The sequence below is a fragment of the Cesiribacter sp. SM1 genome (assembly GCF_020178975.1).
In the GTDB taxonomy this organism is placed as follows: Bacteria; Bacteroidota; Bacteroidia; order Cytophagales; family Cyclobacteriaceae; genus Cesiribacter.
Map to the genome: position 1 here is coordinate 115344 of NZ_JAHXBU010000089.1, position 57671 is coordinate 173014.

Consider the following 57671-nt stretch of genomic DNA (forward strand, 5'->3'; position numbering starts at 1 on the left):
GATATCACCATAGATGTCTGTTAATAACAAATAGCTGTTGGCTTTCAGAATTTGGGCAATACCTACGTAAGCTGGCTGTTCAGTTACCGTTGCCTGTTGCTGAAGTGCAGCTGCATCCTCCAAAACACCTGAATATATTGCAGACCAGCTATTATCTGTATCACTTGCTCTGAAATCAAGTTGTGCATACTGCAGTGGCTGACCACGGTGACCAGCGTAATACTGCATAATAGATCCTGTGTACAAACTAAAGTTACCGTAGGCATAGTAACCTAAAGTAGAAATAATTGGAGGCAACAAAGTAGCCGGTGGCACCTCTGTAAGTGAGTTTGGTGACTCATTTACATCAAAGAAGTCATCACAGCTGCTTGTTGCTAAGGCAAGCAGAAGAAATAGACTTGTTATTCGTTTATATAATATAGTTGTCATAGAATTTGCTATTTATTTAGAATTGAACCCTTATGCTACCGCCCACACTTCTGCTAGAAGGCAGATCAAAGCGTGAAGCCCCCTGGCCGTTACCGGTACCAAAAGCACTACCTTCCGGATCAATGTCTGGTACATTTGTCCAAAGTGCCAGGTTTCTACCTGTTAATGAAATTTTGACACCTCTAACAAAACCAAATCTGTTTGCAAATAGTGAAGATGGCAGGCTGTAAGACAGGTTCAGTTCTCTAAGCTTAAGCCAGTTGTTTTCATAAACATTAGCTTCGGTAATGTTAGAAACCTGATCCCAGTAATTAGCCCTTCTAAAGATCGCTATGTCATTGGGTACATAGTTAGGGTTTTCAGATCCGCCAACATTTTTCACTCCATCAATAATTACTGGATTTTCACGATCTTCTGTGACAGCTGCTACACCATAGAATTGCAGTAGTTCTGAAGTACCACTCCAGATGTAACCACCCTTGCGGAAATCGAATAAGAAGTCTAATTCAATGCCTTTAAAGTTTAAGCTGTTACGTAAACCGCCTGTCCAGTCTGGCTCAACATGGCCTAAAGATTCGGTGCCACCAATTAGCGGGAAGCCGTAGGTAGTTGAAGTTGGGTCAGAATCCACAAGTATGTTGCCATTTGGATCACGCTGATAGGAAGTTCCTCTAATGATTCCATAACGCTGGCCAACCTGTGCCTGAATAGAAGGATCGCCAGAGAAACCACCAAGATAGATTTGATCAACTCCCTCAATGATTTCTACAACTTCTGTTCTGATTCTCGACCAAACTAGTGATACATCCCATCTGAAATCTGAAGTTCTGATTGGGTTCAGTCCTAAAGCTACTTCCAGACCTTTAGAGTCAAGCTGCCCGGCATTTGCTAAGTAATTAGTATAGCCTGTGGTAGGGGTTATATCTACTGGGAAAATCAGATCAGTAGATTTAGTATAGAAGTAAGTCGCATCCAAAGTAACACGGCTATCCAGGAAGCGCAAATCAACACCTGCCTCATAGTTAGTAACTGTTTCTGGCTTAATATTTGGATTACCCAAAATGTCATTTGCAGAATAACCAGGCACACCATTCACAGGAAAGGCAATACCATCTGTAAAGCCATCACTGAAAGCGGCCGCGCTAAATAGTGGACTTAGGGAGTAAGGAGCCGCATCGTTACCGGTTCTTGCAGCACTTAAGCGGAGTTTACCGAAGTTAAACGCACTTCCTCCAAAATCGAAAGCATCGGTGAATGCAAATGCTAAGCTAGCAGAAGGATAAAAGAATGATCGCTCTTCTACCGGCAGGGTGGATGACCAGTCATTACGTCCTGTTAAGGTCAGGAACAGATAATTCTTGTAGCCCAAGTCAACCTGACCATATACACCCATCAGCCTTCTCCGTTCATCCGTTTCTACTGGAACTTCTTTGCTGGAAGTGTTATCAATGTTCTCGAAACCGGGCACTACAAAGTTAGTTCCTGCAATGCCTTCATAAGAATACGTCCGCTGATTAACGTTCCAACCAAGTAAACCGTTAAAGCTGAACACATCTCCACCGAAATTATTATCATACCCTAAAATCAGGTCTGAATTAATTTCCTGGCGGCGTAAGTCATCGTATGCAATTCTGCCATTCTGCCAGCCCCCTGTACCTACTTCATAGAAAGACTTCGACTCTTCGTTCATTACGTCTGTATTCAGGCGATAGTCCAAACGAAGGTTATCGTTAAAACTGTAGCCTAAATTCACTGCACCAATTACACGGTCATTAGCATTTTTGTAATAGGTGTTGTTTGCAGACCAGAACGGATTATCAAAAGAACCTCCACGAAAGTTAATTTGTGATCCATCTTCACGCTGGTAACCATAACCTGCCAGATCATAGCTAACTGGTGTATGGAATAATGAAAAAATTGGGTTGCTACCTGATTGGCCTAAGAAAGGCGTGTTACCTCCAGAGTGAATATAGTTGAGGTTTATACCGGCAGTAAACCTCTCTGTTCTTCTCTCTGCATTGATACGGGCAGTATAGCGATCAAAGTAATTTCCTGGTAAATAAGATTCCTGATTCTGGGCACCTAAAGACAAGTAAAAATTAGATTTTTCGTCGCCACCGGCAAAGCTTAAGTTGTTAATTGCAGTGCTTCCTGTCTGAAGGAACTGTGATCTTGGATCGTAAACACGCATCGGAACTTCTTGTCCTAAAACGTTAGTGTGCATTTGTCCTTCTATACGAGGACCAAATGAACGGGAAGTTCCATTGGAGTAAACAAAGTCCTGCGATCCCTGCGCATACGTATTTTGATAATCAGGCAGGCGCAGTGGCTCGTCTACCATATAAGTAGATGTAAAGTCAATATCGAGTTCACCTCTTTTTGCAGCGCCTCTACCTGTTTTAGTTGTAATGATGATTGCGCCGTTTGCAGCACGAATACCATAAAGGGCAGCAGCGGCCGGTCCTTTTAGAACAGAAATAGATTCAATATCCTCAGGATTGATATCAGCTGCTCTGTTAGGCTGCGCAACACCCGTTACGTTTGTTGATGCGCTGTTACCGTCATTTGCATTGCTGATGATGATACCATCGACAACAAATAGTGGCTCGTTGTTACCAGTTAAAGAACGTGCACCACGTAGGGTAACACGTGCACCCTGGCCTACACCACCCCCACTGGAAGTAACCTGAACACCAGCAACTTTACCTGATAATGCATTAACCACGTTTGTAGACCTGGATTCTGAAATTGCTTCACCAGAAACGGAACCTACAGAATATCCCAGAGCTTTCTGCTCTCTTTCGATACCCACCGCAGTTACCACTACTTCCGATAAGGTTTCAACATCCTCGGACAGTACAACATCAACAACAGATCTGTTACCCACTGTTACTTCTTTATCGGCATAGCCAATAAAGGTGAAAGTGATAACAGTGTTGTTGCCCGGAACCTCTAAACGGTAGTTACCATCCATGTCGGTAACGGTACCTTGGGAGGTACCTTTGATCCTAACGGCTACCCCAGGCAACCCTTCCCCATCGGCGGTCACTTTGCCTGAAACAGTCCGTTGCGCCCAGGCTGAGGTTATCAGCCCAAGGAGCACGAAGCTCAGTAGTAAAATCCTCTTCATTCTTTTTTTGATTAGGTTAGAAAAATTTTCTAGGAGTCCAAGTTATACTTTTAAGTTAATTCAGGCAATACCATACTTGAATATTGCCGCTTTCCCTCTCAAATATTTTTATTCTCCTCATAATAACGACACACTATTTTGCTAAAGAGATGGAAACCCAAATCTGCATTTTTCAATGATTTTATTTCTATATGAACTACTGCTAACGATTGAATCTATATCAGGGCATTGATTCATCATTGTGAAAATGTTTACATATATAATTATTTAAATCCCTTCAATCTTGACCTCAAATTTATCTACCCCTTAAATAAATAATTCATAATATTATAATTTATATTGGATGTGTATAACATTCCCGTCGATATATCCTTATATTTTTAATATTCCGATACCGTTGTTAATTATTTAAATAAAATATAAACAATGAAACTAACCCTCAGCCAGATAAACACATTCCAGGATATGACAACATTGCAGGAACAACAGCTAACCGCTAAGCAAAAAAATGGCTACATACATGAGACTTAATAGTTACTCACTTTCTCAAAAATTCTACATTATTCACTTAAAAAAATTACCTGCATAAAATGTTGAAATCTAGTATTAAATCGATACGAATCATACACCAAAAGTTCTTTCAATGAGTCTGCTTTACTTGCTATTTTCCTGATTCTGTATCTGTTGAATGTTTTTTTATATGACAAACGGCCTGGCTATACAAACCCCATAATACAGAACGATATCAGCAAACAGAAAAATTGGGTAGCCTTAAAACAGAAGATAATTTTGCGTTAATTAACCTGCAGCTGATGGTCTACAGTTGGCGTTTATACTAATCAGCCCATGATGTATCATATATTGAACGTGACTGTTGTACTTAAACATGATACACAACTACTGGATTGTCTCCCACCAGGATTATGTAGCGTTTAAAATGAAAAAAGTCCTCTGGTAAGATAGCTCTTACCAGAGGACTTTATAAGTAGAATAATATTGGCTGCTGATTATGAACAACAGCTAACTAAATTAGAATCAGTTACTTTGCCGCTGGCCAGGTATCACCTGGTGCATTGGGGTTTTGATCCTCTTCGTTTATTGCTGGATTTGCATCAATCTCGGCTTGTGGGATCAATAAGAAGAAGCGGTAATCATTAGGCTCCAGCGCAAATCTAAATGCAGCCGGGTGACTCGCATCCCTAGACCATCCCATTTGTAGTCTTCTATAATCCGGGAAATCAGCCAGACCTTCAGCATAGAGTTCTTTTCTGCGCTCTAGAAGAATTTCCTCAATTAGGGCATCGCCAGTGTTACCAGAAGGAGTCGTAAACATTGGGTCACGATTGCTTTGCAGTTCAAACAATAATTCTGCAGCAGCATCTTCGCTTCCTGAGCGTGCCAGGCCCTCTGCCTCAATCAGGTACATTTCAGCAACACGCATCAAAACAACATCTTCGCCAAAGTCAGGGTTTGCTTCAAACTTTTCAACATCGTACAACACATCATTAGCAATAGGCGTAAACAGGTTCCTGACATCAGTTTCAGAAAACTCAGCTACAAATGTTGGGTTAGCTTTTATGGTTGGCGTATAGCGAGTACCATCCCAGAAAGATGCAAAGCTACCATAATATAGTGTTTGATCAGCCGAGAAAGGCAAGCCCCAGATCCACTCTGGAGATTCAAGCACATCAAAGCCATCTGCATAAGAGGCAGGTGCCAAACCAGCTCCATAAGTAGTTCTGGCACTATTTGCCGCTGTTGCCGCTTCGCTCCAAAGGCCCATGTGCAGGTAAACTCTGGCGAGTATACCATCGGCTACTGCTTTGTTAATTCTCCATTTGAAATCTCTCTCAACTGGTATGTTAGCAGATGCATACTCCAGATCAGCTCTGATTACGTCATATACTTCACCAACAGATTTTCTGGGATTACCAGTAGAAGCTACACTAGCTGATTCCAGGTAAATCGGAATACCAACATTGTCTCTGCCTGCGGCATAAGGAAGTGCATATTCTTTCACCGCTTCAAAATACATAAGGCCCCGGATGGCACGAGCTTCTGCTATGAATTCTTCCTTCTGATTTTCGCTCAAACCAGAAGCTTCTACTCCTTCAATCAGAAGGTTCATGCTGTTGATGATCTCGTATGCCATATTCCATACAAAATTAACTTTTCTGGAATTTGAGCTTTCTCTGGCAAGATAGCGGTATTCAAAAGCCATCCACTGAAATGCAGGTTGAACAAAATCATTGCCTACCACAGTGCGGGTGTTCATCAAAGATCCGTATCCTTCCGAATCATCGTTACTAGCTGTAGTATTTGCAAGTTCATCATTAAAGCCCCTCAGCGCCCTGTAGGTTCCTGTTAGGAATGCCCTTACACCCTCTGGCGAGGAGAAAACAGCCTCAGAGCCTACTTCAGCCTGTGGTTGTGGTTCGTCTACGAAATCTTCACACGACATGATGAAGACGCATAGAATAAGTGAATATATATATTTCAATTTCATTTGTAGTCAAGTTAGTTTATAGATTTATCTCGATACCTGCCGTTACAGTTTTGTAGATAGACGACCTGTTATTTGTCTGACCAGGTAACAGACCACCGATACTTTGCTCCGGATCTAATCCTTCGTATGGGAAGAATGTGAACAGGTTATCTCCCTGTACAAAAACTCTTAGACCACGGATAAAACCAGACCTAGAAATTAGATTTTCTGGTAATGTATAACCCAGGGTAATGTTACGAAGGCGTCCATAAGATGCATCTCGTAGAAATCTGGTAGATATTGATGCACCCTGGTCGGTAGAATTCAAGCGGGGTACATCTGTGATATCGCCTTCCTGCTGCCATCTTCTAAGTATATCAGTGTGTTTTTGCTGACCTGGCCTCAGGCCACCTTCCATCAATCCTAAATAGTCTGTATCTAATAGCTTACCTCCAAGGCTAAAGTTGAACAATGCGCTTAAGTCTAAACCTTTGAAACCTAAACGGGTATTAAATCCACCTCTACCCCATGGTAAAGCTGTTCCAGCAAATATTCTGTCACTTTGCGCAACAGACTGGCTGGTTGTTGTATCTCTGCCTACAACATTTCCAGCTTCGTCCAGAACATTTCTATACCACATAGGCTCACCGGTAGAAGGAGCAACGCCTGCCCACTCCCTGATGAAAAAGTCATATACAGTTCCACCTTCTACACGCTTGAAGTTACCTGTAATAATCTCTTCCTGAGGTAGTTCGGTGATTTCATTCCTCTCAAAAGCCATGTTTGCACCAACACTCCAGGTTAACGCGCCATCGCGTAGAATATTATAATTTAAAGCTACCTCAATACCTTTATTGCGTAAGCTGCCTACGTTCTCCAGGATAGAGTTTGTTCTTACACCCAGTGAATTAGATAGTGGACGAGCAAAGATCAAGCCTTCTGTATCTTTTGTATAGGCATCTACACTACCTGTTAGTTTCTCCCTAAAAAATCCGAAGTCTAAACCAACGTTCGTAATTGCAGATGTTTCCCATGTCAACTGTGTGTTACGTAGTGGTCCCACATAAATACCCGGGGTACTCAGCTGATCCCAGCCTGTTTCAAATACGTTTTCAGCAGGGAAATAAACCTGGTTTAACTGGTTATCCTGTATAAAAGAATTACCAACCTCGCCATAAGATCCTCTTAATTTCATAAAGCTTATGAAATCAATGCCATCCATAAAGCTTTCGTCACTGATCACCCAAGAACCTGATACAGAATAAAAGATGCCTTCTCTGGACTCAGGTGCAAATCTTGAAGATATGTCCCTGCGCACAGAACCCTGAACAAAATACTTATTTCTAAAGTCATATTGTGCCCGGGCCATTAAGCTTCCGATTCTTTCTTTGTTTTCTGCTCCGCCGATCGCTTCGAGCGTTGCTGCAGAGTTAAGCTCATATAAGCCTGGGAAAGGCAAGCCAGTTTTGCTAACATTCAAAGTATTGATTGTAAGATCATAGGCCTCCTGTAACAGTAGAATATCAACCTTGTGATCTTCATTGAATGTATTGGCCCAGTTTAAACTGTTGGTCAGGGTCCATTCTGTTCTAAAGTCCCTGTTCCTGCCAATTCTTCCTCCCACCGTTCTGGCTGAACCAACTGTTGGGTTGGTATAGGTTGGGTTATCATAGGTATACCTGTTCAGGGTAAAACTAGTTCTAGCCTTGAACATGTCCAGGAAGGAAGCTTCCAGGAACGCCTGTGTAGTATTGAAGAACCTGTTATCTACGCTACGATCCAGCGTTGTTTGCGCAACTGCGTTAGAAGGTTGAAGAACCGGACGCACTGCATTGATTGGTCCTTCATTTTGACCATCATCAAAAATAGGATTACCAGCTGGGTCCAGAATTAAATTACCATCTACATCTCTTCTATAGATGGGGTAAATGCTGGACAAGGTTCTAATATACTGAACAGAGTTATTGAACGAAGTACCAGACTGCTGTGGGAAATTAGAAGTAGAGCTTGAGATAGACTGCCTTAAGCCTGCACTCAACCAATCGGTAAGCTCAGCATCAAGGTTAAGCCTGCCTGCAAAACGCTCAAAATCAGAACCTATTACAACTCCATCCTGCTTCAGGTAGCTACCACTAAAAAAGTAGGTAACCTTATCAGATCCACCAGATACGTTCAAGTTTGCATCATGGCGGGTACCTCTTTGTAAGAGCGCGTCTTCCCAGTCAGTTTCCCATTTCAGGGTCTGGCCTGGCAGAAGTTCGCCATTTGGTCCAATGGGTGATTCTAAACCTCCATAAGGGTTGTAGCCTATACGTCCAAGCAGCTCATCTGAAGCAGTCTGTCCAGGTGTCGCATCGCCTGTTAATCTGGCATCATTATAGAGCGCTTCCCATTCAAGGCGAAGGTTTTGCTCTGTATTTACAAATGGATACTCATCAACAGCACGCTCGGAAAAACCAGATGAAGCAGTAAAGTTGATTCTTGTATCGCCTGCTTTTCCTTTTTTAGAAGTAATAAGAATTACACCTGAAGCAGCCCGTGAACCATAAAGTGCAGCAGCAGCAGCATCTTTCAGTACAGAAATAGACTCAATCTCGTTTTGATCAATAGTATTAAGATTACCTGTATACACAGCACCATCTAATACAATCAGGGGCTCTGAACTAGAGTTGATAGAAGAAATTCCCCTGATTCTTATTTGTGGGGTAGAGCCTGGCTGACCTGATCCGGTAACAATGTTTACTCCAGGAACGGTACCCTGCAGCGTTCTACCAATATCAACAACCTGCTGCTGACGAATCAGTGTTTCATCAATTTGGCCAACAGCACTGGTAAGGCTTCTTTGAGATTGCTCTCCGTAAGCAACTACTACCACTTCTGATAATTGCTCTACATCCTCAGCTAATGTTACATTAATCACAGATTGATTGCCCACAGTTACTTTTTTCTCGGCATATCCAATAAAGGAAAATGAAAGTACTGCATTGTTACCAGGAACTTCTAGCCTGTAATTACCGTCAACATCAGTAACGGTACCTTGGGTGGTTCCTTCAATTCTAACGGCTACTCCAGGCAAACCTTCCCCTTCGGCGGTCACTTTGCCCGAAATAGTCCGTTGCGCCCAGGCTGAGGTTATCAGCCCAAGGAACACGAAACTCAGTAGTAAAATCCTCTTCATTCTTTTTTGATTTGTTTAGAAAAATTTCCAGGGTCCAAGATATACTATTCGGCTAATCATCACAATACCATACTTGCATTATGTGCTATTAACGCTGAAATATTTTTACTCTTCCCTTCTTTACGACACACTATTCTGCCAAAGGGTTGGAAAGCAAAACAGTCCTTTTTCAGGACTAACTGTGGACAGTCAAAACAAAGTTCTCGATTAAATTTTAGCTAAAACAGCTAGTAGGCCAGCGTATTTTTCATCAAACCTGACACCCAATTTCTCACACTGTAAAAAAAGTAGCTTCTACTATGGCAGGCACAAAAAATACTACTCCGTATTATTGCTAAGGCCTAAAACAGCAGAATAACCTATTCTTTAATTATTGTACTGGCAGTTTCAGAAACATTTCAGTTGCCGAAAATACAACTGCAGAAAAATTCAGTGTAGTAAGAGAAAAACAATACACATCAGGATTGTCAGAATTTGCCTGCACATTTACCGTCTTGTAAAACATTGAGGAAAGCTAAAAATCTATGATCTGAAATTTATGAGCCAAAAATATCCTACCGTTTCATGTATTGATTGCTGCGTTTTCACCTAAAAATCACCTTGTTAAGCCTCCTAAATTTTTAGCTAAAATATGCAAAACATACATTAATGATGTAGAAGGGCAGTGCAGAAACATTTGCCAGTCCCAATTTTCCAGGTAGCAGAGTTTGGTAATACTATTTATAATAGCCCCTGTCATCAACGAACGGCTTGACTATATAATTCTTTTTACAGCGGAGGACCGGCAGCACAAAACAACAATGGAGACCTTCATGACAAAATATTATTCTGCCACAAGTCTCCAATCCTATTTTTTATACTTAATATAAAATGTTTAGGCGCAAATAGCTCTACTGTGTTTATTCAACTTCCCACCAGGATGGCTTTTCTAAGGTGGTAAAGCCTTTCGAATATTCCATACAATCCAGGCATGGGGGTGCCGGGGGACCAGGCCCATAACTTACCTCACAATCAGGCTTCAGGGTATTTTGTACATAATACGACAGATCCCTGATATCAAAATACCAGCGCTTTGCCTGTTCATCTACCACACTAAAATATCCAAAGGCTCGCTTATCACCACTCACTGCTTTAATGTTGGTCTGCAGGTTGTAAAGAGGCGTATCAAAAAAAGCATTCTTTTCTACCTGCTCCTGCATTTCGTTCCAGAAACTGAAGCTGCTCTCTGTTAGTGACTGCTGGCTAATGAGCACCGTAAAGCGCTCGAAGATCCGCTCGTTTCGTATTGTTTCTATGAAGAACAGGTCTTTTCTGTAGCCACCGGCATTATCCTGCTGCAGTGTATAGCCGGGAAGATATTTTGCATTGTTTACCCAACACTTAAAATTAGGATTGCTGGATCGTGCAAGCGGTGCTGTGTAAATCCAGTGCGAATCGAAATTCCAGCGGTAATACAGGGGCTCACCACTGGGATTGGGTGGAACATATATGAATACATTGATTCCTTTTATCGTCCTGACCACCTGTTCATTGGCTTCTACTACATATATCTGCTTTTCTGTTTCTTCAAAACCTATGTTTCCCATTTCTGGCGCTACCTGGGCAATTCTTTCCCATTCCGATTCATAAGCCTCTCCGTCCGTTAAAGCAATCTGCAGTTTATAAGCATGCTCAGGACTGGCCTGAAAATCATCTGCTTTAAGCACATAAGTACCCGGGGTGCTGGTTTCAGTGTAGAGCCATTCTGCACCTGCGTCGTCTACCAGTTTAACTGAAGCATTCGCTACTGCCTGATCATTCAGATGGTCAGCTACATCGCTGGTATAATGTAGTACTACAGTAAAATAGCGTCCATCTGATGGGTATTCTTTAGATTCACTGAAAGATACATTGGAAATATACCCCTCTACCACCAGGCCGGGCTCATTGTTCTCGATAACAAATGTATATGGCTCAATACATGTAGTAAGCAAAGCTAGCAGTACTACAAAAAATATATTTATACGCATTCTGTTCATAAGCAGCACAAAGAATAGAATCCTCTTGACGAAATAATGAAGCCTGCTGTACAGTTGTCTATTTCAGGCTGTGATACTGTAATGCCTCCTATCATAAAAACCTGAAGTTATAACTGATGGAAGGAAAAGCACTGCCCAGCACCGACAGCTTTCTGGCTGTGCCGTACTGATTAAAGAATATGGAATAGGCATTATTTCTGCCATACACATTGAAAACAGAGAACACCCAGTCTCCCCGGAAACCAGAATTCTTTCCTTGTTTTCCTTCAAGCGTCAGCGAAAGATCCAAGCGGTGATAGTCAGGAATACGATACTCATTTCTTTGTGAAAAATGCAATACGGCCAGGTAATCATCGTAATTGAATTTGGAAACAGGTATGGTAATTGGCCGGCCGGTGCTGTAGCTAAAGTTTGATGAAAACATTACCCTGGGCGCCAGCTGGTAGTTTAACACCACCGAAAGATCGTGTGGCTTGTCGTAAGGGGCCGGATAATAGTCTCCCCTATTGATGGTCATGAGCTGACTGCCAGAAATGAACTTTCTAAGGCTCCTGGAGTAGGTGTAGGCAATCCAGCCACTGAATTTCCCGGCGTTTTTACGCACCAGCACCTCCAGGCCATAAGCCACTCCCCTGCCACTAAGTAAACCTGCTTCCAGCTTTTCATTCAGGGTTATGTCGGCACCATCTATGTAATCAACAGTGTTTTCAATTTCTTTGTAGAAGCCTTCGAGCGAAAGCTCCCACCTGTTGCTGTTCAGGTTTTTAAATAGTCCTATTGATCCCTGGTTTGCAATTTCGGGCTCCAGATAAGGACCGCTGGCAATCCAGTAATCCTGTGGGGTGGCCGAGGCTGTATTGGAGATCAGGTGCAGGTACTGAAGTGTTCGGAAGTAGCTCGCTTTAAGGGAGGTACTTTCATTGAGCAGGTAACGTACAGACAAGCGCGGCTCCAGACCACCGTAATCCTGGATGATGTCTCCGCTGCCGTAATGCACGGTATCTGATATTGCAGGGTATCTTCCCTGAATGTTGTTATAATCAAAGGTATAGATAGCATCAGACCCCAGTCGGAAAAAGTGTGAATACCTAAGTCCTGCAGAAATGGCCCATTTTTCCGAAAGATCCACATCTGCCTGCCAATAAGCAGCCGCCTCCACTACATGCTGATCATTAATGTCTATTGGTACTGCATTGCTGTTGCCTGCCCGGGGAGCCAGCTGTCCGGGTTCGATGCGGGTGTTACTGGCTTCTACTCCAAAGTTGTACTCTATCCTCCCCTCGCTGCGGTGAGTAAGATCGTACCGCAGCCATAGGTTGTTTACGGCATTCCGGTATACAAAGGGCTCTATCTTGTCATCGCTGCTTATTTCGCTGGAGTACTGGCTGCCGGAAAGAGTTAATGCAGCAATCAGTGCATCGCTAAAGGTATGCTCCCACCGTAAGGATGCATTAGTAGTTTGCCAGCTGATGGTTGAATCGCTAGCCAGCCGGAAATCATCATAGCTTCTGTAGCCGGAGAGGCTGATGCTGTTGTTGGGGTTGATCTGGTAAAACGTTCTGGCAGTAATGTCGTGAAATTTGGCCGAGCTGTTCATCAGCTGTATGTCATCTGTTGCTTTCAGCAGCCAGTTACTATAGGAAATTCTGCCACCTATGATGTACGAAGCTTTATTCTTGAGTATAGGACCCTCTACGCTAAGCCTGCTGGATATAAGGCCAATGCCACCCTTTACCTGGTGCCGGGCCAGGCTGCCGTTCCTGAGCTTTATGTCTAGTACAGAAGAAACACGTCCGCCAAAACGAGCAGGGCCACCTCCTTTGTATAGGGCTACATCGCTTACTATATCTGGGTTGAAGGCTGAAAAAAATCCGAAAAGGTGCGTAGGATTGTATATCATGGCACCATCCTGTACAATCAGGTTCTGTCCTGTTTCGCCACCGCGCACGTTAAAGCCCGAAGACAACTCCCCTACTGTGCTTACGCCCGGCAAGGTTGTTAAGCTCTTGACCGGATCTACCTCTCCCATAAAAGTGGGCAGTTTTTTAATTTCTTCTATACCCATTTTTTCAATACCGGGCACCATGCTCTGGATGTTGTGATCTTCGCGTTCTGCGGTAATGGTTACACTTTCCAGTTCGCTAATGTCCTGGAGCATATTAACTTTAAGTTGCTCTGTTTGTCCGGAAGGGCTGAAGCCTACAATGAGTGTAGTGGTTTCGTAGCCTACATAGCGCATTTCAATCTTGTAAATACCGGGTGCTACTTTTAACTGAAAAGAACCATTTGCATCCGTAAGTACGCCTGCTGCAGTTCCGGGTATCACCACCTGGGCTCCTATCAGTGGCTGTTTGGTGTCGCTATCGGTCAGTACTCCTCTGATGGTCTGCTGATCTGTTGGTTTAAGCGCTAAAACAGCAACACTTTCTTTACTGTCTGCTAATTCTGCTGCCTCTGCCTGTTCTAAAATAAAATATGTGCCGGGGTTAGCCCTTACCAGCTTAAGCTTATATTGGCCTAGCAGCAGGTTCAGGTAGGTATTAAAGTATGTTCCATTTGTAACCCCAGATACCGTAACCGGGGCAACTACTGCCTTTTCAAAGATAAAATCAATCCCATGCTCCTTTTCCATCTGTAGCAGAAATTCGCTAAGAGGCTTACCATTCACGGTCTCATCAATCTTAATATTTTTGATGCCCTGTGCATTCGCCTGTAAGGTGCTGATCAGAAAAAAAAATAGAAGGTACCTGTATTTCATAAGGGGTATGAGCGCTCTGGCAAGTTACTGAAAGAATTTACCGGGGTATGTGTGCTTTTGCTGCCTGGCTCTTAACAAAATCGTTACTAAGCATGTAACAGCAGCTGGCATGTTAAAATAGTAAAAACAATAAACAGCACACGCAGAAAGTGTGATGGCTGGTTTAAAAAAGATATAACCGGGAGTGGCTTCTCTAATGGCAGCAGCGCTTATCAGGCAACAATCAGGATGCCGGTATCTAAAAAAAGAAAGAGGCTGCCTCTTTCGTGACAACCTCTTTCCTGTAGAACAAATTAAGTTTATTAGTCTATCACTAACGTACTGGAAGTGATATCGCTGTAGTTGCCAGCTCTGTCCTGTGCCATGTAGTAAACTACATATTCACCGGCCGCAAGACCAACGCTCGTTCTTGCAGGAGTAACAGCATTGAGGTTTAAGGAACCAGAGGCAACGCCCTGCATCTCCATAAACGCTTCTGCATCTTCAGGCGCTTCATCATCGCTTTCCAGAATCAGGTACATGCCGGTCCCAGCTTCGTCAGAAGAAAAAATGATAACAGCAGCACCATCGCCAGCCGTTGCATTTCCAAGCAGCACCTCCGGCGTTTCATTGTCTACGATCAGGTCTGATTCGTAGTTTACCAGCGTGAGGGGGTGCCCGGCAAGATCCATGATGTTATCAAGTTCAACATCTACCTCTCCGTTGCCTTCTCCATTAACAGTATATTCATAAGTATATACTAATGGATCATCAGCCGACTGAACCAGTGTATCTCTCTGAGCTTCTACACCTGCACCAGAAAAAGTAACATATAAAGCACTGTCAGCTCTATCTGAAAAAGTTACTTCTTCGCTAAAGTTTACTGTTACAGTAACAACCGTGCTGTCATTTACCAGGTCTTCAGAGTAAGAAACATCTGCAACAGGCAAAACATTATCTACACGGTACAGCTGCACCATTACACTGTCTAATGTATCAGAACCAAAAGTTGGGGTAGCAATAATGTTTCTGAACATGGCCCGTGGTGTACCATTACCTTCACCAGCAGTATAGATGGCATAGTAGTTCTGAGCATCTACTTTGATCAGATCTCCTAAGCTTCCTGACATAAAATCAGAGATATCCTCGTTCATCAACAACTCAGGATCCTTGGCCAGAGGCGTGGCAAAGTTAAAGAAAACAGTATCTGAAACACCGTTTCTCAATACTAAGGATACAGTATCCATAACGCCACCTCTGTATAGGCTCCGCTCATTATACGTTGTTGTTACTGCTGGTTCAACATTCTCAACAGTGATGTTGTATTCACGTGTATCTCTGCCGTTAGTAACTACAAGCGTTACATCGCCAACTTCTGTAAACTCAAGTGTTACGGTATTTCCGCTTGTACCACTGGTAATGGTAGCAGGGCCTGTAACCGTCCATGTGTAACTTTCAGGATTACTGATGTCGCCAATGGTGTACTCCTCTTCATCACCGGGAGCCACGTGTTCCGGACCAGCTAAATTAATGCGGTAAGGCCCTGTGAACTCATCCATTTCATGATCATCACACGATACTGCAAACGCAGTTAGCAGGAATATAAAAGCTATATATATTCTATTTTTCATTATGTATCGATATTAAAGTAGTTGTTACAATAAAGGCTGGAGTGTATCCCAGAATATAGTTGAACCAACTACATCACCTCCTTCTAACCTTGATGCGGCAGCAGTATAGTTAGGATTGTTGAGCTGTCCTTCTTCCAGCGGATAAGTAAATCGCAATGGAATATCGGACATATCCATATCCTCAGGAGGAGTTAAAGCTACGAAATCAAGCCTTCTCCAGGTGCTCCATGCCTCAAAGCCTTCGTTGTAAAGTGCCAGCCACAGCTGCAGACCAATCTTTTGTCTCCAGTCGCCAGGCGCGGTAGTATAATTAACTTCAGGCTGAGCTATGTAAGCAGCTGCAGCGGCATCAGATAAGCCCCACTGGTTGAAAGAAGCTTCTATTCCTGCATGATAGTGTTCTGCAGCACTGCCACTCACGCTATAACCACCTCTTTCGGCAGCCTCTGCCTGCAGAAACTCAACTTCTGCATAGTTCAGGAGCGTGCTTGGGAAATCGGGCTGGTGCAGGGCATCACCTATTTGAGTATTGGCACCATAGTTATTTGCACTACCATAAACACCACCCTGGTATACACCTTCACCCAGATTTTGCCTGAAGTAGGCTGCTCTTCTGGGATCTTCCAGATCGTTCATGATATCAACCAGTGTGTTCGCTGCCACAAAGTCGGCACGGCCGCTCAGTACCAGGTCTTCATAGATTGGGTTGGTGTTAGGTGAAGCACCCAGGTACGCCAGAGATGCATTATCAGCATTGCTTTCAAATACACCGCCTGCCAGGGCATTGTTCACAATAGATACAGAAGCAGCAGGATCAACATCGGCCAGGCGCATACCCAGTCTTAACAACAGGGAGTTGCCGAATTTCTGCCATTTTTCCATGTCACCAAAATACATAGGATCCTGGTTTGCAGGGAAGCCTGGCTCTTCTGGATTGATGGAAGCAGTTGCAGCCTGCAGGTTTTCAATTACACTATTGTAGATGGTGCGTGCATCGTCATAAACTGGCTCCAGGTTGTCAGGATCCAGTGCCTCAGTATAGGGCACATCGCCGAACACGTCTACCAGCACATGATAGTTGTAACCAATCATGATGTCCAGTGCAGCAAGTCTGTTTTGCAGCACTGCTTCATCTATACCGGATGTACCAGATTCAACCTGCGCAACTGTTAATTCGCGTGCTTCCTGGAATTGTGCCAGGGCATCTCTGTAAACACCTCTCCAGAAGAAGAAAGGAATAGAGCGTGTTACCAGGTTATACTGGCTTTCATCCGGGTAAGTAGTCTGCGCCCAGTATTGTGCATACAGGTTAAACGGATTATTGTTCACACTGATACTGGCCATGTTGTCATGGGTCTGGCGCAGGCCTTGTGCAAACAAAGAGGTTGGATCTACCTCTGCAGGATTACGTTGATCCGTATTCAGTTCCTCTAATCGATCATCGCACCCTATAAAAAACAGGGTAAGTATTGATATATATAGTAATCTTTTCATGTTTCAGTTATCGAATATTATAGTCCAACTTCAACCTTGAAACCTACTGTACGAACGGTAGGATAAGAACCTGACAGGTAACCCTGTGCTGGTCCGGCACCTAGGCCTGATTCAGGGTCGGCATAAGGCACGTTCTTGTGAATGATCCACAGGTTTCTACCTACCAGAGACAAGTCTATTCTGGAGGCAAACTTACCGATCAGATCGGAAGGCAGGCTGTAAGTCAGTGACAACTCACGCAGTTTCACGTAAGAAGCATCATATACGGTCATCTGGCTTGGGTTTCTAACGGCATTACCCCAGTAGAAAGCACCACCATAGTAGTCTGCACGTGCATATACCGCATCTTCGGCAAGCGGATTGAAGTTAGGCACATAGTTACCTTCTTCAGTTAAAATATAGCCCGGGTTAAATACTCCGCCGTTTTCAGATAATGGATTTCTGATTGGAGCACCTCTTTCGTTAGTACCAACTGTATTTGCGAAAATACCAGTACCCTGTCCGTAGTGCATATCCAGAGAGTATACATCACCACCTCTTTGAATATCAATCAGGAAGCCCAGGTTTAATCCTTTATAAGAAAGGTTATTGTTGATACCCATGATATAATCAGGGTTAGGATCACCAATAATCTGGTCGGCAACGGCAGCATAATAACCATCCTCAGTTAAAACTCTCTCACCATTATGGTACTGGTAACCTGTACCTCTAAGTACACCAAATGGCTGGCCAACAGTAGCGTTAGCAGTTACACCACCCTGGAAGTTTGCAATAACATAGTTCTGAGGACCAGTGCCTTCTGCAGTATTCAGGTCAAGCACTTCGCTTCTGTTTCTGGTTAAGTTAACTGTAGCATTGTAACGGAAATCAGAAGTACGTATAACATCACCACCAAGTACCATCTCTATACCTTTATTTTGGATAGTACCGGCATTGATGAACTTAGAGCTATAACCAGTAGCAGGCGACACACCTACGCTAAGCAATTGGTTAGAGGTTTCTCTGTTATAGTAAGAGATATCGAAGTTAAGCCTGTTTTTGAAGGCATTACCCTGCAGACCAAACTCATATTCTGCTGTTTTTTCAGGAAGCAGTTCCTGGTTGTTCTTGGTCCAAGGCAGCCTGGTAAGAATGGTGTTGCCAAAGTTATCTTCACGCTGGTACACATCATATACGCGAAGGGCTCTGGTGTCGTTACCTACAGTACCGTAGCTTGCTCTAACTTTTCCGAAATCCAGCCAGTCGGCATCAAGCAACTGTGAGAACACAAAGCCTAAGCCTAATGACCAGTAATCGTACTGGTTGTTTTCTACTGGTAAAGCTGAAGAAACGTCGATACGGTAGTTACCATCCAGGTACAGGAAGTCGCGGTAGCCTATGTTAGCATTGGCAAAGTAACCGTATACTTCTTTCTCCCACAGATATGTGAAAGGGAATGGGTTGCTCGATACTGAGTTGCTCAGTGAATACAAGCCTGGTACAGCCAAACCACCGCTGGTAGATGCCTGTGTAAAGTCGTAACGCTCACTTCTTAAGTTAAAACCAACCAAGCCAGCCAGCGAGAAATCTTCGTTCAGATCTCTGTTTACATTAAGTACCGCATTGTAGTTGTACTCAGAGTTTGCGATAACAGTTCTGTCGTAGCCAGAAGGTTCATCTGTGCTGTTTACACCAAACTCGGTAGGCACACTACCCACAGCACGTCTTTCTTCTCTTACTTCGTTGTAGGTATCCAAAGATCCGCTAAGATTCAGCGACAGCCAGTCATTAAACTTATAGTTTACACCTAATCTGGTCAGGAAGCGGTCGCGGTAATCTGAGTTGAAGTTTTCGTAACGGGTCCAGTATGGGTTATCCCAGAAGATAGGCGTTAGGGGATCTTCGTAATTACCTGGGTTCCAGGTGTAGTTACGGCCTGTTCTTCTGTAAATATCTTCAAGTTCTTTGATGTCAACGTTAGTCTGCCACCACTGGCGGAAATTAGCCATCAGGTTATCGCCGTAACCGGTAGAGAAACGGCCAAGAACATCCTGACGGTTGTACTGGAACATTACATCGGCAGAAAGTTTGCTGGTAAGCTCAGTAGCTCCATTAAAGTTAATGGTGTGCTTGTTCATTGAGCTGTTTGGCATGATATCTTTCATATCCAGGTTAGTGTAGCTCAAACGGAAGCTTGATTTTTCGTTGCCACCAGCCAGTGCCACACTGTTGTTCCAGGTTCTCTGGGTTTCAAAGAATTCAACAGGTGAGTTTGCTCCGGCTACCCATGGACGCGCCTGACCATAATAAGGAGACTCAGGAACAAAGGAGTTCCACTGATATACATTCAGGTTTGGATTGAACTGAGCACCATAAGAACCATCTTCATAGGTAGGAACTACCCAGTCCAGCTGGCCGTCGCCATCTATGTCCTCTTCCAAGAAAGGACCATCTTCTCTCTGTCCATAAAAGAAAGGAGCATAACCTGCACCATACTGGTTCTGGTACTCAGCAAAAGTTGATCTGTCGATTCTACCCACAGTAAGACCACTGGTTACAGTAACGCCAATACCTTTTTTACCGGCACCTCTTTTGGTTGTAATCAGAATTACACCGTTCTGACCCCTTGAACCATAAAGAGCTGTAGCAGCAGCGCCCTTCAGGATTGACATGGAAGCAATGTCTTCCGGGTTGATATCTGCTGCAGGGTTACCATAGTCATAACCACGGCGGCCATTCTGCTGATTAAGTGAGTTGTTGGTTTCGTTGCTGATGGGTACACCATCTACAATAAACAGGGGCTGGTTGTTGGTAAACGATGAGTTACCCCTGATGGTGATGTTAGTAGAACCACCCATGGTGTTGTTGGTTCTGATGTTTACACCAGCCACTTTACCTGAAAGTGAGTTAATAAAGTTATCTTGCTTAACTTTAGTAACAGCCTCAGCATCAAGTGTCTGTTGCGAATAACCCAGAGAAGCTTTCTCTCTTGATACGTTCATGGCAGTAACCACTACTTCGCTCAGGGTTTCTACATCTTCTGCAAGCGTTACATCAATCACAGACCGGTTCTGTACCGGAATGGTCTGATCCGCAAAGCCCACAAAAGAAAAGACCAAAGTTGCATCACCTGATGGAACCTCAACCCTGTAACGACCATCAATGTCGGTTACAGCACCTGTACCTGTGCCTTGCACTTTCACAGCAACACCGGGAAGCCCTTCCCCGTCTGCCTTGGAGACTACTCTCCCGGTTACTGCCTGCTGTGCCCACGCCATACTTATGGCCATGAGCATCGCTAAGCTCAATAGTAAAATCCTCTTCATAAATGATTTGAACAAATTAAAAAAACATTAAAAAACAGTTAAATCTTTACCTGGCTAATCTAATGAAATTATATTTCACTAGTAAAACATGCTCCAAAATTTTACCTCTGAATATGAAAAAAATATAAATTTTCATACTTGAGGGGCAAATCATGCAAGCATAACTAAAAATTAATGTTGTTGTTTAGCCGCAACCTTACAAGATCTTAAATTCAATCCTGCGGTTTTGCCTGCGGTTCTCTTCTGAAGTATTTGGCAGCTGTGGCTGGCTTTGTCCATAGCCTTTTGCCCTAAGTCTCTGGGCGCTAACTCCGGCATTTACAAGCCACTGATACACCGCCCTGGCTCTTTTTTCTGATAATTGCTGGTTATAAGAGGCGTTGCCCACATCATCGGTATGCCCTGCAATCTCTATGCGCACCTCCGGATTCTGATCTAAAAAGTTAACCACCCGCTGCAATTCCGTTTCGCTCATGGGCTTTATTTCGTGCTTATCGGTATCAAAAAATATATTGCTAAGGCGCGTAATCATGCCACTCTTAACAGGATCCAGGTAAACATCCAGCTGCACTGGTTTTGGATTATTTCCTTGTCCAAAATCGAATGAAAGGCTCTTGAACAAATATCCGGGATGGCTAACGTACAGTGCATAAGGCGCCCCTTCTGTTAGCACCATGTAATACATACCGGTTTGAGAATCGGCACCTACCTGCTGTTCCATCTGCTGGTTTTCCAGGTTAAAGAGCTGCACGTCAGCACCAAGGGGCTTTTTTGTTTGGGCATCATACACCCTGCCGGTTACATAGCTGCTCCGGTTTTTAACCTGAGCCTCTGGCGGCAGCTGAAAAGTGAAGAGCTTGCTTGATACAAGCCGATCGCCCTGCTTTTCTTCATGGGCATAGTAGCCTTGTGTACCATCTGCCGATACAAAAAGCGATACCTGGTCCTTATTGGTGTTGATAGGATAGCCCAGGTTCCGAGGTTCCTGCCAGCTATTCTCCTGCTGTTCGGCCATATACAAATCATAACCGCCCATACCTAAATGGCCGTTAGAGGAGAAGTACAATGTACGACCGTTGGCATGAATAAAGGGAGAGATTTCGTCGCCGCGTGTATTAACAGGAGCACCAAGATTCTGGCTCTCCGTCCACTTGCCATCGTCGGTGCGCTGGCTCACCCAGATGTCCATACCGCCTTTACCACCCGGCCTGGTAGACACAAAATAAAGGGTACGGCCATCGGCAGATAGTGCCGGCTGCGATTCCCATTCCCTGGTATTAACGTTGGCGCCCAGGTTAAGGGGTTCACTCCAGGTATTGCCCGTTCTGGTGCTGATAAACAGATCGCAGCTGCCGTAACTGCGCCTGCCCTGGCAGGAGGTAAAAATTATTGTACGGCCATCAGCAGAAATGGTACTGGTGCCTTCGTTTGTTTGTGTATTTATGGCATCCGAAAGCGAATAAGGCTCACCCCATTGGCCGGCATCACCCAAGTTAGCCGCCATGATGTCTTCATCATAGGCAGGGCTTAAGCCTTCGCGGCGGGTAAAAATAAGGGTGCGGCCATCTACTGTCAGTACCGGAAAGTACTGCAGCACGTATTTATTTATTTGATCAGGGAGGGGCTTTGGATCGAATGGCAAAGGATTTTTTGTTTGCTCAATTGCAAATTCTGTTCCCTTTATCATATCATTAGCAGCGGCCAGCAGGGGCTTCTGCCGGGGGTTTGTTGCCAGGTATGCCTGCAGTTTCTCCTGCGCCTCCTGGTAGCGCCCCAGCTGCCAGTACATTTCGCCCAGGGCAAATAAGGCTTCGGGCGCAGGGCTTCCTTTTTTTGGATTAGCCGCTGCCTCCAGGTGCGCCACTGCTCTTTGCTGATTACCCAGTGCCCGGTAAGCAGTTGCCAGCCGCACACGCGCTTCCAGAAAGTCTCCGTCTCTTGCCACTGCATCTTCCAGCAGGCTTATTACCTGCTCCCACTGCCTGCGCACCAGGTAATTTTCGGAGGCTTCGTAGGCCTTAATGGCTTTTTTATTATTTGTAGTATAGGTAGCCGGGCGCTGGGCCAGGGCAGGCTCTATTACAAACAGGCAAATAAGGGCAGAGAGTAGCAAAAAGAAGTATCGCATTTAAACCTTATGGTATGTTCATGAATTTGTGCACCTGTAACGAGATCTGCCATTTCGGATTTTGCTTGATGTACTCAATGATTTGCGGCAGCATCTCCTGCATACGGCTCCATTCGGGCTGCAGATACAAACGGCAACCCTCCTTCACCCTGGCAGCATGTTCTTCGGCCCAGGCAAAATCGCTCTTGTTGTAGATGATGATCTTCAGCTCATCTGCAAAAGCATACACCTGTGGCTGTGGTGCTTTGAATTTTTTCGGCGAAAGGCAAACCCAGCTCCAGCGCCCGCTCATGGGGTGAGCACCAGAAGTTTCAATGTTTGTTTTAAATCCCGCATCCTGCAGCGCAGTTGTCAGCTTCTCCAGCGGGTGCATGAGTGGTTCGCCACCTGTAATAACGGCCAAACGCCCCGGATATTGGCTGGCTTCTGCTACAACTTCCTCAACGGAACGCTTTGGGTGCACTTCTGCATCCCACGATTCTTTTACATCGCACCAGTGGCAGCCCACATCGCAGCCCCCCAGCCTAATAAAATAAGCAGCCTGCCCCTGGCAGGCCCCCTCTCCCTGCAGGGTATAGAAGGCCTCCATCACCGGCAGTATGGCGCCATTGCTGGCTTTGTTATCTGTTTTATGTAGGGTTAACTTTTCCAAATCTCTTTCTTTCCTTCTCCTAATCCATTCCCCTGTCCTCTAAAAGAAAATGGCTTTATGTATTTATACCCCGGACTAAAGCCCGGGGCTGGTGAGGAGCTGCCAAATATCAATATCGGTGAACTTAGCAATAGTACAGAATCAGCCTTCTCCAGGCCTTACCAGAGCGCAGGACTGGCATCTTTGCCAATGCCAGCCCACTGCCCCTGTACTATAAACTACTTACGCACCTGCTGTACTTCACCAAAGTAACTACTTACCATATACAGCGCCTTTGGCTGCCAGCAGTGTGTTTTTGAGCAGCGAGGCAATGGTCATGGGGCCTACGCCACCCGGTACCGGCGTTATAAAGGCAGCCTTGGGAGCCACTTCTTCAAAAGCCACATCGCCCTTCAGGCTAAAGCCCGATTTTTTCGATTCGTCGGCAACGCGCGTAATGCCCACATCTATCACGGTAGCGCCCTCTTTTACCATATCGGCTGTTATAAAGCCGGGAATGCCCACTGCTACAATCAATATGTCGGCCCGGCGGGTGTAGCTGGCCAGGTCTTTGGTGTAGCGATGGCAAAGCGTAACCGTTGCATCACCGGGATAACCATCGCGGCTTAGCAGCAAACTGATGGGCGTACCCACAATAAGGCTACGGCCAATCACCACCACATGGCAGCCCTGGGTGGGTATGTTAAAACGGTTGATCATTTCAACAATACCATCGGGCGTTGCCGGCTTATAGGCTGGCAGGTTTGCCACCATCCGGCCGGTATTGATAGGGTGGAAACCATCCACATCCTTCGAGGGCTTGATGCGCTCCAGCACCTTATCTACCCTGATGTGCTTGGGCAGGGGCAGCTGCACAATAAAGCCATCTATGTTATCATCATTATTTAACTCATCAATCACATCCATGAGTTCCTGCTCTACGATGGTATCGGGCAGGCGCACAAGGGTACTCTCAAAGCCAACACGCTCGCAGGCTTTTACTTTATGGCTCACATAGGTTTCGCTGGCGCCATCGCTCCCTACCAGCACTGCTGCCAGGTGGGGCGCCCTGTGGCCCTTTTTCTTAAGTTCGGTTACCTGCTGGGCAATTTCGCCCTGAATAGTTTCACTTAGGGTTTTGCCATCAAGCAAATGGCCACGCTGATGCATTGTCATGTTATGCGAGAGTATTAAATATAGATTCAGCTATATGCTATAAAACAGTGCAGCTCTGGCATTTAGCCAAAGCTGCAGGTATTAGTCTAGTTTTAGTACAGCCATGAAGGCTTCCTGTGGTATCTCCACATTGCCTACCTGGCGCATGCGTTTCTTTCCTTTTTTCTGCTTTTCCAGCAGCTTGCGCTTACGCGAAATATCACCACCATAACACTTGGCAAGTACGTTTTTGCGCAAGGCTTTTACCGTTTCGCGGGCAATAACCTTGGTACCAATGGCGGCCTGTATGGCAATTTCGAACTGCTGGCGCGGCAGCAGCTCTTTGAGCTTTTCGCACAGGCGCTTGCCCCACTCATAGGCCTTATCGCGGTGTACGATTGCTGAAAGGGCATCTACTTTTTCGCCGTTCAGCATAATATCAAGCTTTACCATGGTAGACTCGCGGAAACCAAGCAGCTCATAATCCAGCGATGCATAACCGCGGCTGATGGTCTTCAGCTTATCGAAGAAGTCGAATACCATTTCGCTGAGCGGCATATCGAAGGTTAGCTCCACCCTGTCGCTGGTCAGGTACACCTGGTTTTTCAGCAGGCCGCGCTTGTCCATGCAGAGGGTCATGATAGAACCTACATATTCCGACTTGGAGATAATCTGTGCCTTGATGAAAGGCTCCTCGATACGATCTACATAGTTGGGCTCTGGCAGCTCACTGGGGGCATTTACAATGGCGCGCTCGCCATCTTTCAGGTAGGCATGGAACTGTACGCTGGGTACGGTGGTGATCACCGTCATGTCGAACTCGCGCTCCAGGCGCTCCTGTACAATCTCCATGTGCAGCATGCCCAGGAAGCCGCAACGGAAGCCAAAGCCCAGGGCAGCAGATGTTTCCGGCTCCCACACCAGGGAGGCATCGTTCAGCTGCAGTTTTTCCATGCTGAAGCGCAGCTCCTCATAATCGGTGGTTTCTACCGGGTAAATACCGGCAAATACCATGGGCTTTACTTCTTCAAAACCTTTGATAGGCTTGGTTGCCGGGCGTTCTCTGTGCGTGATGGTATCACCTACTTTTACCTCTTTGGCTACTTTTATGCCTGAGATCAGGTAACCCACATCTCCTGCCTTAATTTCTTTTTTCGGAGTCTGGGTTATCTTTAGCGTACCAATTTCATCGGCCTCGTATTCTTTGCCGGTAGCAAGGAATTTTACTTTATCACCCTGGCGGATGGTACCATTCAGTACCCTGAAGATTACCTCTACACCACGGTAGGAGTTAAACTGAGAATCAAAGATCATGGCCTGCAGCGGTGCTTCCGGATCGCCGGTTGGAGCAGGAACGCGCTCTACAATCGCATCCAGAATTTCCTTGATCCCAATACCCTCCTTTCCACTGGCCAGGATAATATCTTCCCGCTCGCAGCCCAGGAGCTCAATGACCTGGTCGGCCATTTCTTCAGGCATGGCGCCGGGCAGGTCAATTTTATTGAGTACCGGAATTATCTCCAGGTCGTGGCCCAGGGCCATGTAGAGGTTAGAAATAGTCTGTGCTTCTACCCCCTGTGAGGCATCTACAATCAGCAGCGCTCCCTCGCAGGCAGCTATTGAGCGCGATACCTCGTAGCTAAAGTCTACGTGGCCGGGGGTGTCAATCAGGTTCAGGATATACTCCTGCCCGTCTTTTATATAGTTCATCTGGATAGCGTGGCTCTTGATGGTAATACCACGCTCACGCTCCAGGTCCATATTATCGAGCAATTGTGCTTTCATATCCCGCTCGCTCACAGTCTGGGTAAATTCCAGCAGGCGGTCGGCCAGGGTACTTTTACCGTGGTCGATGTGGGCAATGATGCAGAAGTTGCGAATGTTTTTCATAGTTCAAAATGGTAGCACAAAAGTAGTGAAATAGCTGCATTTTCCCTAACAGCGTTCAAGGGGCAGAAAGTGCCTTAAAAAAGCTCATGCCGCATTTTATTGTATTGCAGCAAGATTATACGCATATTTGGAAAGACTCTTTTTCTCCTGCTATGCTAATTGCCGAAAGAAAACGCAAGGAAAACATTTCCGAGTACATTGTTTACATGTACCAGACGGAAGATCTGCTAAGGGCTTATTTTTTTGATATTGAGGATCTTAAAAGAAATGTAATTGACCACTTGCCGGCAGAAGACCGGCAGGCGGCCCTGGAATGGTACACCGATCTGGCCCGGCGCATGCAAGAGCAGGGCCTGGAAAAAAGCGGGCACCTGAAGGAAACACAGGATTATGTAAAGCGGCTTTTCAACCTGCACGAGCAGCTCCTGAAAACCGATCAGCAGTACCGCCAGACCTATAGTAAAACGGCTGTGCACATCCGCAACAGCATGGAAGCCTCCGGCGGCACTATTACCAACCCGGTTCAGGCTGCCCTCAATGGTGTGTATGGCTACCTGTTGCTAAAGCTAAACGGCCGCCCCATAGACCAGGAAATTATGCCCGCCGTTACTGCATTTGGCGACCTGCTCTCTTACCTTAGCTTCCGCTGGCGTGAGCGGGAGCATTAAACATGCTGGTAAGCGGCCTTTTTCTCGCTGGTGCAGGACTGCTCCTGTTGGTTATTATTTGGCTGATAGGGGAAAAGCCCCCTGCCCCAGATGCCAAGCGCAGCCCCGGCATAGTGCTGGAGGTAAGAACAAGCAGCCAACAGCTTAACATTCGCTACCTGGCCGGTAAGGATACATTTACTATTCTGGTGCCTGCTGCGCAGGCCGGAGATTTTTATGTGGGCCAGCAAATACTTGTAGATTATAAGCCTGCAAATCCAGGGGTGCCTCTTGGCGTGCACAGTATTGCAGCAGCCAGGGGCAGGAAATTTTTACAGCTATTGATTGCCGTGTTGGTAATCCTGGCTGGTCTTGTGCTGATCCGGATGGGGTAAACTACTTCCTAATATAGCTATACCTCTCAATTAGTGCTACGCAATGTTGAAAGAACGTAACATGAAAAAATTTCGTTTCTTTGTAAGAAAGCATGATGCTATAAAGTTGGAAAATTTAGGACATATAGAGATACGAATAATTGGTAAAACAGGTAATCTGGATTTAAAACCGGACAACTATGATATCAAAGAAATTATTGCTGTTCTTCAAGCAGCAGAGAACCTCCTGTTTCCTAACAATAAAAAAGACAGACCACTTATTAGCTACTCGATTGAAGAAGGATCTGTAAAACACATAATTAAAACAAGTTTTCAAGCAGTGATTGGCTTTAACGCTATCATTGGCCAGGTAGAAAGTACAAATTCAATTGATTTTTTAGAGAGTCAGTCGGCAAGAGCCTTAGAAACATTTCAAGAGAATGCTGTTAAGAAAGGATTTGAAATTGAAATCACCACTTCTTTAGAAAATTCACATAAACTTCTAATTGATAGAAGTACTACATTCTACAGAACTCAAAATGTTTGGGTTGACGCAGAATTCTATTTCTATGGGACTTTAACTAACGCAGGTGGAAAAAGTAAACCAAATATACATTTAGATACAGATGAATTTGGTTCATTAACTATAACCACAGACAAGGCCTATCTTCAAGAGAAAGAAGAGAACTTCTTATATAAAAAATATGGAGTAAGAGCACTGGGGAAACAAAATATTGAAACTGGTGAACTAGACAAAACCAATCTACAACTAATTGAGCTAATTGATTTTAATCCAAAATTTGACAAATCATATCTCTCATCTTTGATGAAAAAAGCGTCAAACAGTTGGAAGGGAGTTACAGACGCCGATGATTGGATGAGCCAGCTTAGAGGAGGTTATGACGCATAGTGTACTTCTAGATACAAGCTTTTTCATTAGGCTTCTTAATGAAAATGATAAGCTGCACCATAATGCTCTTGGATATTTTAAATATTTCCTTGAAAATGATATTGTCCTAAAATGCTCTACAATTTCAGTAGCTGAATACTGCGTTGGTGGCCATTTCGATGAATTACCATGGAAAAATTTGCAAGTTTTGCCTTTCAATGTGAATCATGGAATTAGAGCTGGAGAGTTTGCAAGGATAGTATTTACACATAAAGGAAGATTGCAGCTTGATGACAGAAATATTATTCCTAATGATTCAAAGTTATTTGCTCAGGCTGACTCAGATAAATCTGTAACCCATTTTGTGACATCAGATCAGAAGAGCAAAAGCATTTATAATATTCTTAAGGAATATATAGATCCTCACTTTGAAATAATAGATATCAATATGCCATATCATGAAACCTATGGTATAATTGACTTTGGAATATAACACAAAGTAGAACAAAGGATTTAAGTACTCCCCACAGGCTTATTGCTGCTTACCAGCAAACATACGCTAAAGACCCTACCTCACCTGTTGAGAAAGCTTGTTAAAATCAGGGCAAATATAGAAATGGTTGGAATCAATGTAATGCATTATCATCAGCCCAGCCCTCTCATCATCGTAGTCCGCCCTGCTGTTATATAAGCCTACTGTAGCTTTCCTTGTATTCATTTTTCAAATACCTTCCCTTATTTAGCTTACCGGAAGATCAGCAGAAATCCATACCCATAAGAAGCCGGACGTTTATTAAAATATGCAGGTATTTGTGTATCAGGTTAGTTTTTTGTCAGATCTGTTTGTCAGAAAATCCTGATATCAGAGCATCGTCAGTCGGCCCAGGTACTGATCGTGTTCCGGACCAGCCAGCAGATCAAAGTTAAAGCCCATATCTCTGGCTACTACCGAAAGCAGCTCCATGTCTACATAGAGCCAGGTAAATTTCTCGCCTCGCTCACCTTTATATTCATACTGATAATCTATTTCGCCATGGTAGCGGTCTTCCGGCACGGGCACACCTCCCTCATAGAGATAGGTGATATCGGAGCTGTCGAAGAGAATTTGTCCGCCCGGTGCCATCATGGACTGCAGTTGCATCAGCAAGCCGGGCAGATCGGGCAGTGTACCGGCAATGCCCAGGCCGTTCATCATCAGCAGCAGGGTATCCCACTGCACCCCCTCCAGCTCCCAGAGGTCACCCATCAGCACATCTTTAACGCCACGCAGGCGCATTACTTCGCAGCTTAGGGGAGAGTTTTCAAGAGCTGTTACCTCAAGGCCCTTTTCCTGCAGCACCAGCGGAAAAGCGCCGGCACCTGCGCCAACCTCAAGCACCCGGCCCCTGCAGTACTGCAGTGCCTGGCGCTCCAGCTCCGAATATTTGCGGGGGTCTCTGAAAAAAACAGAAACCGGCATGCGCTCGGGAGGTCCGTAGCTGGTGTGCAGCCTTAGGTGCACTTTTTTATCTTTTTTCAGCCAGTAGTCCATAATGGCCTGGCCCTGTACATCTGCTGCCATCGTTAGCTGGAATGATCTGCTACTATAACCCATTTGCCATTGCGTTCTTCCCACACCAGGGAAAAATGCCCCTCCAGATCGCCAATGCTGCGGGCCAGGTGCCATTTACCAACCACCAGCCAGGCTTTGCCTCCCTCTAAAGGCTTCACCACTTTTATATCAAAAGCAAGCTTGCCCATGGCTTCGGCACCGGCATAATTCTTTTTGTAGTTATCGAGCGTTTGCTGCCAGCCCCAGGTAAGCCCGCTTTTGCCGATGAACAGCAGCGAATCACTTTTCCAGTAGCCCTGCATAAAGCTTTCCAGGTCGCCCCGGTTCCAGGCTTCTGATTGTGCCTGCAGTGTTTTGGCTATTTCCTGCCGCGGCTTTTGGGCATAGGCGTAAGGCATTAGCAGAATAATAAGTGCGGGCACTAAAGCTGCCAGTTTACGTAATTTCATGTTTTAAACCCCAGTTTCCTCAAACTTCCATCTTAAATACCATTTCTGCAAAATTTCAGACCGTATAGCCGCAGCAATTATCTGGTTGAGCCTACATTTTACTGATAATTGTCATGTTTTGAGCTGCAGCATAGGAATATCTTTGCAGTATGGAAAAAGACATCACTACTCCTGGAGATATACGCTTACTGGTTAACACCTTTTACGATAAGGTACAGGCCGATCCGCAGCTGGGCCCTGTATTCAATGAGGTAGCAAATGTTAACTGGAGTACGCACTTACCCATTATGTATACTTTCTGGGAAAACCTGCTGCTGGGCAGCGCACGCTATACGGGCCGCCCTTTCCCCAAACATGCACCCCTCCCCATCAATACCCAGCACTTTTTACAGTGGATTAACCTGTTTGAGGCTACGGTAAACGAACTATTTAGCGGAGAAAAAGCAGAAGAAGCAAAAGGCAGAGCACGGGCTATTGCGCTGGTATTTATGGGCAAAATGGGCTTCCTGCAGGAAGAAGGCTGGTCGAGCCCGGAAAATAGAATTCAGTAGTCTTGCTGAAAACAAGTTTCAGGTAATAAGTATTATGTATTGGGTATCGGTACCTGGCATTGCAGTCAAACGCAGTGTGACAGCAGTTCAGGGGCCGTATTAAAGTGCACAGGTGTGGCAGCCGCTGCTCATGCACTACTACCCAGCCAAATTCAAAATAGTCAATTTTTAGCCTGAACATCATGAAACGTACAATAGGTATCATAGGTATTGGTGCTGTAGGAACCAGCGTAGCCATTTCTGTACTGCATACCGGCATTGCAGATGAACTACTGCTCTTCGATGCCCGCCAGGAGCGTGCCGAAGGTGAAGCCATGGATATGGCCCACGGGGTATCGTTTTACCCCACTGCCACTGTACGCCCCGCTACCCCGGAACAAATGCTCGAAGCAGATGCCATTGTAATAGCTGCCGGCCGTGGCGGTAAACCTGAAGAGTCGCGCCTTGACCTACTCAAGGATAATGCACGCATCATCCGGGAACTGGGCGAAAAGCTGAAAGGTGCCAAAGGCCTGCTGATCATGATAGCCAACCCTGTTGATGTACTCACTTATGTGCTTCAGAAGGCATCTGGATTACCAGTAGAACGTGTTATTGGCACAGGTACCATGCTGGATACTGCACGGCTCCGCCAAATCCTGGGTAAGGAGCTGGGGCTGGAGTCAGACTCTATTCACGCCCAGGTAATTGGAGAACATGGCGACTCAGAAGTGGTGCTCTGGTCTGGCGCAGAAATTGGTGGCGCCCTCTTAAGAGACTGGTCCGGCTGGACTACAGAAAAAGAAGAAAGGATAGCCAGCGAGGTGAAATCTGCCGCTCATGAGATTATTAAACGCAAAGGTGTTACCAATCATGCCATTGGCCTTGTTACAGCCGCCCTGCTTAAATGGGCAGTACGGGGAGAAAGGCGTGTTTTAACTGTTTCGCGGGTGCAGGAAGGTACCTTCGGCTTGAACGATGTTGCCATCTCCCTGCCCACTATTGTAGGTTCTGATGGAGCTACCCAGGTGCTGGAACCCCAGTTGAATGAGCAGGAGTTTCAGGCACTGAAGCATTCTGCAGAGGTAATCAGGAAAGCAATCAGGTCTATTGAGGATTAAACTGGCGCTTTATACCTCACCCACTGCTCTTCTTTTTTGAGGTGCAGGGAGCTTGGCAGGGGCTCTGCATGAGTACAGGCCGTTGTTTAAATCGCTATCAGCCCTTGAAGAGATGCTGCTTTTCAAGCACAGAAAGCGAGTGTTTATTTACTTGCTTTCTCCTTTTTTATCATATATACTCCTTTATCCCCTGAATGGCCTGGCAATTACCTGCACCAGGCGCTTTTCCTTTTCCCAAAAAAAGCGAAACTGACCAAGCAGTGTGCCATATACTAAAATGAGCACCTGGTAGGCCGGGAAAATAAAGACCAGGTAGGCAATGGCTTTAAGCCAGAACTCCGTTTGCTCATTGAAGCCCAGGGCTCCGAAATACCACTGTTTTAACACCACCACAGAAGAGCCTGCCAGTGAAAAAGTAAGCAGTATGAGCAGTACCTGCCAGCTGCTTGTTAATCCCCATTTATTTTTAAGTCTGTTCATATCTGTTGTATTGAGTAGTGGGTGTTGAGTGTTGGATATTTTTAGATGGTTTTGCTGAAGATCTGGGTGGTTGGCTTGTTTCGCCAGAGGCGGGCATCCAGGGCCATGCAGATGTTGCGCACAAATGGCTTGGCATGTTCATGCACCTGTACAGAATCGCCCTCTACCCTGATCAGGCCGTCGGCAGCCAGCTCTTTCAGCCGTTCCCTGGCTTCTACCAGTGCAAAAGTCTTCAGCTCATCCTGAGTCCAGGTGGTCTGAAAGCGGCACATGATGTTCAATATATGCTGACGCACCACTAGGTCTTCGTGGTTCAGGATGTGTCCTTTGAAAATAGGAAAGCGGCCTTCGTTTACAGCATCCTGGTACTCTTCAACCTTTTTCAGGTTCTGGCCAAAGGCAGTCCAGGTATCGCTGATGGAGGAGCAGCCCAACCCTACCATTAGTTTGGTCTGTGTAGTGCTGTAGCCCATAAAATTGCGGTGCAAAGTTCCATTGCCTGCCGCCTGGCTAAGCGAGTCAGATGGCAGGGCAAAATGGTCCATGCCGATCTCGAGATATCCCTGCTGCTCAAAAAGGTTTTTACCCATTTCATACAGCCCGCGCTTTACCTCATCAGTGGGCAGGTCGGCTTCGGTATACCGGCGCTGGCCGGGACTGGTCCAGGGCACGTGGGCATAGCTGTAAAAAGCTATTCTGTCGGGCCGCAGGCTGTTTACCATGGCAATGGTTTTACGCACACTTTCTGCCGTTTGCAGGGGCAGGCCGTAGATCAGGTCGTAGTTGATAGAAGTGTAACCAATATGGCGAGCCTGCTCGGTTACCCGCAGTACATTTTCGTAAGGCTGTATGCGGTTAATGATGGCCTGCACCTGCGGATCAAAATCCTGTATGCCAAAGCTCACCCGGCGAAAGCCCAGCTCGAATAAAGTTTGCAGGTGTTCTTCGGTAGTGTTGTTCGGATGACCTTCAAAGCTGAATTCAGCCCCTTTGGCTACTTCAGCCCCTGCCGTAATGCCCTTTATCAGGCGCTTCAGGTTATAAGGACTAAAGAAAGTAGGGGTGCCCCCGCCCAGGTGCAGCTCACGGATCAGCGGCTTTTCACCAAACAGTTCCAGGTAAAGCTGCCATTCCTTCAGCAGGGCAGTTATATAAGGATCTTCAACTTTATGATTAATGGTAATGCGTTTGTTGCAACCACAGTAGGTACAAAGCTTTTCGCAAAAAGGCAGGTGTATGTAAAGGCTGATGCCCTGCTCGCGGCTGTCATCGAAAGCCTCTTTAACCTGCTGTTTCCACTCCGCTTCTGTTGGCGGCACTTCATTCCAGTAAGGCACGGTTGGATAACTGGTGTACCTGGGGCCCGGAACGTTATATTTTCTGATGAGTTGAATATTCATCTTAGTAGTAGTTTATAGTTGGAGTAGTGGTTTGTATCTTATTCCTGATGTGTGGTAGTTGAAGAGCAGGAGAATAAGATTTATAAATAATAATACCTGATACTATTTTATTAGCTGGTATAGTTAGCCGCTGCGGTCCCTTACCTGGGTTTGCGCTATTGCTGACCACAAACTGGGATTCCTTTTTCTACCCAGGCCAATACCGGGCTTAGGTAAGGAATACCCAGCTCCAGCCCCCGCGCCACCAATGCCAGCCCCATTACAAAAGCCGCCGTAGGTGCAAGCCGCCGCAGCTGCAGCTGCCAGCCGCCCCGGAGCCAATTGCCCGCCACCACAACAACCAGCATGGCAGGCAGTGTACCCGCACCAAAAGCCGCCATATAGGTAGCACCTGTTACAGCAGAGCCTGTTACCAGTGCTCCTGCCAGCCCCAGGTACACCAGACCACAGGGCAGTAAACCATTCAGCAACCCCAGCAAAAAGCCAGATAGTTTATAGCGGCGCCTTAATACGGCAGCCATACTTTGCTTAAGCCTGTACAGGGGTTTCCCGAAGAAACCTGCACCACCTACAAAGCGCTCCACACGGCTGGGAGACAGGGCAAACAGCAGCAGTAAAATACCGCCGGCTACTGATAAGCCCTGTTGCCAGCCAGCCAGCGCAATGCTCTGCCCCAGCGCCCCCACCACAGCACCAAGTGCAGCATAGGTAAGCAGGCGCCCTGCCTGGTACAGCAGGCGGCCCTGCAGCCAGGCAGCACTTGTTTTTCCGGCAGGCACCGCCAGGGCCAGCGGGCCACACATGGCTACACAGTGCATGCTTCCCAGAAAACCAATTAAAACCGCTGACCAGAACTGCATCTTAATTTATGTTGATAGCTTCTTCTGTATAAAAAGACTTTTCACCTGCTTTCCAGTCTATTTTCAGGCGGTATAAACCAGCAGGCAAACCAGCTAAGTTAAGCTGCTGTTTGCCTGCGGCATCGGGAGCAACGGCAACCCTGCGGTCGTACTGCGCATCAGAAGGACGAAACATTTGAATTTCTCCGCTTACATTTCCTTCCCTCACAGGAAACACAACCGCAACATTGCGGCCTTCTACCTGTACCTGTACAGGCTGTGCAAGCAACCGTGCATTTCGCATCTTATCCATCTGCGACTCGTAGCCAAGCTCCTGCTTATAATAATCTTCTGTTACAAGATCAATATTTTCTTTGCCGCTCCGGTAGGCCAGGTAGCCCATAAAGCTTACAAAGCAGCAGAAGAAAAGAATGATCCCGTGACCCCAATTGAATTTTTTCATGATACTGTGTAGTAAGTATTTAGTGTGGAGACCGGGGGAAGCTGCTAACTGACGCATGAAGGTATTTGCCTTCGCTCCCCTGTCTTCTTTACTTACACTACAAATTTCGCCAGGAGCGGGAGGATCGGGTATGAGGGGAATCACTGCAAAAACTGATATATATCAGCTTTTCACAAAAAAACCGGTCTTACTGACCGGCTTTTAGACATATATGAAGTGAAAAATGACTTATTAAATTACCCTTAATTAACCGGTCCCATAAATTTTGTCTTCAGGGTTTCCAGTTGTTCTTCGCCCCTGAATACACCTATGGTTAACTTTTGTGAAGCTTTCTCAATAGATTCTTTTGGGATCAGAATAAACAGGGCGCCCTCTGCAACACCACCTCCCGGCACCTCTATGCCTGATTGGTTACCGATCAGCTGTATTTCACCTGCTTCATTCAGCAACCTGAAGGTAAGAGGCACTGCCTCCTGGGTTTTATTGATGATTTTGTAGTTGTAGAGGTTGCTGATGTAGCCTCCCTCCTGCTCCTGGTAGAGCATGCCCGGCGTACGCAACAGGCTGGTTTCTAACTGTCCTCTCATAAACAGCAGGCCCATAAACAGAACAGATAACACCCCTAATAAGGCAGTATAAGCAATGCTCCTTTTAGTCCAGTGCATGCCGGTGCGGCCTTCCACCAGATTAGCTTCAGATTCGTAGCGGATAAGGCCTTTGGGCAAGCCAACATTTTCCATGATGCTATCGCAGGCATCGATACAGGCGGTACAGTTAATACACTCCAGCTGGGTGCCATTGCGGATGTCGATACCGGTAGGGCAAACGCTTACACAAAGCTTACAATCCACACAATCGCCTTTGTCAACTGCTTTGCGGTCTTCTCCTTTTCGGAATTTGCCTCTTGATTCGCCACGGGTATAATCGTAGCTGATTACCACAGACTGGCGATCCAGCAGCACACCCTGCAGGCGGCCATAGGGGCAAACGGTAGTACAAACCTGCTCCCGGAAGCTGGCAAACACCCAGTAAAAAACACCTGTAAAGATAAGGATAGACACTAAGCCGGCAATGTGAGCAGCCGGCGGATCGGTTACAATATCAAGCAGTTCTTCACTGCTTATGATGTAGGCCAGGAAGGTATTGGCAATCAGGAAGGAGATAGCAAAAAAGATTGCATGTTTACTCCCTTTCTTCAGTATCTTTTCCTTATTCCAGTCCTGCTTATCAAGCTTTTTCTGGGCGGTATTATCACCTTCTATCCAGTATTCAATTTTACGGAAAACCATTTCCATAAAAATGGTCTGGGGGCATACCCAGCCACAGAATACCCGCCCATATACCACTGTAAAGAGCACAATAAAGATTAGCCCCACTAGTGACGCCAACACAAAAAGGTAGAAATCCTGTGGCCAGAAGATCTGCCCGAATATTACAAACTTGCGCTCCACTACATTTAACAGCAGCAGAGGCTGCCCGCCAATGCGGATAAAGGGGCCAGAGAACAGGATCGCCAGTAACACCCAGCTAACACAGCTACGATAATTAGTAAATTTTCCTTTTGGCTTTTTAGGGTAAACCCATACACGTTTACCTTCCCTGTCTACTGTAGAAATACTATCCCGGTAGCTCTGCGGATCAAACGGTTTACCTTTATATACAATGCTCATTTTATTAGTTATAGTAGAGTTGATCGCCGCAGCAGTCTGCTGCGGCGATCCCTCCCTCAAAACTATCTTTTAAACTCTTCGCCTTGCGGCTCTTTTGCATTGGCAGGATTGCTGCCTTCTTTGCTGATAATAAAGCTTGCCAGCTGCTGGATCTGCTCGGGGCTAAGCTGGGCTTCCCAGCTGATCATACCTTTTTGCGGCACACCCTTTTTGATGGTCTTGAACACATCTTTCACATCTCCGCCATGCAGCCAGTACACGTCTGTTAGGTTAGGACCTACACCACCCTGCAGTTCGGCACCGTGGCAGGCACCGCAGTAAGAGCTGTAGGTTTTAGCACCTTCTGCCAGGGCAGCCTCGTCGGTAAGCAACTCAACATTAGTCTCGTCGATGGCACCGCCTTTTTCTGCCAGGTAAGCTTCTACTTCCAGCTGGGCCGCCAGTACTTCCTGCTCATACTCCTGGTCCTGCAGAGGTGCCCAGTCGAGCACGTGGTAAGCTGCCAGGTACACGACTGAAAACACAATGGTAGCATAGAACATGGCTTTCCACCAGGGTGGCAGGTTGTTATCCAGCTCACGGATGCCGTCGTATTCGTGGTCGGTCATTACCTCATCCTCGCGCTCCAGCGGAACGGCATCGGTTAGTTTAGACCATACGCTTAGCTTTTGTGCTTGCTGAGCTGTAGCTGCTTCGGTTGCTGTTGCTTCTGCACCTTCGGGCTTCAGCATTACCTTTCTCATCACAACTACGGTGTACAGCAGCACCAGTGTGCAGATCAGGATCAATCCGGCCAGTACTACAGCTAATCCCAATAAAAGATCTGTCTGGCTGATGCCGGTAGCCGCCGCGCCTGAAGTTCCTGCAGCCTGCTGTGCAGATGCCAGCATTGGCAGTGTGCTTAAACCAAGGGCAGCCATCATGCTTTTATATTGAATGCTTCGCTTCTTCATGATTTAGCTTTTTTGTTGTGCTGGAATTGTTAATTCTTCCTCATCAAGCGGCATGGCCGATAGTTCCGTGATGTGCTCCTTCTTTGTTTTCACTACCACAATCAACAATAGTGTAAAGAAGATGAAGAAGATCAGGAGGGAGATAATAGGATAGAGTTCTATCCCGATTATCGTCTCCATATGGTGTTTTATGAACTTAAGCATGATTACTTCTTGATTTCAGGTCTTACTTCGTAAGGCTTTACTTCTTTTTCTGGATCGGCCTTGATATCGGTACCCAGGCGCTGCAGGTATGCAATAAGGGCGATGATCTCCTTGTCGCTGCTTACTTTCACACCGCTTTGCTCCAGTCGGGCTGCTATTTCTTCGGCCTGCAGCTTCAGGTCATCAACGGCCTTGTCTTCGTAGCCTTCGGGGTAAGGAACACCCATGGTGCGCATGGCACTGATCTTGGCGCCGGTTTTGCTGGTATCCAGCGCTTTTTCGGCCATCCAGGGGTAGGCTGGCATAATGGAGCCCGGCGACATGCTCTCCGGATCAATCATGTGGTTGTAGTGCCAGCTGTCGGGATATTTGCCACCTTCGCGGAGCAGGTCCGGACCGGTACGCTTAGAGCCCCACAGGAATGGGTGATCGTAAACAAACTCACCTGCTTTGGCATACTCGCCGTAACGCTCGGTTTCGGAGCGGAATGGCCTTACCATCTGGCTGTGGCAGTTATTACAGCCTTCTTTGATGTAGATGTCGCGACCTTCCAGCTCAAGGGAGGTGTAAGGTGCTACAGAAGCAATGGTTGGCACATTAGATTCTACCAGGAAGGTAGGCATCATTTCTACCAGGCCACCAATCAGGATCACCACAAGGCTACCCACCATCAGCTGCACAGGGCGGCGCTCAATCCAGCGGTGCCAGTGCTCACCTTCGTGTCTTTCGTAGGTATCGCTAAGCGGAGCGGCTTCGGCCTCTTCGTTGGCTACAAAGCTACCGGCTTTGGCTGTTTTGATCAGGTTATAGGCCATGATGAACAGACCCAGGATAAAGAGCGCACCACCAAATGCACGCAGGGCATACATAGGCTTCATTTGCGTTACAATCTCCAGGAAGTTAGGATATGCCAGCAAGCCTTCTTTGGTAAACTCTTTCCACATCAGGCTTTGGGTTAAGCCAGCCCAGTACATAGGTACGGCGTAGAAAAGAATACCCAGGGTAGCAATCCAGAAGTGCCAGTTGGCCAGCTTAACAGAGTAAAGTTTGGTATTCCACATGCGCGGGAACAGCCAGTAAAGCATACCAAAGGTAAGCATACCGTTCCAGCCCAGGCCGCCTACGTGTACGTGGGCAATAGTCCAGTCGGTAAAGTGGCTAATGGCGTTGATGTTTTTCAACGACAGCATAGGGCCCTCGAAAGTAGCCATACCATAAGCAGTAAGGGCTACCACCATAAACTTCAGCACAGGCTCCTCGCGCACTTTATCCCATACACCACGCAGGGTTAACAGACCATTAAGCATACCACCCCAGCTTGGGGCAATCAGCATTACAGAGAACACCACACCCAGCGACTGTGCCCAGTCGGGCAGTGAGTTATACAGCAGGTGGTGCGGGCCAGCCCAGATGTAAAGGAAAATGAGCGCCCAGAAGTGAATGATAGACAGGCGGTATGAGTAAACCGGACGGTTGGCAGCCTTAGGCACAAAGTAGTACATCAGGCCCAGGTAAGGCGTAGTAAGAAAGAAAGCCACGGCATTGTGGCCATACCACCACTGCACCAGCGCATCCTGCACACCTGCGTACCAGCTGTAGCTCTTCATGAAAGAGATAGGAAGCTCAAAAGAGTTTACAATGTGCAGTACCGCTACGGTTACAAAGGTTGCAATATAAAACCAGATGGCTACATACAGGTGGCGGGTACGGCGCTGCAGAATGGTTGCAAACATATTGTAACCAAATACTACCCACATCAGGGTAATGGCAATGTCGATGGGCCACTCCAGCTCTGCATATTCTTTAGAGGTGCTGAAGCCTAATGGCAGTGTAATGGCTGCGGCTACAATAATCAGCTGCCAGCCCCAGAAGTTAACGCGGCTTAGGGTATCGCTGTACATGCGGGTTTTGCAAAGCCGCTGCAGCGAGTAGTACACTCCCGTGAAGATACCATTGCCTACAAAGGCAAAGATTACCGCATTGGTGTGCAGCGGGCGAATACGCCCGAAGGAGGTATATTCAATACCAAAATTCAATGCCGGAAATACAAGCTGAAGCGCTACGAATAGCCCCACCAGCATCCCCACTGCTCCCCATATTATGGTGGCGTAGGCGAACATCCGAACAATTGCATTGTCATAAGAGAAGCGTTCCAGCTCCAGCCTTGGCGGCTTGTGACCGGCGGTTGCTTCCTGTGTTAATACGCCTGTACTCATAGGTTTCGGAAAATTATTTAGTAGTAGTTTGTTTTTGGGCAGGTTTATCTTCGAATAACATCCTCACGGAGGGGGTGTAATCATCCTCGTACTGGCCAGATCGGGTGGCCCAGAGAAAAGCCACCAGGAAACCGATAGCTACCAGCAGGCTTATTCCGATCAGCAGAAACAATGCACTCATATTTTACACTTGTTTACACTACAAATCTCCCCAGATAGCAGCAGCTTAGGTATGACAGCCATCACCACAAAAACTGATATATATCAGCTTTGATGATCATCTCTGAAAAGAGGAAAAAAACAGGCAACAGGCATAAGAAGCTATGGTACAAAATGTTATGCCCGTAAAACTGAAAATATTCCTGCAATGCAGGCAGTGATGCGCTTGCGAAGTTTTAGGTGTTTTTTATACTTTAGGGGTTTAATCCCAAGGCTATGTTTGTTCACCACGTATTTTTCTGGTTAAAGAATTTTTAATTCTTTTATCGTGGTGCTTATCAACTACTTACATTTAGTAAAATAGTAAAGTAGTAAAGGATTAGTAAAATAATGGAGTAGTTGGGTAGAATAGACAAGCGGAAATAACATGCTTGTCTATGCTGGTTAGAAAATCCAGTTCACCCACACCTAATATATAGTATCAGCCTATCAGCATTTATCAATGGCGTAGAATGAAAAAGGACTGCAACACCAACAGTCCTTTTTCATTCTCCATTTATTTTGAATTAAAGACCTATTTATCTGAATTTATTAGAATTATTTTTTTGGGTACTTATGGTAAAAAGTACACTAAGTATAACCAGATGGGCTTTTATGGCTGGTATAGTGGTTATTTCTGGTTTGTGTGCCTGTGGTTGGTTAGGTATTCACGGATTTAACCAGCATCACTATAAATCAACCATTTTAATAAGTATTAGTATGTTTAAGTTAGTTTAAGATATGATAAATAGAAAAGTGGTTTAAAATGTAACATTAACCTATATAATAAGAAAATATGTTACAAATCAAACCACTTTCAATAATTCTAATATTATAACTTTCGAATGATTGTATAATTTAAAAAGTTTGATGAAGCAGAATAATCAAATAGTACTCCCAAACTTTTACTTATATAGTTCTTTGAAGTAGTAGTAAAACCAGCCTTTACAATTAAATCTTTCAACTCTTTGTTAGTATAAGTAGTATTTACTTGTATTTGCTTCTCAAGATTTTTCAATCTTTGGTAGTTAACTAATGCAGAGTTAGATACTTGATTACCAGCTTTGATTTCCTTCTCAACTAAATTATACTTAATTCTACTCTCTACTATATCATAATCTTTTTTAGATGTTAACAAATTTTGTTTCTTTATTTCATCATTAGAAAGGTATTGAGAAAGAAATATATACTTTTTCTCAAGTTCATCGGTCGTACTATCAAGATGCTGATTAAAAGTGTGTGTTCCTTTGAACATTGAATCTATAATACTTTCAATCTTTAACTTTTTCTCTTTGCGAACGTTCCTGCCTACCTGCTTAATTTCCTTAACATCTTCTTTATCTATTGATATACTATCTGCTTCAACTTCAATAAAATTAAACTGTTCCAGATAATGTTTTAACACCCTTACATTACTCCTAATATTATCATTCAAAGTTTGGTAGTTATTGTACAATAAACAGTAGCTATCTTTCTGGTACTCCCCGTTAACGTCTTCAAATACATAATCTAAACTGTTTACTATTTTATCGACATTAGCAGCATTAAAACACCAATCCCTATTTTTATTCTTCTCTCTTGCTTGTTCCAGATGTTTTAATTCTAAATCCATCCTTGCTTTCAATTCCTCATTATCGGGTAACTGTATCTGCCCTAATTTTCCAGAATGAATTATTTTAATGGCTGGTACTTGCTTTCTGAAACGTGCGGTAAACTGTACATAGTCTATCAGTGTTGAACCACTACCAAACGTAATTACAGCCTCTCTGTCACACTCATTTATATTTACACCAGCTTGTATTACGCAAGTTGTTAAAAGCACATCATACCCGTTTAAACTGGCGTTTTTCGTTATGCCTGTGTATTCCAGCCTATCTTTCTTATCACTGGATACATACGCCACTTTTAAACCTCTAACCTCTGTTAAGAAGGTGTAAAGTTTATCAAGTTCGGTTTTATCATTTTTGTAAAATACGTTGAGTTTACCAGCCTCCAAACCGCTAATAAAGTAATCTTTGTTAGATACCTTTTCATCAAGTCTAATTAACTGGTACTGGTATTTAAATCTGTTTACCTTCTCAAAACTTAGAAGGTTTTCTGGTGAATATTTACCCTCTAATGGTAGCATACTACCAGATAGATAGATTATGTACTCGTAGTTGTTTAACTGTCGTTGGATGTCTTGTATCGTGTTACTCTTATACCCGTAATCACTTACTAAACTATGGGCTTCATCAATCACTAATAGCTTTGATTGCCTATCCTGGATTTTGTTAATAGAGTTGTAGCAACATGCCAGAACATCAGCTTTAACCATATCAACAGTTAATGCCCTACGCCCTGTAATTCCTGATATATCTGCTTGCTGTTCCACCAGTGCAGTAGTAGGCATGATAATATCAGTCTTGAGATTTAATTCACTTGCCAGTGCTTTAACCAGTGTTGTTTTACCGCTACCCGTTGGTGCATCAATAAACAGTATCCTTTTATCCAGTAGATTAGATTTTATCAAATCCTTCTGTTCGGTCAGATAATGGCTAATTTTTAGCTGACTTTGATTCTGGTCCACCGGACCAGAATCTAACGGCTTATACTCTTTAAAATAGTTCTTCCAGTTGTACGCCAGTTTTTCGGGTATGCTTTTAGCATTATAATCGTTTGTATACCTGCCATTAATGAAAGTCAGTAATTCCGTTAAGCATTCGTTAAACGAGATACCAAACTTTTTAACCTTACAGATTTCCAGCAGGAATTTATTTCTTTGACCGTCTATCCAATCAACACCAGAAGCTTGCAGGGTATTTATAAAACTGTCAAATAAAGATTTGATGTTTTCAGTATTAACAGCACTATAATCAAAACTATCTACTTCTGAATTACTGGTACTACTATCTGTTACTAAGTGCTTATACTTCCTTATTATCTCACTTGCTGGTGCTATGTGCGATTCTTCATTGAGATATGCATCTGAATCATAAGAGAAGAAACATAGTCTGGTGTAGTCTATACATTGCATATCAGCATCTAAATCAAACTGACTTTTGAATGATAATGCCATGCATCTATAAAACTGGTCGTGTTCACTTTCGGTACAATCGGATTTAATAAAAACTTTCAAACCTTTACCAGAAGGGCTTTTAAATAATAGAAGTGTTGCTGGGTATTCCTTTAATCTATCATAAGCCTGTGTTACTTGCTGACTACTCATTTTATCAAAGTCAAACCCTAAAATTTGAGTATAGATTTTATCAGCCTTTTTGTCTCTTCTATCTTCAAAATCCGCAGATACAGTAAACGAGGGTAAACTAAGTTTTATGTACTCATATTCCTGTTTAGTATGGGTTTGTATATACTCAATTTTAGGTTTGATATTATCAACTTGATGTACACCACCACCAGATTTAATTACCTCAAACACCTGTTTTACATTAAGTGTATTGTATTTTTTGTAAAATGGGTTTGGGTTTAAATCACTTAGCCCGCTATTAGTATTTCGCCAGATTGATATACTTCTATCAACATGTTGCTTCGTTTCGTTATTTTTCATCAATTCATATCATTAATTTTTATAGGTTATTCACCAAAATTCGGCATTGCTTTTAGGTGAGTTGGATTACTTTCGCTATAAATTTCACCTTTCAGTATTGCGTAAAATGTCGGTTTACAAACGTTAAACATCTTCATTATTTCAACATTCGTATACACTCTATTTTTAGATAAATGGCGCATCTGTTGCGCTTGTTCATACGTGAATTTAACCGTATGGTAACCACGTTCTTTTTTAGTCGCCAGTTGTTTAGCTACCATTTTTGCTTTGCTTTCTGGTGTCCAGTTGTGCTTTCTCATTGTTATTAATTTATTTTTTGTGAGTTATTCCCCCCCTCTACCAATTTAAAGTAGTTAGTTGAAGTTTGTTTATCTTTTATACTCTAAAAACAGGCTTTGTTTGAAAAAAATAAAAAATATTTTTAATAAAACTTTTGATTTTTATAGAGTATAATAGTGTTAAATCGGTAGTTTTTCGGAAACAAATCCGAATTCCGTATTTATATAGGTATAGGGCAAACAAAAAATTAATAAATAACTAATGAAAATTTTTATAACAGATGAATTTAAAACAGCAACTAAACGTCTAAATGAGATTGTAGAGACCGTAAACCAGCAACTAAAAACAGTTGATAATAGCGTATTACGCATATATGAGGGTAAAACCTTATTAGAGGTTGAGGTATCGGATATTGCACAATTCCTTAAAAATAAGAAAGCTGAATCGTTAACAAGCTTTCAAGAACAGTTAGCGGTAGGTGTTGACCTTAGAAAGCAGATTAAACTAACGGATAAAGAAGCAAGCGACATTGCAACCGTTGATACCCTTATTAACTCTTTTAATCAGTTTGTTGGTGACCGTGGGTTACTGCATCATATCACAGTAAGCAAGGGTAAAGCATCAATAAATCATGCTGGTTTAGCTTATTTAGAAAGCCTGAAGATTACCCTTAACAAGAAAGAATTAAGGCTGTGGGAGTCAATCAACTCTATTAGAGATATGGTATACACTGACCACAACAGCAAGTTCTTACTATATAGAATATTCAACCCATCACAATTAAATGAACTGATACAGCAAACAGACTTTGATTTAAGGACATTTAAAAATACTGTACAACGCTACAATCTTAAATAAAAAATACTCTACACCAGATGCAGTTTCAACAAATCGTAAATAAGTACAACCGCCAAACTTTAAAAGCTGAAGGTTTTAATACTACTCCAAAATATAAATTGTCTGTTGTGGTAAGTGATGCAGAAAAAGAAAAACTGTTACCACTACTCAAAAAATACAACATTACCCTATCTGAATTCCTGCGATACTCAATACATGTACTTGCAGACCAGATTAAATAAAACTTCGTTTCGTTCATTTTTCAGTCAAATAAGGGGGCAGTGCTGGTACTGCATATCGCTGGTGCTACTCCCCTATTTAAATTCTTTGTTGTATTGTTGTATTAGCCGTTAGCTATGGGTGTGTTTCTGGTTTTGGCTTATCCAGTTACACACCTTTTTTATTTCTTCTTTCTCGGATTGTTTGCCAGACTTCCCATCACATCATTGAGACCTACACCCAGGTCACGTGCTTCATTTAGTTTATGGGCTAATTTAGCAGGATGAATCCGTTCATCATCTTCTTTTATTTTAAAATCATCACCAACATAGGCATTCCAAAAACCTTTACCCCTTTCTGTGAAATCCACAACTTCCCCATGATTATCAACCAATTTTACAATACCAGCAATAACAAATCCCTGCTTTATATTAACATTTATTGTATCGGGAAATCGTTTATCCTTCATCACTGACAACCCAACTTCCATAAAATGACTAAACAATTCAGAGGTCTTAAACAACTCAAAGTCACGACTGTTTCCATAACCCTGCGTAAAAACTTCATTGTCATCTTTTACATTTCTTTCTATTAGGCTTTTAAGTCCTTGAACATGATTTTTTTCATTTTTCAATTCATCTTTTAATACCTGCTGCACCTGTACGTGCTTAGTGATTTCATGCCGCAACACATCAATTTCTCCCTGCATGACATCAATTCTCCCTAAATGTTTTTGAATTTCTTGCTTACTACTCAACAATTCTTTTTCAAGGCTTGCTATTGTATCATTTGTATTTTTCTTACTTAGAAGTTCCTGTCTATCATCTTCAAATTTGATTTCATCCGCAAGAACTCCTTTTTTGGGAATGTTCAATATTTTACCCACACCCCACATTATAAATGGCACCCCTACAACATAGAAAGCTGTTACAGCTACTGGTATCAGAAAATAATACCATTCATAATCAAATCTATTCTCTATATAAGTAATTCTGTCTTCAATTCTTTTATCTGAAAGAATCAAAAAAATTATTGGCTTCCACAGGAGAACTATTAATGATATTAATAGTGAACCAATTAATGGACTTTTAAATCTATCCATTGCTGTTCCCACTACTCCTTTTCCTGTATCGACTATTTCATCAACTACACCTTTTATATCGTCCTTTGTCATATGTTTGGCTATCTTACTTTAAAGGTACATAACAACAGAGACAAGAACAATACAATCAGTACTACTCAAATACGTTCTTCAGCTGTGGCAAAGCATTGGCGTATTTATCTGCGTAGTGCTGGATAATGGTATCAATTTTCTGATGACCAGTTGCACCGCATATGGTAGTCAGTGGCACACCTTTCTGTATACATAAGTTGGTGAATGTCTTGCGCCCAATATCGTGACTACTCAATAAACTGTATTTAGGTGCTGTACCCTCTTCCACTTTTTTACCAGTAACTTTTACATAGGGTTCTGGCTTATGGAGTTCTGGAATATTCTTACAAAATGCTTTTATAAAATCATTCACATGATTGTTAAATGTAGGTAGCTGGTAATCGTACTTATCTAAAATATCCTGAACATTTTTAGTGATAGGAATAATAGCTTTGATGTTTTTGCTTTTGGTTTTTTCAGGTATAATCTGAATTTTACCATGCCTACAATTCTCCCTGGTTACCTGTTTCATATCACCGATACGCATACCCGTATGTGACAGAAATATTATAGTGTCCTTTATTAGCTGGTCACGTTCGTTAGTAGGCTGGTATTTAATGATAGCATCTAATTCTTCCCTTTCCAGACAAACAATTACGCCTTTATTCTTTTTTATCTTTTCCCAATTTTCGGGCTTAATGCTGTGGCTGATTTCTTTTTTATCCAGCCATTTAACAAATTCTTTGATAGCCTGTATTCTACCAGCCAATGTATTAGCCTGTATCTTCTTTTTAACATTCAAACAGTAGTCCACGAACTTTTGAATAAAATCGTAGGTAAGGTTATGCAATGTTAATTTGATGCCCAGATGTTCTTCAGCTTCTTTCAAATCCTTTGCTACATAAATAAGTGAGTAGGCACTTGTTTTTTCTGTCCTCTCCTGCTTAATTTTAATATACTCCTGAAGTAGTTCGTGTATATCTTCCGTGGTACTGGCTGGTTTATCTAAAGCCTGTTCTATATGGGCAACCTCTGGCAACTCATTGTACTTATATTGGTGGTCGGTAATAATTTGATGAATGGTGTTGTAAATTTTATCAACAATGGCAGCATCTGATTTAGATAGTGCGCCTCGTTTCGGCTGGCATGTTTCAATATTCCATTTATCGGCTGAAGCCTTTACACCTGTTGGAAACCTTTTTATCTTACCACCTTTACTGTAATAGATATAGATTGTACCTATACCAGTTTTTGCACTGATGTTGTAGAGGTCACGTTTTATGTTTCTGGTCTTATCCATCGCAGTAAAATTTAGTAAAGAATTAGTAAAACTTTTGAAGACAAGTATAAAATCTATCTTTGTAAATCGAATTGCAAAAACGGCTTCTAAACATATTTAAAGCCCATTTTTGAAACCTAAAACCAAATATACAAATTATGTTTGTTCACCACGTTTTTTTCTGGTTAAAGAACCCCGACTCGTCCGAAGACAGAAACCAGCTGGAAGAAGGACTGCTGGAGCTTGAAAAAATTGATGTTATCCGTACCTTTCATGTAGGCGTGCCTGCCAGTACCAACCGTCCTGTTATTGAAAGAGGCTATGCATTCTCCCTGCTGCTGATATTTGATGATCTGGAAGACCAGGAGACTTACCAGACTCACCCTGTTCATGAGCGGTTTGTGAAGGAGTGCTCTCACCTGTGGGCAAAGGTGGTGGTGTACGATTCGGTTGATTAACACCGGTCTGCCGCAAGCATGCCGGGCTAAAACTGACTTAGGTCAATATGACTGGTGTACCCGCTTTATTATAGGCATCAGCCATCTTAGCTGCCTTTTTCAGGCTTTACTAAACAATATAGGCCCGGATAGCATATTTATAGGTGATACCTTTATCGTAAACCTATGAATAAGCTATCTGGACTTTGCCTTGCACTGCTCGCTTTTTTTGCTTTTACAGCCCCTGATCCAACTACTTTACCGGCTGCAGATGAGCAGCAAAAGGCCCCTGTGCTGGGGCATATTATGGTTCGGGTTTCAGATGCAGAAGCCTCTCTCCGTTTTTACCGGCAATACCTGCAGATGGAGCTAAAGGAGAAAACCACCCACGAAGGCGAAACTCGTTATTTCCTAAGCAGCACCAACAGCCACCACCAGCTGGTGCTGATCCAGAAGCAGAACCTCCCCGAGCAGGAGCAGCGAATACTGCAGCAGATAGCTTTTCAGGTATCAGATCATGCAGGCCTGGTGGAGGCTTACCAAAAGCTTAAGGATGTAGATGGATTTGAGATGTCGGATAATAAGATCAGCTGGTCGCTGTATTTTAAAGATCCTGATGAGAATAAGATGGAAGTTTACTGGGATGTAAGAGATCAGCCCTTCGGCTCCCCCAAATGGAACGGCCAAACCGAACCCCTGACGGAGGCTGCCTTGCTGCGTGGCAAACCCTGAAGATTAATTATCAGGCAGCCTTGAGGCAGCTTATGCCTTTACGGCTTTGTACCATTCGTTATGCCCACAGTGGCCGCATTTCTCGTCTGGCTTTTTTTGGCTTTCAAGCATATTGCCACAGCTGCCACAGGCATATTTTCCGTCTACCACCTGCAGTTCATCAAGATATTCCTTGTCCCAGCCGGGTAAAATGCAAAGCCCTTCTCGTTCATGATCTTCATGGAGATAGATGGTAAACGAACCATTGGCTTCCAGGTAGGCCCGCTGCACCCTCCCCAGGCTCACAACCTCCTTCAGCCTGATTTCGGTTAACATACGCTCGCGTGTTACCCTGCTCTTCCGCATGTTTACCAGCTCCAGACGGCCATCGGCCGCAAGCGAACCTACATTCCCTACCACCAGGCTCTCAAAGCCCGGGTTTTTCATGGTATTTGTTGAAACGATGCGTTGTACGCCAATCACTACCCCTGCAATGATAAACGCAGGCAATAAGCCTCTTTCAGGATCTTGTATGGGTATACCAACGGCCGCCGCCAGTGATATCATGGCAATCATTTCGTTTCTGCTGATCAGCGCCGACATACGCTTGCCCATGATCCGCATACTAAAAATAAGTAACAGGTAAACAACTACAATCCGGAGAACAACCTCAAGCAAAAATATGGGTGGTACACCGTCTCCTATGAGAATTCGCATCCAATCCCACAGTTCCGCGTCTGCTGTATTCATTATTGTTATTTATTAATATTATCGATTATTGAATAGCAGGCACCCAATCCCTGTTGCCACAGTTGCTGCATTCATCCCGGGAGTCACTGTCCTGATCAACCATGTTACCACAATAGCCACAGGCTCTGTGACGATCAATTTTTTTGGTCGCTGGAGGCAACCCGCCATCAGCTCTTGGATATACAGACAGGCCAGGTTTTGATTCTGCCAGTTTATACAAACTAAAATGACCGTCGGCTTCGGAGTATAGCCTTTTTACCTGCCCCAGGTGCCGAACGCCCTTAGATCTTAAGGCGGCCATGATCTGATCCTTGCTGATCCGCAATTCTTTTAAATGTTTTGTATCTATCACCCCATCTTTGATCAGGAGTGATATCTTGCCCTGGGTAAGTATTTCTGCTTTACGGTTTTTATAGGTAAGGATGGTTTGGCCCTGGTGCAAAAGCAGAATTGAAAAGAGCAGGATAATACCTGGTAAAATGCCCCTGTCGAAGGCCTGCATGGGCACCGAGGCAATGGCACCAAGGGTAAGCATTACGGCCAGGTCTGTAATGGTTAACTGGGCATTCATCCTTTTGCCCAGCAGGCGCATCACAATTATTATAAAAAGGTAAATGACGAGTGTTCGAAGAAAAACTTCTACCATAAACCCCCAGGGGTTGTTTCCTATCAGCAGGCGTTCCCAGTCACTAAGTTTGATTTCATCTTTCTCCATATCAAAAAATAGACTAATGACAGCTTGCTAATGTTGCGACACTCTCCGGTATTTTTTATTAAACTTTTGATTTCATACCCCATTTATAGAAAAAAATGGGCACCTATTACAACAGGCGCCCATTCAGCAATAAAATCTTTAAAATTAATTACAACACTAATTATCCATTATCTGCTGAGAGCAGCCTTTCAAACGCCTCTTCCCACTGCTGAAAACTGAACTGCTGCTGTACATTCCTGAACTTCTGACGGATGAGGTCCAGTTGCAGATTACCAATGCTCCCTTCGTGGGTGTGCTGTACCTGAAGTTCTGGCTGGTAGGTGCCCTCGCTTATGGCTGTACCCACCTCTTTATAGGCCTGGCGGAAAGGCACCCCTGCCATTACCCGCTTGTTTACTTCCTCTACACTGTATATGTATTTGTACTTTTCGTCTTTGATGGCATCCGGATTTACCTTTGCCCGCTGCAGCATATAACTGCAAATGCTAAGGCTGCTCTTCAATTCTTCAAGGGCCGGAAAAAGAATTTCCTTCAGCAGCTGAAAATCGCGGTGGTAGCCACTGGGCATGCTGCCGCTAAGCATCATAATTTCGTTGGGCAGCGCCATTTGCCGGTTGCTCTTGCCGCGCATCAGCTCAAACACATCAGGATTTTTCTTGTGGGGCATTATGCTGGAGCCGGTGGTAAGCTCATCAGGAAGGGCAAGAAAGCCAAAGTTCTGGCTGTTGTAAAGGCAAACATCCATGGCCAGCTTACTTAGCGTATGGCTGATACCAGCCATGGCAAAAGCCAGGCTAAGTTCTGTTTTTCCCCTGGAGAGCTGTGCGTTCACCACATTTACGTGCATACTATCGAAGCCCAGCAGCTTGGTGGTAAGGGTGCGGTTAATGGGCAGCGAAGATCCATAACCGGCACCAGAACCCAGCGGGTTCTGGTTGATGATACCATAAGCGGCATGGAGCAGGCGCAGATCATCGGCCAGTAGCTCGGCATAGGCCGAAAACCACAGGCCAAAGGAAGAAGGCATAGCCGCCTGCAGGTGGGTATAGCCGGGAATCAGCACTTCTTTATGCTGTTCTGCTCCCTGTAACAGGGTGTCAAACAACTCCTCTACCAGCCCTACCAATTCTTTTACCTCTGCCCGCAGGTACATTTTCAGGTCTACCAGCACCTGGTCGTTACGCGAGCGTGCGGTGTGCACCCGCTTGCCTGCATCGCCCAATTGCTGTGTAAGCTGAAGCTCCACCTGCGAGTGCACATCTTCCACACCTTCCTGTATGCTGAATTTACCCTCCTGAATCTGCTGGTAAATGCTTTGCAGGCCCTGCTTTAGCTGATGCAGCTCCTCTTTGGTTATGAGGCCAACCGATTCCAGCATGGTGGCATGGGCCAGGGAGCCCAGCACATCGTAAGGGGCCAGGTAAATGTCAAGCTCGCGGTCTTTGCCTACGGTATAGCTTTCTATTTTATTTTCTACGGTAAATCCTTTGTCCCAGAGTTTCATGGCAGCGTGTGGTTTAAAAATGGAGGTCTTCTAAAAGCGCAATGTAGCGCGCTATGCCGGCTTTGATTTCCGAAAGCCGTATGTATTCGTTGGCCGTATGCGAGCGGGCAGAGTCGCCGGGGCCTAGTTTTACAGATGGAAACGGCATCAGCGCCTGGTCCGATAGAGTTGGTGAGCCATAAAGCGCCATGCCCATGCTCCGGGCTTTCTGCACCAGCGGATGATCGGGTGCAATACCGGAGGAATTCAAGCGGGTAGAACGGGGAGTGACTTCGGCAGCAACCTGCAGCCGAATAAGCTCCAGCAGTTCTACATTGCGGTAGCATTCATTGGTGCGCACATCCACCACAAAACGGCACTCATCCGGCACTACGTTGTGCTGGGTGCCGGCCTGTATCTGTGTAACCGACATTTTAACCGGTCCCAGCACTTCAGATGTTTTTGAGAACTGGTGGGTGCGAAACCATTCAATGTCGGCCAGTGCTTTATAAATAGCATTATCACCCTCGTTGCGGGCAGCATGCCCTGCCCTGCCCCGGGCCACACAATCGAGCACCATCAGACCTCTTTCAGCAATGGCAAGATCTAATGAGGTAGGCTCACCTACTACAGCCAGTGCCACCTCTCCTAACAGTGGTAAAATAGATTGCACGCCTCCCTGCCCGGAAACTTCCTCTTCTGCCGTAATGGCTACAATAAGCTTATAGGGGAGTTTTGGCTGCCTGCTTAGGTAGAGAAAAGCTGCTAGTAAAGAGACTGCCGAAGCACCCGCGTCATTGCTGCCCAGGCCATATAATGTATCTCCAGCTACCAGGGGCTCAAAAGGGTCTTTCGTCCAGCCGGCTACGGGCTTTACGGTATCATGGTGTGAGTTGAGCAGCAGGATTGGTGCTGCAGCCTCATAGTTTTCGGCCACGCACCAGACGTTATGGCCCTGCCGCTGTGGCTGCTGCCCATGTTTCCTGAGAAAGGCTTCTATCAAATCTGCCGTTGGCCCTTCTTCTCGTGAAAAAGAAGGGGTACTGATCAGGGCTTTCAGGAGCTCAACAGCCTCCCCATGCAGGGTATCTAAATCTTCTACAGGCATAGCGTTGTTCCGCTTTCCAGGTCGGCAATATCGGTGGCATAGCAGATCCTGACACTGCTTACTCCTGCTTCGATGGCATTAAAGGCATTATCGAGCTTCGGGATCATGCCATCGGCAATTACCCCCTCCTGCTTATACTGGCTGTAGCTGGAAGGATTAATGTTAGTAATAACAGAATCGGGCTGGTTGATATCCGTTAGCACTCCTTTCTTTTCAAAGCTGTAGACCAGGTCTGCTTTGAAGCTCTTGCTCAGTGCAACGGCCAGGCCAGACGCGATGGTATCGGCATTGGTATTGAGCAAACTGCCCTGCCCATCGTGCGTAAGCGGCGCTATAACCGGTGTGATGCCTGCTGCAAATAAGCGCTCCAGCAGCGCTACATTAATATTGGAGGTTTCGAAGTCGCCTACAAAGCCCCAGTCCCGATCGCCCTTCTGACGTTTGTGGGCTGGAATTAAATTACCATCGGCACCGGTGAGGCCCATGGCATTGCAGCCCATCGACTGCAGCAGGGCCACTATACGCTTGTTGATGCCCCCGCCATAAACCATGGTAACGATCTGCAGGGTTTCAGCATCGGTTACGCGGCGGCCTTCTACCATCTGTGCCTTGATGCCCAGCTTTTCGCCCATCTGGGTGGCAAGTTTGCCACCACCATGCACCAGCAGTTTATTGCCCTGCAGCTGTGTAAACTTATGCAGTACCTCCTGCAGCAGTTCGGGACTGTCTACTACATTCCCGCCTATTTTTACGATGGTTACATTTTTCATTTGGCTGATCTTTTCAGGTTCAGGCAACAATCAGGGCCTGATCAGACTTTGCTAACAGGCTAAGATGCCGGGTTTTGTTGAATGGTGTTCAGTTTTAAGCTGCCCAGCTCTTCAAATGAGTTGACCCTTTTGCGGTTAATCAGGTACCAGCCATCCTCGAAACGCTGATATACCCTTACCTCACTTGGAAAAACGTAATCAAAGGTTTCAAACTCATCTTCAGGATCAACTGCTTCCTTTTTAGGGATTTCAAAAGCATAGTAGGTGGCGCCGGACAAGCCCTCCCTGATATCTCCGCTCTTGGTATCCGTGGCATCTCCCAGCTTTATGTTATTGTTGCTGTGGACAATCACATCGTAATGCCTGTTGGAAGCGCACTGGCCCATGACATAGATACCGGGATTTCCAGACGCTTCCACTCCCTGTATGGCACCCTGCCAGGTTTCAAGTGCATCACATTCTGTTAAAAAATCAAAATCAACTTTTTCGCCTTTCTTTTCAACTTCCGTTGGTGCAGGTCGATTTTCCCTGATATCATCTGCAGCTACCATTGGGCCTTCTACTTCTGTTAATGCTTCTTCTGATTTGGTTGCGGCTTTTTCGCTCCCTGACTGGTTACAGGCAGTTGCAAGCCACAGGCCAAGTATGAGAATAGTTAGTTTTTTCATGTCTTAAATTAAGTTCTTGCCCTAAATGATGAAGAAGCAATTCTATCATGCTGCCCGTCCTGTAGCGTCGTTGTAGTACAACGACGTGGTAGCGAAAAAGCAGAAACAAAACTACTAACCACACAACCTGAAACAAGAGCAAAGCTGCTATAAACCTGAAATCTACCTGTTCATGATTTACCTAGCTGCCCGCCTCCACCACGTCGTTATACTATAACGACGCTACGGGAGCTGCTGCATGATATCAGGTTGCGGTACATTTCGTTTCAAAGACTCTCCAGCATTTTTTTCAGCACCAATTGAGCGGTCCAGAGGCGGTTTTCGGCCTGTGGAATCACGATGCTGTTATCTACCACCGCATCGGTGGCAATAACGTTGCGACGAATGGGCAGGCAGTGCATAAAGTGAGCACTATTAGTAAGCGCCATTTTTTGCTCGGTGATGGTCCAGGCAGGGTCCTTCGATAGAATTTTACCGTACTCCTGATAGCTGCTCCAGTTTTTGGCATAGATGAAATCTGCTCCCTCAAATGCTTTATCCTGCCTGTACTCCACAGGGCTGTCTTTTACAATAGCGGGATCCAGCTCGTAGCCTTCGGGATGGGTAATCACCAGGTCTACCTCCCCGGCCTGCATCCACTCTACAAATGAGTTAGGCACCGCCTGTGGCAGTGCTTTGGGATGCGGCGCCCAGCTTAGTACCACCTTTGGCCGCTGTTTCTTTTTGTATTCTTCAATGGTGAGCAAATCGGCAAAGCCCTGCAGCGGGTGCTTTGTAGCACTCTCCAGGCTCAGCACCGGCACCTTACTGTGCTGGATAAATTTGTTCAGCACCATTTCATGGTAATCTGTTTCTCTATTTTGCAGACCTGGAAAGCTACGTACGCCTATGATATCGCAGTACTGCGATATAACATTTACTGCCTCCTTCACGTGCTCCTGGGCGGCACCGTCCATGATGGTGCCCTGCTCCCACTCCAGTTGCCAGCTGTCCTGGCCCATGTTCAATACCATTACCTGCATGCCCAGGTTATAGGCTGCCCGCTGGGTACTCATGCGGGTGCGCAGGCTTGGGTTTAAAAAGATAAGTCCCAGTACCTTATTTTCCCCCAGCTTCTTATGGGCGTAGGGGGTTTGCTTTAGTTCTTTTACTTCCCACAGCCATTGGGCGGGGTCTGGAACATCGTGAACAGAGGTGAATTTTCTCATTTTTCTACAGGCACCCCATGGGGGACTACTTTCTTAAGTTTGGCGATAAAGTCATCAACAGCCGGTACATCAATCGTTAATGGCGGCAACAGCCTGATTTCGTTTGGCCTGGAGGAGCTGCCGGTTAACACCCGCTCTTCTTCTACCAGGGCATTCTGAATTTCTTTCACATCTCCCTCGAACACCAGGCCCAGCATCAGCCCCTCGCCCACCACAGCTTTGATGGCAGGAATGGCCTCCAGCTGCTCCCGCAGGTATTTACCCACTTTGGCTGCGTTTTCTACCAGCTCCTCCTTCTCCAGCACATCAAGTACCGACATACAGGCGGCACAGGCTAATGGGTTGCCACCAAAGGTAGTACCCAACATACCGTACTTTGGTTTAAATTTTGGGTGAATAAGTACGCCACCCACCGGAAAACCGTTGGCCATTCCCTTGGCAACGGTAATCAAATCAGGTTTTACACCTGCATGCTGATGGGCGAAAAATTTACCCGTACGGCCGTAGCCCGACTGGATCTCATCGCAAATAAACACAGCTTCGTGCTTTGCACAAAGTTCTTCAATTGCTTTCAGAAATGAGGTGCTTGGCACATAGATACCGCCTACACCGCGAATGCCTTCAATTACCACTGCACATACATCGCCTGCGGCAAGTGTTTTCTCCAGCAACTCTATGTTTTCAGATTCCAGGATCACCACCTCGCCGCCTTCGTTTACCGGGGCCTGAATTTTAGGGTTGTCGGTAATACTCACTGCTGCAGAGGTACGGCCATGGAAGCCTCCTTTGAAGGCTACTATTTTCTTTTTGCCATTCTGGAAAGAAGCCAGCTTCAGGGCATTTTCAATAGCTTCGGCACCTGAATTGCACAGGAACAGCTGGTAATCGTTGTATCCGGAGAGCTCACCAAGCTTCTGCGCCACTTCGTTGCGCAGCTTAAATTCTACTGCGTTGGAGTAGTAGGTAATTTCGTGCAGCTGCTTGGTAAGGGCTGCAATGTATTTAACATGGCTGTGGCCTATGGAGATCACCGCATGGCCGCCATAAAAATCCAGGTACTCGTTGCCCTGGGTATCGTACACATGGTAGCCCTTGGCGTATGCCAGCTCCACTGGCAGCATTTTATAAACATCAAAAAGTTCCATATTGGAGAGGTAAGAAGTGAGATGTTAGACAATAGATTTTAGACAATGGACAAAGGCAGAAGCCTAAGGTACGAACTGCAAATGGAGGAACAGCAGCTCATACCCCATACCTCACAGCTCATACCCATCCCTACTTCCGCATATTCAGAATCCGTTCGTAAGAAGTTACCAGTCCCTTGATAAAGGCGGGGCTAAAGCCCTGGTGCTCCATTTCGTTGAGGCCGGCAATGGTACAACCGCGGGGGGTGGTTACCTTATCGATCTCCTGCTCCGGGTGCGAGTGGTTATGGGCCAGCAGCCCCGATACGCCTTTGCTTACCTGCACGGCAATCTTAAGCGCATCTTCAGAATCAAATCCCAGCTGTATGCCTCCCTGGGTGGCAGCGCGTATAAAACGCATGTAAAAGGCAATGCCGCTGGCACAAAGCACAGTGGCGGCCGCCATCAGCTCTTCTTCAATCACCAGGGTGCTGCCCAGGCAATCGAACATCTCCTGCACTTCTTCTTTTACCCCCTGCGAGCGTTTATTAAAGGCCAGGCAGGTCATGGATTCATGAATGGCAATGGCGGTGTTAGGCATGCTGCGGATAATGGGAAACTCCTCTCCCACCACATCGGCAATATGCTTGATGGTAATGCTGGTGATGACGCTGATGAGCACATGCTGCTCGGGATTGAGGTAAGGCTTTATTTCTTCCAGCAGCTCGTTCAGCTGGCCGGGCTGTACACATAAAAGTATCCAGCGGCTTTCCTTCACAGCCCTTAGGTTATCGGAGGTTACCTGCAGCCCTTTTGTGCTTAGGTGCTGAATACTTTTGGTGTTACGGCGGGTAATAAAAATATCTTCGGCCCTGTACTTACCATTGCTGTGGAGGCCTTCGGCTATGGCTACGCCAAGGTTCCCGCCGCCCAGAACCGCAATTTTAGTATGCTGCATGTGGTTTAAAATTTTGTAGATTTCAGCTTAAGGCCGGCAGTTTCTTCCAGCCCAAACATCAGGTTCATGTTTTGCACGGCCTGGCCGGAGGCTCCCTTCAGCAGGTTATCAATGGCCGTTATGATGAGTAGCTTCTTGCCGTGCTGCTGCAGTTGTATAAAGCAGCGGTTGGTGTTCACCACTTCCTTCAGACTGATTTCCTCCCGGCTCACCACAGTAAAAGGCGCAT

General features: G+C 45.1%; 47 protein-coding genes (2 of these 47 cut by a window edge). 9 read left to right on the forward strand and 38 right to left on the reverse strand.

Annotated elements, in window-relative coordinates:
- The 13 genes from KWJ01_RS15640 to lepA form a co-directional block, all read right to left on the reverse strand.
- Positions 1-429 carry the start of a SusD/RagB family nutrient-binding outer membrane lipoprotein gene (locus KWJ01_RS15640; protein WP_224997621.1) on the reverse strand. 1080 nt of this gene lie to the left of the window's left edge, so only the first 429 of its 1509 coding nucleotides appear in the window; its start codon is at positions 427-429; the stop codon falls past the left edge of the window.
- 16 nt (positions 430-445) lie between these two features.
- The gene (locus KWJ01_RS15645) at positions 446-3559 is read right to left on the reverse strand and encodes a SusC/RagA family TonB-linked outer membrane protein (RefSeq protein ID WP_224997623.1); all 3114 of its coding nucleotides are present in this window, start codon (positions 3557-3559) and stop codon (positions 446-448) included.
- Between the two features lie 1039 nt (positions 3560-4598).
- Positions 4599-6020 carry a RagB/SusD family nutrient uptake outer membrane protein gene (locus tag KWJ01_RS15650; RefSeq protein WP_224997625.1) on the reverse strand — a complete coding sequence of 474 codons (1422 nt, stop codon included), beginning with the start codon at positions 6018-6020 and terminating at the stop codon, positions 4599-4601.
- 61 nt (positions 6021-6081) lie between these two features.
- Positions 6082-9222: a TonB-dependent receptor gene (locus tag KWJ01_RS15655; protein WP_224997627.1), complete on the reverse strand. Its 3141-nt coding sequence runs from the start codon at positions 9220-9222 to the stop codon at positions 6082-6084.
- An 899-nt stretch (positions 9223-10121) separates the two neighbouring features.
- Positions 10122-11195, reverse strand: coding sequence for a DUF4249 domain-containing protein (locus tag KWJ01_RS15660; RefSeq protein ID WP_224997629.1), 1074 nt, complete (start codon positions 11193-11195; stop codon positions 10122-10124).
- Between the two features lie 136 nt (positions 11196-11331).
- Positions 11332-13998, reverse strand: a complete 2667-nt coding sequence (locus KWJ01_RS15665; protein ID WP_224997631.1) for a TonB-dependent receptor — start codon at positions 13996-13998, stop codon at positions 11332-11334.
- Positions 13999-14300: 302 nt separating this feature from the next.
- Positions 14301-15608, reverse strand: a complete 1308-nt coding sequence (locus tag KWJ01_RS15670) for a hypothetical protein (protein ID WP_224997633.1) — start codon at positions 15606-15608, stop codon at positions 14301-14303.
- 24 nt (positions 15609-15632) lie between these two features.
- Positions 15633-17102, reverse strand: a complete 1470-nt coding sequence (locus tag KWJ01_RS15675) for a SusD/RagB family nutrient-binding outer membrane lipoprotein (protein WP_224997635.1) — start codon at positions 17100-17102, stop codon at positions 15633-15635.
- A 17-nt stretch (positions 17103-17119) separates the two neighbouring features.
- A complete protein-coding gene (locus KWJ01_RS15680) occupies positions 17120-20407 on the reverse strand; it encodes a SusC/RagA family TonB-linked outer membrane protein (RefSeq protein WP_224997637.1) in 3288 nt (1095 codons plus the stop codon).
- A gap of 196 nt (positions 20408-20603) precedes the next feature.
- The gene (locus KWJ01_RS15685) at positions 20604-22535 is read right to left on the reverse strand and encodes an OmpA family protein (protein WP_224997639.1); all 1932 of its coding nucleotides are present in this window, start codon (positions 22533-22535) and stop codon (positions 20604-20606) included.
- Between the two features lie 7 nt (positions 22536-22542).
- Complete coding sequence (locus tag KWJ01_RS15690) at positions 22543-23124, reverse strand: 7-carboxy-7-deazaguanine synthase QueE (protein WP_224997910.1); 582 nt, start codon at positions 23122-23124, stop codon at positions 22543-22545.
- A gap of 315 nt (positions 23125-23439) precedes the next feature.
- Entirely contained in the window at positions 23440-24342 is a 903-nt protein-coding gene (locus KWJ01_RS15695; protein ID WP_224997640.1) for a bifunctional 5,10-methylenetetrahydrofolate dehydrogenase/5,10-methenyltetrahydrofolate cyclohydrolase, read from the reverse strand.
- An 81-nt stretch (positions 24343-24423) separates the two neighbouring features.
- Positions 24424-26211 (reverse strand): translation elongation factor 4, encoded by a 1788-nt coding sequence (gene lepA, locus KWJ01_RS15700; RefSeq protein WP_224997641.1) that lies wholly within the window; start codon positions 26209-26211, stop codon positions 24424-24426.
- Between the two features lie 86 nt (positions 26212-26297).
- On the opposite strand from lepA, the gene KWJ01_RS15705 reads away from it, so the two are divergent.
- From KWJ01_RS15705 to KWJ01_RS15720, 4 genes are all read left to right on the forward strand, one after another.
- A complete protein-coding gene (locus KWJ01_RS15705) occupies positions 26298-26879 on the forward strand; it encodes a DUF4924 family protein (RefSeq protein ID WP_224997642.1) in 582 nt (193 codons plus the stop codon).
- 2 nt (positions 26880-26881) lie between these two features.
- Positions 26882-27253 carry a hypothetical protein gene (locus tag KWJ01_RS15710; protein ID WP_224997643.1) on the forward strand — a complete coding sequence of 124 codons (372 nt, stop codon included), beginning with the start codon at positions 26882-26884 and terminating at the stop codon, positions 27251-27253.
- A gap of 61 nt (positions 27254-27314) precedes the next feature.
- Complete coding sequence (locus KWJ01_RS15715) at positions 27315-28142, forward strand: hypothetical protein (RefSeq protein ID WP_224997644.1); 828 nt, start codon at positions 27315-27317, stop codon at positions 28140-28142.
- Positions 28132-28614, forward strand: a complete 483-nt coding sequence (locus tag KWJ01_RS15720; protein ID WP_224997645.1) for a PIN domain-containing protein — start codon at positions 28132-28134, stop codon at positions 28612-28614. Before KWJ01_RS15715 ends, KWJ01_RS15720 begins: the two co-directional genes overlap by 11 nt.
- Before the next feature lie 369 nt (positions 28615-28983).
- Here KWJ01_RS15720 and KWJ01_RS15725 read toward each other — a convergent pair whose 3' ends face one another.
- Together KWJ01_RS15725 and KWJ01_RS15730 are read right to left on the reverse strand one after the other, a co-directional pair.
- A complete protein-coding gene (locus KWJ01_RS15725; protein ID WP_224997646.1) occupies positions 28984-29682 on the reverse strand; it encodes a bifunctional 2-polyprenyl-6-hydroxyphenol methylase/3-demethylubiquinol 3-O-methyltransferase UbiG in 699 nt (232 codons plus the stop codon).
- Between the two features lie 2 nt (positions 29683-29684).
- Positions 29685-30122, reverse strand: a complete 438-nt coding sequence (locus tag KWJ01_RS15730) for a DUF4440 domain-containing protein (protein WP_224997649.1) — start codon at positions 30120-30122, stop codon at positions 29685-29687.
- A 149-nt stretch (positions 30123-30271) separates the two neighbouring features.
- On the opposite strand from KWJ01_RS15730, the gene KWJ01_RS15735 reads away from it, so the two are divergent.
- Positions 30272-30673: a group III truncated hemoglobin gene (locus tag KWJ01_RS15735; protein ID WP_224997652.1), complete on the forward strand. Its 402-nt coding sequence runs from the start codon at positions 30272-30274 to the stop codon at positions 30671-30673.
- 182 nt (positions 30674-30855) lie between these two features.
- The gene (locus tag KWJ01_RS15740) at positions 30856-31773 is read left to right on the forward strand and encodes an L-lactate dehydrogenase (protein ID WP_224997654.1); all 918 of its coding nucleotides are present in this window, start codon (positions 30856-30858) and stop codon (positions 31771-31773) included.
- A gap of 183 nt (positions 31774-31956) precedes the next feature.
- Here the strand turns inward: KWJ01_RS15740 and KWJ01_RS15745 are convergent, their stop codons facing one another.
- The 11 genes from KWJ01_RS15745 to KWJ01_RS15795 form a co-directional block, all read right to left on the reverse strand.
- Positions 31957-32253 carry a DUF6787 family protein gene (locus KWJ01_RS15745; RefSeq protein ID WP_224997657.1) on the reverse strand — a complete coding sequence of 99 codons (297 nt, stop codon included), beginning with the start codon at positions 32251-32253 and terminating at the stop codon, positions 31957-31959.
- Positions 32254-32294: 41 nt separating this feature from the next.
- On the reverse strand, positions 32295-33653 hold the full coding sequence (gene hemN / locus KWJ01_RS15750) for an oxygen-independent coproporphyrinogen III oxidase (RefSeq protein ID WP_224997658.1): 1359 nt from the start codon (positions 33651-33653) through the stop codon (positions 32295-32297).
- A 155-nt stretch (positions 33654-33808) separates the two neighbouring features.
- The gene (locus KWJ01_RS15755; RefSeq protein WP_224997660.1) at positions 33809-34513 is read right to left on the reverse strand and encodes a sulfite exporter TauE/SafE family protein; all 705 of its coding nucleotides are present in this window, start codon (positions 34511-34513) and stop codon (positions 33809-33811) included.
- 1 nt (position 34514) lies between these two features.
- Positions 34515-34955, reverse strand: a complete 441-nt coding sequence (locus KWJ01_RS15760) for a FixH family protein (RefSeq protein WP_224997661.1) — start codon at positions 34953-34955, stop codon at positions 34515-34517.
- Between the two features lie 242 nt (positions 34956-35197).
- A complete protein-coding gene (gene ccoG / locus KWJ01_RS15765; protein WP_224997662.1) occupies positions 35198-36625 on the reverse strand; it encodes a cytochrome c oxidase accessory protein CcoG in 1428 nt (475 codons plus the stop codon).
- A gap of 62 nt (positions 36626-36687) precedes the next feature.
- Positions 36688-37578 carry a cbb3-type cytochrome c oxidase N-terminal domain-containing protein gene (locus KWJ01_RS15770; protein WP_224997663.1) on the reverse strand — a complete coding sequence of 297 codons (891 nt, stop codon included), beginning with the start codon at positions 37576-37578 and terminating at the stop codon, positions 36688-36690.
- A gap of 3 nt (positions 37579-37581) precedes the next feature.
- Positions 37582-37758, reverse strand: coding sequence for a CcoQ/FixQ family Cbb3-type cytochrome c oxidase assembly chaperone (locus KWJ01_RS15775; protein WP_224997664.1), 177 nt, complete (start codon positions 37756-37758; stop codon positions 37582-37584).
- A gap of 26 nt (positions 37759-37784) precedes the next feature.
- On the reverse strand, positions 37785-39998 hold the full coding sequence (gene ccoN, locus KWJ01_RS15780; protein WP_224997665.1) for a cytochrome-c oxidase, cbb3-type subunit I: 2214 nt from the start codon (positions 39996-39998) through the stop codon (positions 37785-37787).
- A 13-nt stretch (positions 39999-40011) separates the two neighbouring features.
- The gene (ccoS, locus tag KWJ01_RS15785) at positions 40012-40179 is read right to left on the reverse strand and encodes a cbb3-type cytochrome oxidase assembly protein CcoS (RefSeq protein WP_224997668.1); all 168 of its coding nucleotides are present in this window, start codon (positions 40177-40179) and stop codon (positions 40012-40014) included.
- Positions 40180-41028: 849 nt separating this feature from the next.
- The gene (locus KWJ01_RS15790) at positions 41029-43743 is read right to left on the reverse strand and encodes a BT4734/BF3469 family protein (RefSeq protein ID WP_224997671.1); all 2715 of its coding nucleotides are present in this window, start codon (positions 43741-43743) and stop codon (positions 41029-41031) included.
- 26 nt (positions 43744-43769) lie between these two features.
- The gene (locus tag KWJ01_RS15795; protein WP_224997673.1) at positions 43770-44042 is read right to left on the reverse strand and encodes a hypothetical protein; all 273 of its coding nucleotides are present in this window, start codon (positions 44040-44042) and stop codon (positions 43770-43772) included.
- 241 nt (positions 44043-44283) lie between these two features.
- Here KWJ01_RS15795 and KWJ01_RS15800 point away from each other — a divergent pair, with 241 nt between their 5' ends.
- The gene (locus KWJ01_RS15800) at positions 44284-44880 is read left to right on the forward strand and encodes a hypothetical protein (protein WP_224997675.1); all 597 of its coding nucleotides are present in this window, start codon (positions 44284-44286) and stop codon (positions 44878-44880) included.
- Positions 44881-45259: 379 nt separating this feature from the next.
- On the opposite strand, the gene KWJ01_RS15805 is transcribed toward KWJ01_RS15800, so the two are convergent.
- Together KWJ01_RS15805 and KWJ01_RS15810 are read right to left on the reverse strand one after the other, a co-directional pair.
- A complete protein-coding gene (locus KWJ01_RS15805) occupies positions 45260-46252 on the reverse strand; it encodes a hypothetical protein (RefSeq protein ID WP_224997677.1) in 993 nt (330 codons plus the stop codon).
- 61 nt (positions 46253-46313) lie between these two features.
- Positions 46314-47531 carry a tyrosine-type recombinase/integrase gene (locus KWJ01_RS15810; protein WP_224997678.1) on the reverse strand — a complete coding sequence of 406 codons (1218 nt, stop codon included), beginning with the start codon at positions 47529-47531 and terminating at the stop codon, positions 46314-46316.
- 137 nt (positions 47532-47668) lie between these two features.
- Here KWJ01_RS15810 and KWJ01_RS15815 point away from each other — a divergent pair, with 137 nt between their 5' ends.
- Complete coding sequence (locus KWJ01_RS15815) at positions 47669-47968, forward strand: Dabb family protein (protein WP_224997681.1); 300 nt, start codon at positions 47669-47671, stop codon at positions 47966-47968.
- Between the two features lie 165 nt (positions 47969-48133).
- Positions 48134-48679 (forward strand): VOC family protein, encoded by a 546-nt coding sequence (locus KWJ01_RS15820; RefSeq protein WP_224997684.1) that lies wholly within the window; start codon positions 48134-48136, stop codon positions 48677-48679.
- A gap of 30 nt (positions 48680-48709) precedes the next feature.
- On the opposite strand, the gene KWJ01_RS15825 is transcribed toward KWJ01_RS15820, so the two are convergent.
- From KWJ01_RS15825 to argC, 10 genes are all read right to left on the reverse strand, one after another.
- Positions 48710-49408: a DUF421 domain-containing protein gene (locus KWJ01_RS15825; RefSeq protein ID WP_224997685.1), complete on the reverse strand. Its 699-nt coding sequence runs from the start codon at positions 49406-49408 to the stop codon at positions 48710-48712.
- 25 nt (positions 49409-49433) lie between these two features.
- Entirely contained in the window at positions 49434-50123 is a 690-nt protein-coding gene (locus KWJ01_RS15830; RefSeq protein ID WP_224997686.1) for a DUF421 domain-containing protein, read from the reverse strand.
- 160 nt (positions 50124-50283) lie between these two features.
- Entirely contained in the window at positions 50284-51627 is a 1344-nt protein-coding gene (gene argH, locus KWJ01_RS15835) for an argininosuccinate lyase (protein ID WP_224997687.1), read from the reverse strand.
- A 13-nt stretch (positions 51628-51640) separates the two neighbouring features.
- Positions 51641-52714 (reverse strand): M20 family metallo-hydrolase, encoded by a 1074-nt coding sequence (locus KWJ01_RS15840; RefSeq protein WP_224997688.1) that lies wholly within the window; start codon positions 52712-52714, stop codon positions 51641-51643.
- Positions 52705-53484, reverse strand: coding sequence for an acetylglutamate kinase (argB, locus tag KWJ01_RS15845; RefSeq protein WP_224997689.1), 780 nt, complete (start codon positions 53482-53484; stop codon positions 52705-52707). Before argB ends, KWJ01_RS15840 begins: the two co-directional genes overlap by 10 nt.
- 59 nt (positions 53485-53543) lie before the next feature.
- Complete coding sequence (locus KWJ01_RS15850; protein ID WP_224997690.1) at positions 53544-54152, reverse strand: hypothetical protein; 609 nt, start codon at positions 54150-54152, stop codon at positions 53544-53546.
- A gap of 266 nt (positions 54153-54418) precedes the next feature.
- Complete coding sequence (locus KWJ01_RS15855; protein ID WP_224997691.1) at positions 54419-55360, reverse strand: N-acetylornithine carbamoyltransferase; 942 nt, start codon at positions 55358-55360, stop codon at positions 54419-54421.
- Positions 55357-56505: an aspartate aminotransferase family protein gene (locus KWJ01_RS15860; RefSeq protein ID WP_224997693.1), complete on the reverse strand. Its 1149-nt coding sequence runs from the start codon at positions 56503-56505 to the stop codon at positions 55357-55359. The genes KWJ01_RS15855 and KWJ01_RS15860 overlap by 4 nt, the downstream gene beginning before the upstream one ends.
- A gap of 130 nt (positions 56506-56635) precedes the next feature.
- The gene (proC, locus tag KWJ01_RS15865; RefSeq protein ID WP_224997694.1) at positions 56636-57442 is read right to left on the reverse strand and encodes a pyrroline-5-carboxylate reductase; all 807 of its coding nucleotides are present in this window, start codon (positions 57440-57442) and stop codon (positions 56636-56638) included.
- 5 nt (positions 57443-57447) lie between these two features.
- Positions 57448-57671, reverse strand: the 3' end of a protein-coding gene (gene argC / locus KWJ01_RS15870) for an N-acetyl-gamma-glutamyl-phosphate reductase (RefSeq protein WP_224997695.1). It continues 745 nt past the right edge of the window; only the last 224 of its 969 coding nucleotides appear in the window; the start codon falls outside the window, past its right edge; the stop codon is at positions 57448-57450.

Bases quoted from the DNA above. Each gene is read 5' to 3' on its own strand.
- KWJ01_RS15645 (WP_224997623.1), bottom strand. From the start codon at position 3,559: ATGAAGAGGATTTTACTACTGAGCTTCGTGCTCCTTGGGCTGATAACC.
- KWJ01_RS15650 (WP_224997625.1), bottom strand. From the start codon at position 6,020: ATGTCGTGTGAAGATTTCGTAGACGAACCACAACCACAGGCTGAAGTA.
- KWJ01_RS15655 (WP_224997627.1), bottom strand. From the start codon at position 9,222: ATGAAGAGGATTTTACTACTGAGTTTCGTGTTCCTTGGGCTGATAACC.
- KWJ01_RS15665 (WP_224997631.1), bottom strand. From the start codon at position 13,998: ATGAAATACAGGTACCTTCTATTTTTTTTTCTGATCAGCACCTTACAG.
- KWJ01_RS15670 (WP_224997633.1), bottom strand. From the start codon at position 15,608: ATGAAAAATAGAATATATATAGCTTTTATATTCCTGCTAACTGCGTTT.
- KWJ01_RS15675 (WP_224997635.1), bottom strand. From the start codon at position 17,102: ATGAAAAGATTACTATATATATCAATACTTACCCTGTTTTTTATAGGG.
- KWJ01_RS15680 (WP_224997637.1), bottom strand. From the start codon at position 20,407: ATGAAGAGGATTTTACTATTGAGCTTAGCGATGCTCATGGCCATAAGT.
- KWJ01_RS15685 (WP_224997639.1), bottom strand. From the start codon at position 22,535: ATGCGATACTTCTTTTTGCTACTCTCTGCCCTTATTTGCCTGTTTGTA.
- KWJ01_RS15690 (WP_224997910.1), bottom strand. From the start codon at position 23,124: ATGGAGGCCTTCTATACCCTGCAGGGAGAGGGGGCCTGCCAGGGGCAG.
- KWJ01_RS15695 (WP_224997640.1), bottom strand. From the start codon at position 24,342: ATGACAATGCATCAGCGTGGCCATTTGCTTGATGGCAAAACCCTAAGT.
- lepA (WP_224997641.1), bottom strand. From the start codon at position 26,211: ATGAAAAACATTCGCAACTTCTGCATCATTGCCCACATCGACCACGGT.
- KWJ01_RS15705 (WP_224997642.1), top strand. From the start codon at position 26,298: ATGCCGCATTTTATTGTATTGCAGCAAGATTATACGCATATTTGGAAA.
- KWJ01_RS15710 (WP_224997643.1), top strand. From the start codon at position 26,882: ATGCTGGTAAGCGGCCTTTTTCTCGCTGGTGCAGGACTGCTCCTGTTG.
- KWJ01_RS15715 (WP_224997644.1), top strand. From the start codon at position 27,315: ATGAAAAAATTTCGTTTCTTTGTAAGAAAGCATGATGCTATAAAGTTG.
- KWJ01_RS15720 (WP_224997645.1), top strand. From the start codon at position 28,132: ATGACGCATAGTGTACTTCTAGATACAAGCTTTTTCATTAGGCTTCTT.
- KWJ01_RS15725 (WP_224997646.1), bottom strand. From the start codon at position 29,682: ATGGCAGCAGATGTACAGGGCCAGGCCATTATGGACTACTGGCTGAAA.
- KWJ01_RS15730 (WP_224997649.1), bottom strand. From the start codon at position 30,122: ATGAAATTACGTAAACTGGCAGCTTTAGTGCCCGCACTTATTATTCTG.
- KWJ01_RS15735 (WP_224997652.1), top strand. From the start codon at position 30,272: ATGGAAAAAGACATCACTACTCCTGGAGATATACGCTTACTGGTTAAC.
- KWJ01_RS15740 (WP_224997654.1), top strand. From the start codon at position 30,856: ATGAAACGTACAATAGGTATCATAGGTATTGGTGCTGTAGGAACCAGC.
- KWJ01_RS15745 (WP_224997657.1), bottom strand. From the start codon at position 32,253: ATGAACAGACTTAAAAATAAATGGGGATTAACAAGCAGCTGGCAGGTA.
- hemN (WP_224997658.1), bottom strand. From the start codon at position 33,653: ATGAATATTCAACTCATCAGAAAATATAACGTTCCGGGCCCCAGGTAC.
- KWJ01_RS15755 (WP_224997660.1), bottom strand. From the start codon at position 34,513: ATGCAGTTCTGGTCAGCGGTTTTAATTGGTTTTCTGGGAAGCATGCAC.
- KWJ01_RS15760 (WP_224997661.1), bottom strand. From the start codon at position 34,955: ATGAAAAAATTCAATTGGGGTCACGGGATCATTCTTTTCTTCTGCTGC.
- ccoG (WP_224997662.1), bottom strand. From the start codon at position 36,625: ATGAGCATTGTATATAAAGGTAAACCGTTTGATCCGCAGAGCTACCGG.
- KWJ01_RS15770 (WP_224997663.1), bottom strand. From the start codon at position 37,578: ATGAAGAAGCGAAGCATTCAATATAAAAGCATGATGGCTGCCCTTGGT.
- KWJ01_RS15775 (WP_224997664.1), bottom strand. From the start codon at position 37,758: ATGGAGACGATAATCGGGATAGAACTCTATCCTATTATCTCCCTCCTG.
- ccoN (WP_224997665.1), bottom strand. From the start codon at position 39,998: ATGAGTACAGGCGTATTAACACAGGAAGCAACCGCCGGTCACAAGCCG.
- ccoS (WP_224997668.1), bottom strand. From the start codon at position 40,179: ATGAGTGCATTGTTTCTGCTGATCGGAATAAGCCTGCTGGTAGCTATC.
- KWJ01_RS15790 (WP_224997671.1), bottom strand. From the start codon at position 43,743: ATGAAAAATAACGAAACGAAGCAACATGTTGATAGAAGTATATCAATC.
- KWJ01_RS15795 (WP_224997673.1), bottom strand. From the start codon at position 44,042: ATGAGAAAGCACAACTGGACACCAGAAAGCAAAGCAAAAATGGTAGCT.
- KWJ01_RS15800 (WP_224997675.1), top strand. From the start codon at position 44,284: ATGAAAATTTTTATAACAGATGAATTTAAAACAGCAACTAAACGTCTA.
- KWJ01_RS15805 (WP_224997677.1), bottom strand. From the start codon at position 46,252: ATGACAAAGGACGATATAAAAGGTGTAGTTGATGAAATAGTCGATACA.
- KWJ01_RS15810 (WP_224997678.1), bottom strand. From the start codon at position 47,531: ATGGATAAGACCAGAAACATAAAACGTGACCTCTACAACATCAGTGCA.
- KWJ01_RS15815 (WP_224997681.1), top strand. From the start codon at position 47,669: ATGTTTGTTCACCACGTTTTTTTCTGGTTAAAGAACCCCGACTCGTCC.
- KWJ01_RS15820 (WP_224997684.1), top strand. From the start codon at position 48,134: ATGAATAAGCTATCTGGACTTTGCCTTGCACTGCTCGCTTTTTTTGCT.
- KWJ01_RS15825 (WP_224997685.1), bottom strand. From the start codon at position 49,408: ATGAATACAGCAGACGCGGAACTGTGGGATTGGATGCGAATTCTCATA.
- KWJ01_RS15830 (WP_224997686.1), bottom strand. From the start codon at position 50,123: ATGGAGAAAGATGAAATCAAACTTAGTGACTGGGAACGCCTGCTGATA.
- argH (WP_224997687.1), bottom strand. From the start codon at position 51,627: ATGAAACTCTGGGACAAAGGATTTACCGTAGAAAATAAAATAGAAAGC.
- KWJ01_RS15840 (WP_224997688.1), bottom strand. From the start codon at position 52,714: ATGCCTGTAGAAGATTTAGATACCCTGCATGGGGAGGCTGTTGAGCTC.
- argB (WP_224997689.1), bottom strand. From the start codon at position 53,484: ATGAAAAATGTAACCATCGTAAAAATAGGCGGGAATGTAGTAGACAGT.
- KWJ01_RS15850 (WP_224997690.1), bottom strand. From the start codon at position 54,152: ATGAAAAAACTAACTATTCTCATACTTGGCCTGTGGCTTGCAACTGCC.
- KWJ01_RS15855 (WP_224997691.1), bottom strand. From the start codon at position 55,360: ATGAGAAAATTCACCTCTGTTCACGATGTTCCAGACCCCGCCCAATGG.
- KWJ01_RS15860 (WP_224997693.1), bottom strand. From the start codon at position 56,505: ATGGAACTTTTTGATGTTTATAAAATGCTGCCAGTGGAGCTGGCATAC.
- proC (WP_224997694.1), bottom strand. From the start codon at position 57,442: ATGCAGCATACTAAAATTGCGGTTCTGGGCGGCGGGAACCTTGGCGTA.